57 protein-coding genes (1 of these 57 running past the window's edge) are annotated in these 55559 nt (G+C 62.6%); 26 read left to right on the top strand and 31 right to left on the bottom strand.

Annotation, left to right across the window (positions count from 1 at the left end; translation table 11 throughout):
• The 3 genes from glnA to Q0936_RS15760 form a co-directional block, all read left to right on the top strand.
• Positions 1–363, top strand: the 3' portion of a protein-coding gene (gene glnA / locus Q0936_RS15770; RefSeq protein ID WP_299144905.1) for a type I glutamate--ammonia ligase. It extends 1041 nt beyond the left edge of the window; the window shows 363 of its 1404 coding nt (coding positions 1042–1404); the start codon falls outside the window, past its left edge; it ends in the stop codon at positions 361–363.
• A 492-nt stretch (positions 364–855) separates the two neighbouring features.
• On the top strand, positions 856–1665 hold the full coding sequence (locus Q0936_RS15765) for a lytic transglycosylase domain-containing protein (protein ID WP_299292598.1): 810 nt from the start codon (positions 856–858) through the stop codon (positions 1663–1665).
• Positions 1666–1858: 193 nt separating this feature from the next.
• The gene (locus tag Q0936_RS15760; RefSeq protein ID WP_299292600.1) at positions 1859–2302 is read left to right on the top strand and encodes a glyoxalase superfamily protein; all 444 of its coding nucleotides are present in this window, start codon (positions 1859–1861) and stop codon (positions 2300–2302) included.
• Here the strand turns inward: Q0936_RS15760 and Q0936_RS15755 are convergent.
• Positions 2299–3060, bottom strand: a complete 762-nt coding sequence (locus Q0936_RS15755) for a DUF3445 domain-containing protein (protein ID WP_299292602.1) — start codon at positions 3058–3060, stop codon at positions 2299–2301. The two genes, Q0936_RS15760 and Q0936_RS15755, sit on opposite strands and share 4 nt — an antisense overlap.
• Before the next feature lie 143 nt (positions 3061–3203).
• Here Q0936_RS15755 and dddP point away from each other — a divergent pair, with 143 nt between their 5' ends.
• The gene (gene dddP, locus Q0936_RS15750; protein WP_299292604.1) at positions 3204–4544 is read left to right on the top strand and encodes a dimethylsulfonioproprionate lyase DddP; all 1341 of its coding nucleotides are present in this window, start codon (positions 3204–3206) and stop codon (positions 4542–4544) included.
• Between the two features lie 152 nt (positions 4545–4696).
• Complete coding sequence (locus tag Q0936_RS15745; RefSeq protein WP_299292606.1) at positions 4697–5932, top strand: bifunctional alpha/beta hydrolase/OsmC family protein; 1236 nt, start codon at positions 4697–4699, stop codon at positions 5930–5932.
• A gap of 115 nt (positions 5933–6047) precedes the next feature.
• Here Q0936_RS15745 and Q0936_RS15740 read toward each other — a convergent pair whose 3' ends face one another.
• A complete protein-coding gene (locus Q0936_RS15740) occupies positions 6048–6647 on the bottom strand; it encodes a biotin transporter BioY (protein WP_299292608.1) in 600 nt (199 codons plus the stop codon).
• Positions 6648–6795: 148 nt separating this feature from the next.
• On the opposite strand from Q0936_RS15740, the gene Q0936_RS15735 reads away from it, so the two are divergent.
• Positions 6796–7062, top strand: coding sequence for a DUF6455 family protein (locus Q0936_RS15735; protein ID WP_299292610.1), 267 nt, complete (start codon positions 6796–6798; stop codon positions 7060–7062).
• Here the strand turns inward: Q0936_RS15735 and Q0936_RS15730 are convergent.
• Together Q0936_RS15730 and Q0936_RS15725 are read right to left on the bottom strand one after the other, a co-directional pair.
• Positions 7031–7465, bottom strand: a complete 435-nt coding sequence (locus Q0936_RS15730; RefSeq protein ID WP_299292612.1) for a DUF6314 family protein — start codon at positions 7463–7465, stop codon at positions 7031–7033. The two genes, Q0936_RS15735 and Q0936_RS15730, sit on opposite strands and share 32 nt — an antisense overlap.
• Positions 7434–7766 carry a hypothetical protein gene (locus tag Q0936_RS15725; protein ID WP_299292614.1) on the bottom strand — a complete coding sequence of 111 codons (333 nt, stop codon included), beginning with the start codon at positions 7764–7766 and terminating at the stop codon, positions 7434–7436. The genes Q0936_RS15730 and Q0936_RS15725 overlap by 32 nt, the downstream gene beginning before the upstream one ends.
• An 84-nt stretch (positions 7767–7850) precedes the next feature.
• Here Q0936_RS15725 and purB point away from each other — a divergent pair, with 84 nt between their 5' ends.
• From purB to Q0936_RS15695, 6 genes are all read left to right on the top strand, one after another.
• The gene (purB, locus tag Q0936_RS15720) at positions 7851–9158 is read left to right on the top strand and encodes an adenylosuccinate lyase (protein ID WP_299292617.1); all 1308 of its coding nucleotides are present in this window, start codon (positions 7851–7853) and stop codon (positions 9156–9158) included.
• A 149-nt stretch (positions 9159–9307) separates the two neighbouring features.
• Positions 9308–9472: an adenylosuccinate lyase gene (locus Q0936_RS15715; RefSeq protein WP_299144883.1), complete on the top strand. Its 165-nt coding sequence runs from the start codon at positions 9308–9310 to the stop codon at positions 9470–9472.
• An 84-nt stretch (positions 9473–9556) separates the two neighbouring features.
• On the top strand, positions 9557–10162 hold the full coding sequence (locus Q0936_RS15710) for a tetratricopeptide repeat protein (RefSeq protein WP_363323265.1): 606 nt from the start codon (positions 9557–9559) through the stop codon (positions 10160–10162).
• A gap of 70 nt (positions 10163–10232) precedes the next feature.
• Positions 10233–11306 carry a FliG C-terminal domain-containing protein gene (locus Q0936_RS15705; RefSeq protein WP_299144879.1) on the top strand — a complete coding sequence of 358 codons (1074 nt, stop codon included), beginning with the start codon at positions 10233–10235 and terminating at the stop codon, positions 11304–11306.
• Between the two features lie 70 nt (positions 11307–11376).
• Positions 11377–12240, top strand: coding sequence for a DMT family transporter (locus Q0936_RS15700; RefSeq protein ID WP_299292619.1), 864 nt, complete (start codon positions 11377–11379; stop codon positions 12238–12240).
• A 23-nt stretch (positions 12241–12263) separates the two neighbouring features.
• On the top strand, positions 12264–13169 hold the full coding sequence (locus Q0936_RS15695; protein WP_299292622.1) for a lysophospholipid acyltransferase family protein: 906 nt from the start codon (positions 12264–12266) through the stop codon (positions 13167–13169).
• A gap of 11 nt (positions 13170–13180) precedes the next feature.
• Here Q0936_RS15695 and Q0936_RS15690 read toward each other — a convergent pair whose 3' ends face one another.
• Complete coding sequence (locus Q0936_RS15690) at positions 13181–13873, bottom strand: thioredoxin family protein (protein WP_299144873.1); 693 nt, start codon at positions 13871–13873, stop codon at positions 13181–13183.
• 248 nt (positions 13874–14121) lie between these two features.
• Between Q0936_RS15690 and acnA the strand changes: the two genes are divergently transcribed.
• Complete coding sequence (gene acnA, locus Q0936_RS15685) at positions 14122–16809, top strand: aconitate hydratase AcnA (RefSeq protein WP_299292623.1); 2688 nt, start codon at positions 14122–14124, stop codon at positions 16807–16809.
• 170 nt (positions 16810–16979) lie between these two features.
• Here acnA and Q0936_RS15680 read toward each other — a convergent pair whose 3' ends face one another.
• The 10 genes from Q0936_RS15680 to yajC form a co-directional block, all read right to left on the bottom strand.
• Positions 16980–17519, bottom strand: coding sequence for a DsbE family thiol:disulfide interchange protein (locus Q0936_RS15680; protein WP_299144871.1), 540 nt, complete (start codon positions 17517–17519; stop codon positions 16980–16982).
• Entirely contained in the window at positions 17512–17664 is a 153-nt protein-coding gene (gene ccmD / locus Q0936_RS15675; protein ID WP_299144870.1) for a heme exporter protein CcmD, read from the bottom strand. The genes Q0936_RS15680 and ccmD overlap by 8 nt, the downstream gene beginning before the upstream one ends.
• Positions 17661–18413, bottom strand: coding sequence for a heme ABC transporter permease (locus tag Q0936_RS15670; RefSeq protein WP_299292625.1), 753 nt, complete (start codon positions 18411–18413; stop codon positions 17661–17663). The genes ccmD and Q0936_RS15670 overlap by 4 nt, the downstream gene beginning before the upstream one ends.
• 47 nt (positions 18414–18460) lie before the next feature.
• Entirely contained in the window at positions 18461–19117 is a 657-nt protein-coding gene (ccmB, locus tag Q0936_RS15665; protein ID WP_299292627.1) for a heme exporter protein CcmB, read from the bottom strand.
• Positions 19114–19728 carry a heme ABC exporter ATP-binding protein CcmA gene (ccmA, locus tag Q0936_RS15660; protein ID WP_299292629.1) on the bottom strand — a complete coding sequence of 205 codons (615 nt, stop codon included), beginning with the start codon at positions 19726–19728 and terminating at the stop codon, positions 19114–19116. The genes ccmB and ccmA overlap by 4 nt, the downstream gene beginning before the upstream one ends.
• Before the next feature lie 73 nt (positions 19729–19801).
• Positions 19802–20155: an Mth938-like domain-containing protein gene (locus Q0936_RS15655; protein WP_299292631.1), complete on the bottom strand. Its 354-nt coding sequence runs from the start codon at positions 20153–20155 to the stop codon at positions 19802–19804.
• 3 nt (positions 20156–20158) lie between these two features.
• On the bottom strand, positions 20159–20911 hold the full coding sequence (locus tag Q0936_RS15650; RefSeq protein ID WP_299292633.1) for a sulfite exporter TauE/SafE family protein: 753 nt from the start codon (positions 20909–20911) through the stop codon (positions 20159–20161).
• Complete coding sequence (gene secF / locus Q0936_RS15645) at positions 20904–21872, bottom strand: protein translocase subunit SecF (protein ID WP_299144855.1); 969 nt, start codon at positions 21870–21872, stop codon at positions 20904–20906. Before secF ends, Q0936_RS15650 begins: the two co-directional genes overlap by 8 nt.
• Positions 21873–22061: 189 nt before the next feature.
• The gene (secD, locus tag Q0936_RS15640) at positions 22062–23726 is read right to left on the bottom strand and encodes a protein translocase subunit SecD (protein WP_299292635.1); all 1665 of its coding nucleotides are present in this window, start codon (positions 23724–23726) and stop codon (positions 22062–22064) included.
• Positions 23726–24004 carry a preprotein translocase subunit YajC gene (gene yajC, locus Q0936_RS15635; protein WP_299144849.1) on the bottom strand — a complete coding sequence of 93 codons (279 nt, stop codon included), beginning with the start codon at positions 24002–24004 and terminating at the stop codon, positions 23726–23728. The genes secD and yajC overlap by 1 nt, the downstream gene beginning before the upstream one ends.
• A 181-nt stretch (positions 24005–24185) precedes the next feature.
• Here yajC and Q0936_RS15630 point away from each other — a divergent pair, with 181 nt between their 5' ends.
• The 3 genes from Q0936_RS15630 (at position 24186) to Q0936_RS15620 (ending at position 28012) form a co-directional block, all read left to right on the top strand.
• On the top strand, positions 24186–25691 hold the full coding sequence (locus Q0936_RS15630; RefSeq protein WP_299292637.1) for a pentapeptide repeat-containing protein: 1506 nt from the start codon (positions 24186–24188) through the stop codon (positions 25689–25691).
• Positions 25692–25989: 298 nt separating this feature from the next.
• Positions 25990–27282, top strand: a complete 1293-nt coding sequence (gene serS / locus Q0936_RS15625; RefSeq protein ID WP_299292639.1) for a serine--tRNA ligase — start codon at positions 25990–25992, stop codon at positions 27280–27282.
• Between the two features lie 49 nt (positions 27283–27331).
• Positions 27332–28012, top strand: coding sequence for a tryptophan-rich sensory protein (locus tag Q0936_RS15620; protein WP_299295579.1), 681 nt, complete (start codon positions 27332–27334; stop codon positions 28010–28012).
• Here Q0936_RS15620 and der read toward each other — a convergent pair.
• From der to Q0936_RS15605, 3 genes are all read right to left on the bottom strand, one after another.
• A complete protein-coding gene (gene der, locus Q0936_RS15615) occupies positions 28009–29460 on the bottom strand; it encodes a ribosome biogenesis GTPase Der (RefSeq protein ID WP_299295581.1) in 1452 nt (483 codons plus the stop codon). The genes Q0936_RS15620 and der overlap by 4 nt on opposite strands.
• Before the next feature lie 84 nt (positions 29461–29544).
• The gene (locus Q0936_RS15610; RefSeq protein ID WP_299144838.1) at positions 29545–30888 is read right to left on the bottom strand and encodes a PQQ-like beta-propeller repeat protein; all 1344 of its coding nucleotides are present in this window, start codon (positions 30886–30888) and stop codon (positions 29545–29547) included.
• A 10-nt stretch (positions 30889–30898) separates the two neighbouring features.
• Positions 30899–31570: a tetratricopeptide repeat protein gene (locus tag Q0936_RS15605; protein WP_299295583.1), complete on the bottom strand. Its 672-nt coding sequence runs from the start codon at positions 31568–31570 to the stop codon at positions 30899–30901.
• A 247-nt stretch (positions 31571–31817) separates the two neighbouring features.
• Between Q0936_RS15605 and Q0936_RS15600 the strand changes: the two genes are divergently transcribed.
• From Q0936_RS15600 to Q0936_RS15590, 3 genes are all read left to right on the top strand, one after another.
• Complete coding sequence (locus Q0936_RS15600) at positions 31818–33134, top strand: efflux RND transporter periplasmic adaptor subunit (RefSeq protein ID WP_299295586.1); 1317 nt, start codon at positions 31818–31820, stop codon at positions 33132–33134.
• Positions 33131–37021 carry an efflux RND transporter permease subunit gene (locus Q0936_RS15595; protein ID WP_299295588.1) on the top strand — a complete coding sequence of 1297 codons (3891 nt, stop codon included), beginning with the start codon at positions 33131–33133 and terminating at the stop codon, positions 37019–37021. The genes Q0936_RS15600 and Q0936_RS15595 overlap by 4 nt, the downstream gene beginning before the upstream one ends.
• A gap of 97 nt (positions 37022–37118) precedes the next feature.
• Positions 37119–38012, top strand: a complete 894-nt coding sequence (locus Q0936_RS15590) for a hypothetical protein (RefSeq protein ID WP_299295590.1) — start codon at positions 37119–37121, stop codon at positions 38010–38012.
• Here the strand turns inward: Q0936_RS15590 and Q0936_RS15585 are convergent.
• Both Q0936_RS15585 and Q0936_RS15580 read right to left on the bottom strand, forming a co-directional pair.
• Complete coding sequence (locus Q0936_RS15585) at positions 38009–39859, bottom strand: ABC transporter ATP-binding protein/permease (RefSeq protein ID WP_299144823.1); 1851 nt, start codon at positions 39857–39859, stop codon at positions 38009–38011. The genes Q0936_RS15590 and Q0936_RS15585 overlap by 4 nt on opposite strands.
• A 66-nt stretch (positions 39860–39925) precedes the next feature.
• Positions 39926–41446 carry a LysM peptidoglycan-binding domain-containing protein gene (locus Q0936_RS15580; RefSeq protein WP_299295592.1) on the bottom strand — a complete coding sequence of 507 codons (1521 nt, stop codon included), beginning with the start codon at positions 41444–41446 and terminating at the stop codon, positions 39926–39928.
• A 127-nt stretch (positions 41447–41573) separates the two neighbouring features.
• On the opposite strand from Q0936_RS15580, the gene Q0936_RS15575 reads away from it, so the two are divergent.
• Complete coding sequence (locus Q0936_RS15575; protein ID WP_299295594.1) at positions 41574–42113, top strand: TIGR00730 family Rossman fold protein; 540 nt, start codon at positions 41574–41576, stop codon at positions 42111–42113.
• A gap of 63 nt (positions 42114–42176) precedes the next feature.
• On the opposite strand, the gene Q0936_RS15570 is transcribed toward Q0936_RS15575, so the two are convergent.
• The 6 genes from Q0936_RS15570 to Q0936_RS15545 all read right to left on the bottom strand — a co-directional run bounded on the left by Q0936_RS15570 (position 42177) and on the right by Q0936_RS15545 (position 47599).
• Positions 42177–42776 carry a superoxide dismutase gene (locus tag Q0936_RS15570; protein WP_299144817.1) on the bottom strand — a complete coding sequence of 200 codons (600 nt, stop codon included), beginning with the start codon at positions 42774–42776 and terminating at the stop codon, positions 42177–42179.
• A gap of 114 nt (positions 42777–42890) precedes the next feature.
• On the bottom strand, positions 42891–43286 hold the full coding sequence (locus Q0936_RS15565; protein ID WP_299295597.1) for a hypothetical protein: 396 nt from the start codon (positions 43284–43286) through the stop codon (positions 42891–42893).
• Between the two features lie 75 nt (positions 43287–43361).
• Positions 43362–43931 carry a sarcosine oxidase subunit gamma family protein gene (locus Q0936_RS15560; RefSeq protein WP_299144813.1) on the bottom strand — a complete coding sequence of 190 codons (570 nt, stop codon included), beginning with the start codon at positions 43929–43931 and terminating at the stop codon, positions 43362–43364.
• Complete coding sequence (locus tag Q0936_RS15555; protein ID WP_299295599.1) at positions 43924–46938, bottom strand: sarcosine oxidase subunit alpha family protein; 3015 nt, start codon at positions 46936–46938, stop codon at positions 43924–43926. Before Q0936_RS15555 ends, Q0936_RS15560 begins: the two co-directional genes overlap by 8 nt.
• Before the next feature lie 46 nt (positions 46939–46984).
• On the bottom strand, positions 46985–47314 hold the full coding sequence (locus tag Q0936_RS15550; RefSeq protein ID WP_299144808.1) for a sarcosine oxidase subunit delta: 330 nt from the start codon (positions 47312–47314) through the stop codon (positions 46985–46987).
• 87 nt (positions 47315–47401) lie between these two features.
• Entirely contained in the window at positions 47402–47599 is a 198-nt protein-coding gene (locus tag Q0936_RS15545) for a hypothetical protein (RefSeq protein WP_299144805.1), read from the bottom strand.
• A 218-nt stretch (positions 47600–47817) separates the two neighbouring features.
• Between Q0936_RS15545 and Q0936_RS15540 the strand changes: the two genes are divergently transcribed.
• Positions 47818–48000, top strand: coding sequence for a hypothetical protein (locus Q0936_RS15540; RefSeq protein WP_299144803.1), 183 nt, complete (start codon positions 47818–47820; stop codon positions 47998–48000).
• Positions 48001–48174, top strand: coding sequence for a hypothetical protein (locus Q0936_RS15535; RefSeq protein WP_299295601.1), 174 nt, complete (start codon positions 48001–48003; stop codon positions 48172–48174). It begins immediately after the preceding gene.
• A 17-nt stretch (positions 48175–48191) separates the two neighbouring features.
• Here Q0936_RS15535 and Q0936_RS15530 read toward each other — a convergent pair whose 3' ends face one another.
• Complete coding sequence (locus tag Q0936_RS15530; protein ID WP_299295603.1) at positions 48192–49436, bottom strand: sarcosine oxidase subunit beta family protein; 1245 nt, start codon at positions 49434–49436, stop codon at positions 48192–48194.
• A 218-nt stretch (positions 49437–49654) separates the two neighbouring features.
• Between Q0936_RS15530 and ccmI the strand changes: the two genes are divergently transcribed.
• The 3 genes from ccmI to Q0936_RS15515 are packed head-to-tail and all read left to right on the top strand — an operon-like array spanning position 49655 to position 51590.
• A complete protein-coding gene (gene ccmI, locus Q0936_RS15525; protein WP_299295605.1) occupies positions 49655–50875 on the top strand; it encodes a c-type cytochrome biogenesis protein CcmI in 1221 nt (406 codons plus the stop codon).
• A complete protein-coding gene (ruvX, locus tag Q0936_RS15520) occupies positions 50872–51348 on the top strand; it encodes a Holliday junction resolvase RuvX (RefSeq protein ID WP_299295608.1) in 477 nt (158 codons plus the stop codon). Before ccmI ends, ruvX begins: the two co-directional genes overlap by 4 nt.
• Positions 51345–51590 (top strand): DUF1289 domain-containing protein, encoded by a 246-nt coding sequence (locus Q0936_RS15515; RefSeq protein ID WP_299144793.1) that lies wholly within the window; start codon positions 51345–51347, stop codon positions 51588–51590. Before ruvX ends, Q0936_RS15515 begins: the two co-directional genes overlap by 4 nt.
• Here the strand turns inward: Q0936_RS15515 and Q0936_RS15510 are convergent.
• From Q0936_RS15510 to dusA, 3 genes are read right to left on the bottom strand one after another with little or no spacing between them, the layout of a single operon-like run.
• Positions 51587–52312 carry a hypothetical protein gene (locus Q0936_RS15510; protein ID WP_299295610.1) on the bottom strand — a complete coding sequence of 242 codons (726 nt, stop codon included), beginning with the start codon at positions 52310–52312 and terminating at the stop codon, positions 51587–51589. The genes Q0936_RS15515 and Q0936_RS15510 overlap by 4 nt on opposite strands.
• Complete coding sequence (locus tag Q0936_RS15505) at positions 52309–53130, bottom strand: sulfite exporter TauE/SafE family protein (protein ID WP_299295612.1); 822 nt, start codon at positions 53128–53130, stop codon at positions 52309–52311. Before Q0936_RS15505 ends, Q0936_RS15510 begins: the two co-directional genes overlap by 4 nt.
• Before the next feature lie 38 nt (positions 53131–53168).
• Positions 53169–54185 (bottom strand): tRNA dihydrouridine(20/20a) synthase DusA, encoded by a 1017-nt coding sequence (gene dusA / locus Q0936_RS15500; protein WP_299295614.1) that lies wholly within the window; start codon positions 54183–54185, stop codon positions 53169–53171.
• Between the two features lie 239 nt (positions 54186–54424).
• Between dusA and Q0936_RS15495 the strand changes: the two genes are divergently transcribed.
• Complete coding sequence (locus tag Q0936_RS15495) at positions 54425–54715, top strand: hypothetical protein (protein WP_299295615.1); 291 nt, start codon at positions 54425–54427, stop codon at positions 54713–54715.
• On the opposite strand, the gene Q0936_RS15490 is transcribed toward Q0936_RS15495, so the two are convergent.
• On the bottom strand, positions 54712–55368 hold the full coding sequence (locus tag Q0936_RS15490; protein ID WP_299144783.1) for a L,D-transpeptidase: 657 nt from the start codon (positions 55366–55368) through the stop codon (positions 54712–54714). The two genes, Q0936_RS15495 and Q0936_RS15490, sit on opposite strands and share 4 nt — an antisense overlap.
• Positions 55369–55559: the final 191 nt, after the last annotated feature.

Below are 55559 nucleotides of genomic sequence, written 5' to 3'. Positions count from 1 at the left end.
GAGTCGCCCAAAGCCAAGCGGGTTGAGGCACGCTTCCCCGATCCGTCGGCGAACCCCTACCTGTGCTTTGCGGCCCTGCTGATGGCCGGCCTCGACGGCATCCAGAACAAGATCCATCCGGGCGAGCCTTCGGACAAGGACCTCTACGATCTGCCCCCAGAAGAGCTGGCCGGTATCCCAACCGTCTGCGGGTCGCTGCGCGAAGCAATGACCGAGCTGGAAGCGGACATGGACTTCCTGCTGGCCGGTGACGTGTTCACCAAAGACCAGATCGAAGGCTACATCGCGCTGAAGATGGAAGAGATCGAAACATACGAACACACACCGCACCCGGTTGAGTTCGGCATGTACTACAGCTGCTGATCCTCCCCAGCAGTCACACTCGAAAGGGCGCCCGTTGCGGCGCCCTTTTTTTGTGTCGCGACCGGGTGGGCGAATCAACCCAAGGCGAGCGCAAACCCAGCGCAAAACGCGGACCACAGCCAGTGGACGCGCGCCAAAAAATGAGACGAAATCAATCGCCTGGCGGTCAGGACACACGCACAGATTGGCATGGGTTGAAAAAAGTGGCGGCAATCCGCCGGAATGCCGCGTTGCGGCAAAGGTCGTGAATTCCTTACTTGCAAGCACCTCGCAAGAGGCAGACCATGACCTTGTTTAACCTCTACTTTTTGAACGGTGACATAAAATGACGACAACTCAATTTTGCTTCCGAGTTTGCGTTGCAGCATCAGTAATCATGGGTCTGCACATGATCGTGACCTACCTGCCGTAAACCATATTTTTTGTTTTTTGACTTTGGCCCCACCGACGAGCGCGATAGCCTGAGCCTCCAGAACGGGTGGGAGTAGTAACATGTACCAACAGAAGAAATTGCGCGCAGCCTTGCTTGCCGCGTCATGTGTCGTGGTGTCTGCGGGCGCGGTTGCGGCCAAGTGCGGAAATGACGGTGGTGGCTTTGCAGGGTGGAAACCCGGCTTTGCGGCCGAGGCGAAACGCGCCGGTGTGGGCGCACGTGGCCTGCAGGCGTTGAACGACGCAACCTATGCCACCCGGACCATCGCGGCGGACCGCAATCAAAAATCGTTCCGCTATTCCCTGTCCAAGTTCATGCAGGTGCGCGGCGCTGACACGATCGTGGCCCAGGGCCGCAAACGCAAAGCACGCAGCCCCGATTTCTACGCCGCCCTCGAGCGGCAATACGGCGTGCCTGCGGGCGTTCTGATTGCCATTCACGGCATGGAAACGGCCTTTGGCGGGTTCATGGGCGACAGCGCGGTCGTGTCCGCGATTGTGACGCTGACCTACGACTGCCGCCGCTCTGATTTCTTCAAACCACACGCCATCGGTGCGCTGAAACTGGTGGATCAGGGTGCCATCACCGGCGCCACCAAAGGGGCCAAGCACGGCGAGCTGGGGCATACGCAGTTCCTGCCCGGCAACGCACTGAAATACGGCGTGGACGCCAATGGCGACGGGCGTGTCGACTTCTACAACCAGACGGATGCTCTTGCTTCCACGGCCAACTTCCTGCGCCAAAAGGGTTGGAAACCCGGCAAAGGGTACCAAGAGGGCCAGCCCAATTTCGCTGTGATCAAACAGTGGAACGCCGCCACCGTGTATCAGCAGGCGATTGCCATCATGGGCGCGCGCATCGACGGGTAGCGCCTCTACCGGCCTGGTCCCCCTTGCCAAGGGTCGATGCGTCGACTACATGGCCGGCATAGGGATCAGGCCCCTGCCCTCCGCATTCATGGTGAAGCCTGACGGATAGACCCATTTGACAGGTCGCAGGCACGGCAACGCGGAGCCCCAGACGCCACCACAACACGCGACCGCTGATTGAATGGAGACGGATATGGATATCCCCCTTCCCTCACGCAGTGCGCTCAAGGCGCAGGCCAAACGATTGCGCTCGGCCATCACCACCAACGGCACGCCCTTTTCCCATGCCCAGGCCCTCGAAGCCGTGGCGCATCAATGGGGTGCGCGCGACTGGAACACCCTGAGCGCGCGGGCGCAGGACGACGCCCAGCCGGGGTATCACCCCGGTCAGCGGGTGACGGGCCGCTATCTGGGCCACCGGTTCGCGGCCACCATCCGCGCCGCGCGTCTGATGCCCGGTGGCCGCCACGCGCTGACCTTGCGGTTTGACGAGGCGATTGACGTTGTGACCTCGCCGCATTTCTCGGCGTTCCGGCGTCAGGTGAATTGCATCGTGAACATGCAGGGCGTGTCACCCCGCGCCACATCGGACGGACAGCCTCACGTGCGGATCAACGACGCATGGTCCGGCGCCTAATCCGGCGCGCCCGACACCACCCCCGGCACATCCGCCTGCCGCAAAACGTAGCTGTGGATCACAAACACAACCGCGTTGCTTTGTGGCAGGCGGATCAGGGTCTGACGTTCTGACCGGTAATAGGGCCCGGTGCGCGACCCCGCTCCCACCCTGCGCGGCTCGGCGGCGCTGCGCGGCTGAAACAGCTCGGGATCCTCATACCAAAGCTGATTGAACCGCCACAGCGGCCGACCCACCTGTATCCCGTCAAACAGACGCTGCACCCGCCGTGCCACATCGTCGGAATAGTCCTCAACCGGCGCATGGATGTCGATCAACGGACGCCCCGCCTTTTCCGAAAGGTGCCACGACGCCGGAAAGCACAGGACCGCCCCGGTCAGCACGTGCTCTGCCCCCCGCTTCTGCATCAGCACAAAGTCGCACTGGCACAGCCGCCCCAGCGTCGCCATGGGCGCATCTTTTGCGACCCTCACTTGCCGCCCATCCGGGCAGCTGATGGCCTCTGCCCCGACCTCAAATCCCAGCCCAGGCAGCACGTCACAGACCACCTCCAACAGTTCGACCGCCGCTGGCATAGCCATCGGATCAAGGTACAGCACACTGTCGGGCCGCGTGCGGATCAATTCCTCCCGATGCGCCATCTGCCCGGCATAGGCCTCATCCACCCGCAACCACGGGCCGGTCTCGGGCAAAATCCCCGGCAACCGGCGGCCAATCTGCATGTCATCCGGCAAAACGCGCTGCAAAGTCTCAGTCATTCCAGCATGCTGGCACAACACCTCGCCACCTTCCAGCCCGCGCAGGTCCCCCAGCCAAAGCCAAAAAACGCCCGATCCAAGTCGGAAACGGGCATTTTTGCCGCCAAAAATCGCGGCACGCTGACCCAAAGGGAGGACACGCAATGAACCAGCACCACAGGGATACGCGCAAAATCGACCCGTCTCGCGGCGCGGTTCTGGGCGATGGCACACCCAATGACGCGGACCGGATCGAAATCGGACCCACCCGTCTGGCCTTTGACGAATGGGCGGAGGCGGGTCTGCAACTGCCCAATCTGGACGCCATGCGCCGGTTCCGCTGGGACCGCCTGACGCGCCACATTGTCGACCGCGACTATGCCGGCTTGCTGATGTTCGACCCGCTCAACATCCGCTATGCAACCGATTCCACCAACATGCAGCTCTGGAACACCCACAACCCGTTCCGCGCCGTTCTGCTCTGTGCTGACGGTTACATGGTGATCTGGGACTACAAGAACGCGCCCTTCCTGTCGTCCTTCAACCCGCTGGTGCGCGAGGTTCGGCACGGCGCGGACCTGTTCTACTTTGACCGCGGCGACAAGGTCGACGTGGCCGCCGATGCCTTTGCCAACGCCGTCCGCGAAATCCTGTCGGAACACGCGCCGGGCCTGAACCGGCTGGCCATCGACAAACCCATGGTCCACGGCCTGCGCGCCATCGAAGCACAGGGATTCACCGTCATGGACGGCGAGGAAGTCACCGAAAAATCGCGCTCTGTCAAAGGCCCGGACGAGATCAAGGCCATGCGCTGCGCGGTCCACGCCTGCGAGGCATCCGTGCAAGCGATGGAGGATTTCGCCCGTGCCAACGTGGGCGACGGCCGAACCTGCGAGGATGACATCTGGGCCGTCCTGCACGCCGAGAACATCAAACGCGGCGGCGAATGGATCGAGACCCGTCTGCTCAGTTCCGGACCGCGCACAAACCCATGGTTTCAGGAATGTGGGCCGCGCATCTGCCAACAAAACGAGATCATCTCCTTCGACACCGATCTCGTTGGCGCCTACGGCATCTGCGTCGACATCTCGCGCAGTTGGTGGATCGGCAATGCCAAACCGCGCCCCGACATGGTCTACGCCATGCAGCACGCCCACGAACACATCATGCAGAACATGGACATGCTGCGCCCCGGCATCACCGTGCCTGAACTGACCGCAGGCACCCACGTGCTTGACGACAAGTTCCAGGCCCAGAAATACGGCTGCCTGATGCACGGCGTGGGCCTGTGTGACGAGTGGCCGCTGGTCCAGTACCCCGACAAGGCCGTGCCGGGCTCGTTCGACTATGCGCTCGAACCGGGCATGGTGCTCTGCGTCGAGGCGGCGGTGGGCGAGGTTGGCGGCGATTTCTCGATCAAGCTCGAGGACCAGGTGCTGATCACCGAGGACGGCTTTGAAAACCTCATCAGCTACCCGTTTGACCCCGCCCTCATGGGACAGTGACGCACCTCAGGGCGGTCTCCCGCATCGCGACCACCAAAGACATGAGACAGCAGCACGGGGCTGAATTGTATAACACCTCCGCGTGAGGGCGTATTACAGCCCCTTCCCCTGATGCGCCAATGTCCCCATTCTCTTGGCCAGAGGAGACACCCATGCCCACAGAACGCATTTCTTTTCCCGGCCACGCTGGCACTTTGGACGCCCGTTTGGACCTGCCCGAAGGCCCGCACCTGGCCACGGCCGTGTTTGCGCACTGTTTCACCTGTGGCAAGGACATCCCCGCCGCCCGCCGCGTCGCCGCGCGGCTGACCACCATGGGCATCGCCGTGCTGCGGTTCGACTTCACCGGGCTGGGCCACAGCGACGGCGAATTTGCCAACACGTCTTTTACCTCCAACGTGCAGGACCTCGAACAGGCGGTGGCCTACCTCAACAGCCGCGACATGCCCCCGTCGCTGCTGATCGGGCACAGCCTGGGCGGTGCCGCCGTTCTCAAAGCCACGGCCAAACTGGACCAGATCAAGGCCGTCGCCACGCTGGGCGCGCCCTTTGATCCGGGCCATGTCACCCATAACTTCTCTTCCGCCCTGCCCGAGATCCTGGAAAAGGGCGAGGCCGAAGTGTCGCTGGGCGGGCGCCCCTTCCGCATCGGCAAAACCTTTGTCGAGGACGTCGCCGACGAACGGCTGCAACCCGCGATCACCCGGCTGAATGCCGCGCTGCTGATCCTGCACGCCCCCCGCGACACCATTGTCAGCATCGACAATGCCAGCGAGATCTTCATGGCCGCCAAGCACCCCAAGAGCTTTGTGACACTGGACGATGCCGATCACCTGATCACCAACGCCGATCATGCCGAATACGCCGCCGACATCATCTCGACCTGGGCCAAGAAATACCTGGCGCTCAAGCCGCCCGCCCCGCCCATCGGCGCGCCCGAAGGCATCGTGCGCAGCTCAGAGGCAGACCCCAACGGATACCTTCAGGACATCACCCACGGCACGCGCCACCACATTCTGGCCGACGAACCCCGTGCCTATGGCGGCACCAATCAGGGCCTGTCACCCTACGGGCTGCTGTCCGCCGGGCTGGCCGCCTGCACGTCGATGACCATCCGCATGTATGCCCGCCGTAAGGACTGGCCGCTCAAACACGTGTCTGTCGATGTCAGCCACAACAAGGTCCACGCCCAGGACGCCGGCACCACATCCGCAGACAAGATCGACGAATGGAAACGCCGCATCACCCTGACTGGCACACTCGACGACGACCAGCGCGCACGGCTGCTGGAAATCGCTGACAAATGCCCGGTGCACCGCACGCTCGAACGCACCTCCAAGGTCCTGACGGAACTGGTTCCGTCGGACGGGGTGCTGGTGCCGTCCTGACCGCAAAAGGGCTCAGGCCCGAAGCCGTCCCGGAATGAAACGAGGCGCGGACCCGTCAGGGGCCGCGCCTCTCAATTTTTAAACAAGCCGGGATCACCCCCGGCCCATGTCGGGATCAGCCGCGCGCGCGGCCCACCAGTTTCCACGCCGCTGGCAGCACCAGCGCCGCCAGTGCCAGCTTGATCGCGTCACCCACGAGGAACGGTGTCAGACCCCAGGCCAGGATCGGCTTGTCCCAGCCATAAAGCTGACCCAGCCACGCCAGACCCGGCACATAGATCAGCACGTTGCCAATCAGCATCGCCAGCGCCATCCACACAACCGACCGGTCCCAGCCGCGCTGCGCCAGCGCGCCCAGCGCCAACGTGGCCAGCACGTAGCCCACCAGATAGCCGCCTGTGCCGCCCATCATGTAGGTCAGACCAAATTTCTCTGCCGACGACCCGGCAAAGACGTCAAAGCCCAGCGCGCCCACGATCATATAAGCCAGGATCGTCACCAGCCCGAGGCGCGCGCCATAGGCGGCACCAATGGTCAGAACCGCAAAGGTGCCCATGGTGATCGGAACGGGCCACATCGGCACCTTGATCTTTGCTGCAACCGCAAGAAGCACAACACCCAGCACCACCAAAGCCACCTGCTTGAGGCGCAGGGCCGTGCCCTCGTTTGCACCAAACATATCGCTCAGCACTTTGTTATTCCACGTCGATTCCATGAGACCTCACCTGTCCGATCATAAATTCTGCGCAGGTTGTGCCAATCCACACCGGTTTCTGCAAGCGCAAAGCCGCTTGATCCACATCAAGGTAGCGCAACCATATCCGTGCAAAGGTTCAGACCTGCCCAAAATGCCGGAGACCCCCATGCCCCTGATCCACCCCCTCGCCCAAAGCGCGGACCTGATGACCGGAATGCTGACCCGCCTGCACCGGTCGTTTGTGGCACCGGGTGCCCATGCCACCGCTGCACAGGCGCAATATGCCCGCGCGCTGGTCTGTCGCTGTGCAACCTGCCCCGATCAAGCCGGATGCGCGCGGCTGCAAGCCACAATGCTCCACCTCGACACCCCACCCGACTTCTGCCCAAACGCGCAGGCGCTTATGGCGCTGCCACCGGCGCATAGCGACTGACCATCACATAGGACTTGCGCGGCCCCTTCACCGTCCAGCGCACCGTATGCACCGGCCAGGCGCTGAAATCATAGTCCACCGTATAGGTGTCGGGATCGCAGAAATGCGTCGTGCGCCCGCCCATGGCCGGGACCTTGTGGAAAAACCGGCCGTCTTCAAAGAACACGCTCAAATCCTCCGCCCAGCGGTATCGCCGCTCCGCCTTCATGGGGGCGGCACCCTCCAGGTACAAAACACCCGCCTCCGCATATGCGGCACCATCCGCCGTGCGGCTCAGACGGGCCTCGCCCTCGAACCGCGCCGGCGCGCCCTGCGCCGGGGTGATGCTGCGCGACAGGGTCCACGATCCAACAAAATCCCCAAGCTGACGCTCAGTCGGCATAAACGGCTTCGGTGATGTCATCGCCCTCTCCCACAAACCGCAACTTGTCCCCCTGACGGTCCATGCCATAACAGGCCCACAGGTCATTGGGCGGCCACTGGCTGCAATAGGCATCGCCCTCAACCCGCCAATAGCCCCAGCTTTCCCGCCCCTTGTAGATATAGAGCGTGCGGCCCGACGCCCGGAAATCCTGCGTCGTGTCCGGATAGGCCAGCGTGCGCCCCGTCAGCGCCTCCGAAATCTCCGCACCACGCAGCGCGGTCCACTCCCCAGCCGCCGCAGGGCCAGCCAAACAGGCAATGATCAGGGCAAAGCGTCTCATATCGGGGCCTTCATCTTGTCGTTACGTGGCGCGCAGTCTAAGAGCGCGGCGAGCAATCCGACAGTCACAAAAAGGTGCCCCGACATGATCCCACGCTATTCCCGCCCCGACATGGTTGCGATCTGGGAACCGGCCACCAAGTTCCGCATCTGGTACGAGATCGAGGCACACGCCTGTGACGCCATGGCTGACCTCGGTGTGATCCCCCGCGAAAACGCCGACGCCGTGTGGAAGGCCAAGGACGTCGAATTCGACGTGGCCCGCATCGACGAGATCGAGGCCGTGACCAAACACGACGTCATCGCCTTTCTGACGCACCTGGCCGAACATGTCGGCAGCGACGAGGCGCGCTTTGTCCACCAGGGCATGACCTCCTCGGACGTGCTGGACACCTGTTTCAACGTGCAACTGACCCGCGCCGCCGACATCCTCATCGCAGACCTCGAAGGGCTGCTGGCCGCCCTCAAGCGCCGCGCGATGGAACACAAGGACACCCCCCGCATCGGTCGCAGCCACGGCATCCACGCCGAACCCACCACCATGGGCCTGACCTTTGCCCGCTTCTACGCGGAAATGGACCGCAACCTGTCGCGTATGCGCGACGCGCGCGCCGAGATTGCCACCGGCGCAATCAGCGGTGCGGTCGGCACCTTCGCCAATGTCGATCCCGGCGTCGAAGAGCACGTCTGCGACAAACTGGGTCTGGTCCCCGAACCCATCAGCACCCAGGTCATCCCCCGCGACCGCCACGCCGCCTTCTTTGCGACACTGGGTGTCGTCGCCAGCTCGATCGAAAACATCGCGGTCGAAATCCGCCACATGCAACGGACCGAAGTGCTGGAGGGGGCCGAATTCTTCTCCATGGGCCAAAAGGGCTCAAGCGCGATGCCGCACAAGAAAAACCCCGTGCTGACCGAAAACCTCACCGGTCTGGCCCGCATGGTCCGCTCCGCCGTGATCCCCGCCATGGAAAACGTGGCCCTCTGGCACGAACGCGACATCTCGCATTCCTCTGTCGAACGCATGATCGGGCCTGACGCCACCATCACGCTCGATTTCGCGCTCGCACGTCTCACCAGCGTGGTCGACAAGATGCTGATCTTCCCCGAGAACATGCTCGAGAACATGAACAAGTTCCCCGGCCTCGTGATGAGCCAACGGGTGCTGCTGGCCCTGACCCAGGCCGGTGTCAGCCGCGAAGACGCCTACGCCTATGTGCAGCGCAACGCGCTCAAGGTCTGGGAACACCGCACCGACTTCAAAGAAGAACTGCTGGCCGATGCCGACGTGACCGCCGCCCTCAGCCGCGAAGAGATCGAAGAGAAATTCGACCTCGGGTATCACACCAAACATGTGGACACGATCTTTGCCCGCGTGTTCGGCCAAGACTGAAACCCAGCGCGGCGGACGGCATTTTGACCACCCGCCGCGCTGACGCCTTGCGCAACAGACCGCGTGGCAAAGCGGCCTGCGTCGATTTCCTTTTGCAGAATGCCTCTGGTGCCCTACCCTCTGTGCATCCAATCAAAAGGAGACGACCGATGAAGACCAAGACCCTCGCCGTGGCACTGGCCCTCACCCTCGCCCCCACGCTCAGCCTTGCGATGGGCTGCAACTATGGCAAGCACGATCAACAGGCGATGTCCTGTGCGGCTGGCACCTCCTATGACGCCGCCACCAACAGCTGCGTGGCCACCACCGGCTGACCTCACGTTTTCGTGATCGCATAAAATCCGGACGCGTCGGGTTGTCTATGTATCGAACCCAACGCGTCCAATCGGAGACCAGACATGCTGCGTACACTTGCCCTCGCCACCGCCCTTACACTGCCCTTGGCCCTGCCGACAACCGGCTTCGCCGCGGGCAGCGACAACACCGCGAAACCCAAGAAGACCGAAACCACTCAGGACTGTTTCAAGGCCCGCCAGTGGGATCCCGAGACCAAGGCCTTCGTGCGATTTTCCCAGCCCGTGAACGGTGTGTGGGACGCGAACCTGCGCAAATGCGTGCGCCCCGACAAGACATCGCATCTCGACAGCGACACGCTCTACAAGGCCGTGCGCGAACTGGCCTATGCGGGCCGCTACAACGAAGCCATTCAGGTCCTCGACCAGATGCCCGAACAGCTTGATGACAAGGTCTTGACCTATCGCGGCTTTACCGCACGCAAGCTGGGCAACCTCGAACAGGCCAACCTTTACTACGAGCAGGCGCTGACGCTGAACCCCGACAACATTCTGGCACGCTCCTACATGGGTCAGGGCAAGGTCGCCGCCGGTGACAAGATCGCCGCCCGCACCCAGTTGCGCGAAATTCAGGCCCGCGGTGGCGCAGGCACATGGGCCGAAGCATCGCTGCGCTCGGCCATCGAAACAGGGACAACCTACAGCTACTGATGCCATGACCGGTTGAGGGTTTCTCAACCATTGCCTGCCAGAAACGCGATATACAGTTTCGAGGCAGGACATGACCGAATTGGTTCCCATGTCCGCCGCCCCTGCTCCGATGCAGATGGGCGGCGGTTCTTCTTTGCGCACCGCACCCCCTCTCAGCCGCCGGGCCAAGGCGGCCATTGTGGTGCGGCTCTTGCTGAACGAGGGCGCGGACATCCCCCTCGAGGACCTGCCAGAGGAATTGCAGGCGCACCTGACCACCGCCATGGGCAACATGCGCGTTGTCGACCGTGACACGCTGCACGACGTGGTGGGCGAATTTGCCGAAGAGGTCGAGCGCATCGGCCTGTCCTTTCCCGGTGGCATCGCGGGCGCGCTGTCCGCGCTCGACGGCAAAATCAGCCGCCAGACCGCCGAACGCCTGCGCAAAGAGGCGGGCGTGCGCGAAACCGGCGATCCATGGGCGCGCATCCGCGAGATGGGGCCAGAGCTGCTCCTGCCCATCCTCGAAGAAGAAAGCATCGAGATCGCCGCCGTCATGCTGTCCAAGCTCGACGTGTCCAAAGCCGCCGAATTGCTGGGCAAGATGCCCGGTCCCCGCGCCCGCCAGATCACCTATGCCGTGTCGATGACCGGTGCGGTGACGCCCGACGCCGTTGAACGGATTGGCCTGTCGCTGGCGACCCAGATGGACGCGCGCCCCTTGCGCGCCTTTGATGACGGCCCCGTCGCCCGCGTGGGTGCGATCCTCAACTCCTCCACCACGACCACCCGTGATGACATGCTCGCAGGGCTCGATGAAAAGGACGAAGGCTTCGCAAATGCTGTCCGCAAGGCAATCTTTACCTTTGCCAACATCCCAAGCCGTATTGCCCCCCGCGACATCCCCCGCATCCTGCGCGATGTCGAGCAAGAGGCACTTGTCACCGCCATCGCCGGTGCCCCCGCCATGGGGATGGAGGCCAGTTCCGAGTTCATCCTCAGCAACATGTCCGCCCGCCTCGCCGATCAGTTGCGCGAAGAGGTGGCAGAGGCCGGCACGCCCAAGACCGGCGATGTCGACGACGCCATGTCCAGCATCGTCGCCACCATCCGCAGCATGGAGGCTTCGGGCGAATTGATGCTCGTCACCGAAGAAGAGGACTAGGCCCACACCGCCCACGCGCACAGCGTCACTTGGCATTTCCTTTCGCGGGCAAACCGACTATGGCCCGCCCATGACCCAACCAAATACCAGCCAAAGCCGCGCGATCCTGCTGACGGTCGCTGCCATCCTGTGCTTTGGCCTGATGGACGTCGCGGTCAAGGCCGTCTCGCCCATGACCGGCACCCTGCCCGCGCTCTGGGCGCGCTATGCGGGGCAGATGGTCATCGTCGTGATCCTTGTGGCCCCCCGCCTGACCCGCGTCGCCCAAAGCCAGTATCCGAAACTGCAAATTGCCCGCTCGGTCCTGCTGATGCTGGCCACGTTCTTCTTCTTTCTCGCCCTGGGACAGATCGGTCTCGCCGAGGCAACGGCCGTGATGTCGATGAACCCGCTCCTCATCACCCTCGGTGGTGCACTGTTTCTGGGCGAGGCGCTGGGACCGCGCCGCATCATCGCCATCCTCGTGGCCCTCGTCGGCGCGCTGATCGTGATCCGACCGGGCTCAGAGGTGTTTCAACCCGCCAGCCTCCTGCCCCTCATCGCCGCCTTCTGCTTTGCCAGCTACACGCTCATCACCCGCCGCCTTGGCCCGGACGAAGACGTCTGGACCTCGCTTTTCTACACCGGCCTCGTGGGGTCCGTGATCCTGACCTGCATCATGCCCCTGCACTGGCAACCGCTGACCGGGCAGAGCATCGCGCTGATGTGCGTGATCGGCGCAGTTGGCACCGCCGGGCAACTCATGCTGATCCGCGCGCTCTCGATGGCCGAGGCCGGGCTGCTTGCGCCGTTCAACTACACCGGCCTCGTCTTTGCCGTGCTCTGGGGGCTGGTCCTCTTTGGCGAACGACCTGACGTCCTGACCCTGATCGGCGCGCTTGTGATCGCGGGTGCGGGGATTTATGTCTGGCACCGAGAAACGCGGGCCACGTAGCGCCCGCCCCGTGACAGGCTGCCATGCGACACGACCCCGATGATCTGCCCCTTGGGACCAAGGCGGGATACCTTGCCACCAATGCGGTGGCGCGGGGCTGCATCGGTGCGGCGCTGGCTCTGCCATACCGCTGGCGCGTGCCGTTCATGGGCTGGATCCTGTCGCGCCTGATTGGCCCGGTGGCCGGGTTCCTGCGCCGCGCCGAAGAACACGTGGCCATGATCCTGCCGCACCTGCCCCACGCCGAACACCGCCGCATCGCCCGCGCCAGCCTCGACAACGCGGGCCGCACACTGATCGAAAACTATTCGACTCGCGCCCTGCTTGCGCGCCAGACCGGCGCCGACATCGCCGGCCCCGGCCTCGCGCACCTGTCAGAGGCCGCCGCCAGCGGCAAACCCGTCATCCTCGTCACCGGGCATTTCGGGAACTACGAGGCCGTGCGCGCGGCCCTCGTCAGCCGCGGGTTTGATGTCGGCGGCCTCTACCGCGACATGTCCAACCCCTATTTCAACGCCCACTACGTGCGCACGATGCAGGCGTTCGGCGGCCCGGTCTTTGCCCAGGGGCGCAAAGGCACCGCAGGCTTTGTGCGCCACCTCAAGGGCGGTGGCCAGTTGGTGCTACTCTTTGATCAACACGTGCAACGCGCGCCGATCCTCGACTTTCTGGGCCGCCCCGCGCGCACAGCCGTGTCCGCTGCCGAACTGGCGCTGCGCTATGACGCGCTGCTCATCCCGTTCTACGGCATCCGGCAGGCCGACGGCATCAGCTTTGACTGTGTGATGGAGGACCCCATTCCACACTCGGACGCCGAAACCATGACCCAGGCCATGAATGACAGCATCGGCGCGCGCATCCGCGCCAACCCCGAACAGTGGTTGTGGGTGGCGCGCCGCTGGCGCACCGACGAAGTCTATGTCGACTGAGGCGCTGCGCACTACTTGATCTGCGCCGCCGCCAGAATGGGGCCGTGCCGCCCTTCCTGGATCATGACCACCAGCGGATAATCGCCGGGCGCCTGCGCCTCCAGCGACAGGTCGGTCACGCCGTCCCATTCCTGAAGGATCTTCCAGTCCTGCGTGACATTGGCATAGCTCAGCGTGTGGCCTGCGTTCTCACCACGGGTGATATTTGCCGTCCGCTCGTGTTGATACCGCACCATATGGACCAGCAAAGGCCCGCCGCGATGGCCGGTCGTGGCCGAGATTTTGACCGCATCCCCCGACTTGCTCACCGCCAGATCCACCAGCGACGGCTTGGCCGCGTGATCGGCAATGGCCTTGGACAACTCCATCGGCCGCGCGCCCACAATATCCGTCACCCCATTGATGATCATCTGCGGGGTGTAGACCGACCTGCGGCCCGCCTCGATGGCATAGCCCCTTTGTCGCTTGGAATAATTCGGGTCCGCAAACTCGTCTTTCCAGCCGATATAGTCCCAATAGTCCACGTGCAGCGCCAGAGCGATCACGTCGTCACGCCCCGACAACTCGTGCATCAGCCGATCCGCCGGCGGGCAGGACGAGCATCCCTGAGAGGTAAACAGCTCGACCACCACAGGCGACTGCGCCCACGCGGGCGCGCTCATTGCGGTGAACAGTCCAAAGGCCAAAGCGGATAAATGTTTCATCAGGACGGGGCTATCCTTCGTTGCGATCAGGGGTGTTGCTGACCACACATATGCAACTGCGTCCAGACCCGCCAATCAAGGTTTGTTGAGCAGTTGTGTCAGCCCGATCACAGGATTGCGTTCTCAAATTGTACACCATGGTATACAAAAACGTCGCACAGCCCCCAATTCCGGTTGATTGAAAGCCGCGCATCAGGCAAGACGCACCCAATCGTTGCCCCATCCGTCCCTAGGAAAGGAAAACCTCCATGCCCATTACCGTTGGTCAAGATACCGCCAAGGCCCGCAAGACGCTGACCGTCGGCGGCCAGTCCATCGACTATTACTCGATCCCCGCCGCAACCGCCGCTGGTCTGGGTGACTTTTCGAACCTGCCCGCCGCCCTCAAGGTGGTGCTGGAAAACATGCTGCGGTTCGAAGACGGCAAGACGGTCAGTGTCGACGACATCAAGGCCTTCGCCGAATGGGGCGCCAAAGGTGGCAAGAACCCCCGCGAAATCGCCTACCGCCCGGCCCGCGTGCTAATGCAGGACTTCACCGGCGTGCCTGCCGTTGTCGACCTTGCCGCCATGCGTGACGGCCTCGTGGCTCTGGGCGGCGACCCTGAGAAAATCAACCCGCTGAACCCGGTCGACCTGGTCATCGACCACTCGGTCATGATCGACGAATTCGGCAACCCGCGCGCCTTCCAGATGAACGTGGACCGCGAATACGAGCGCAACATGGAGCGGTATACGTTCCTGAAATGGGGCCAGTCCGCCTTCAACAACTTCCGCGTTGTGCCCCCCGGCACCGGCATCTGCCACCAGGTGAACCTCGAATATCTGGCGCAAACCGTCTGGACCGATCAGGACCAGAACGGGGCCGAAGTCGCCTACCCCGATACGCTGGTCGGCACTGACAGCCACACCACCATGGTCAACGGCGCCGCCGTCCTCGGCTGGGGCGTCGGCGGGATCGAGGCCGAAGCCGCGATGCTGGGCCAACCGATCTCCATGCTGATCCCCGAAGTCATCGGCTTCGAGCTGACCGGCACCATGATGGAAGGCACCACCGGCACCGACCTCGTTCTGAAAGTCGTCGAAATGCTGCGCGCCAAAGGCGTTGTGGGCAAGTTCGTGGAATTCTACGGCGAAGGTCTCGACCGCCTGCCACTGGCTGACCGGGCGACCATCGCCAACATGGCCCCCGAATACGGCGCCACCTGCGGCTTCTTCCCGATCGACAATGAGACCATCCGCTACCTGCGCAACACAGGCCGCGACGAGGACCGCATCGCGCTGGTCGAAGCCTACGCCAAGGAAAACGGCTTCTGGCGTGGCGACGACTACGCGCCCGTCTACACAGACACCCTGCACCTCGACATGGGCACCATCGTGCCCGCGATCTCGGGCCCCAAACGCCCGCAGGACTACGTGGCCCTCACCGACGGCCAGACCGCCTTCCGCAAAGAGATGGAAGAGACGTTCAAACGCCCCATGGGCAAGGAAATCGCCGTCGAGGGCGAGGACTACACCATGGAATCGGGCAAAGTGGTGATCGCATCCATCACGTCGTGCACCAACACGTCGAATCCCTACGTGATGATCGGCGCAGGCCTCGTGGCCCGCAAGGCCCGCGCGCTGGGTCTGAACCGCAAACCGTGGGTCAAGACCTCCCTCGCCCCCGGCTCCCAGGTCGTCTCCGCCTATCTTGAGGCCGCAGACCTGCAAGAGGACCTCGACGCCATCGGCTTCAACCTCGTGGGCTACGGCTGCACCACCTGCATCGGCAACTCCGGCCCGATCCAGCCCGAGCTGAGCAAAGCCATCGCCGACGGCGACCTGGTGGCCACCTCCGTCCTGTCCGGCAACCGTAACTTCGAGGGGCGCATATCGCCCGACGTGCGCGCCAACTACCTCGCCTCGCCACCACTGGTGGTGGCCTACGCGCTGGCCGGCACGCTCGACATCAACCTCGCGACCGACGCCATTGGCACCGACAAGGACGGCAATGACGTCTTCCTGAAAGACATCTGGCCCTCGTCCCAAGAGGTCGCCGAATTGGTCGAAGCCACCGTGACCCGCGAAGCGTTCCAAACCAAATACGCGGACGTCTTCAAAGGCGACGAAAAATGGCAGGGCGTGGAAACCACGGACCAGAAAACCTACGACTGGCCGCCCACTTCGACCTACGTGCAGAACCCGCCCTATTTCCAGGGCATGTCGCCCGAACCGGGCGTGATCACCAACATCGAAGACGCCAAAGTGCTGGCCATCCTCGGCGACATGATCACCACCGACCACATCTCGCCCGCAGGCTCGTTCAAGGAAAGCACCCCCGCAGGCCGCTACCTCACTGAACGGCAAGTGGCTCCACGCGAGTTCAACTCCTACGGCTCCCGCCGCGGCAACCACGAGATCATGATGCGCGGCACCTTCGCCAACATCCGCATCAAGAACGAGATGCTCGACGGGGTTGAGGGCGGCTACACCAAAGGCCCCGATGGCGAACAAACCTCGATCTTCGATGCTGCCATGGCGCATCAAGAAGCAGGCACACCTCTGGTGATCTTCGGCGGCGAACAATACGGCGCAGGCTCGTCCCGCGACTGGGCGGCCAAAGGCACAGCGCTGCTTGGCGTCAAGGCCGTCATCGCCGAGAGCTTCGAGCGTATCCACCGCTCCAACCTCGTCGGCATGGGCGTGATCCCGTTCGAGTTTACAAACGGCGACACCCGCAAGAAACTCGGCCTGACCGGCGAGGAAAAAGTGTCCATCTCCGGCCTCGACACCATCCAGCCCCTGCAAGAGGTGCCCTGCACCATCACAATGGCTGACGGTTCGACCAAAGAGATCATGCTCAAATGCCGGATCGATACCGCGATCGAGATCGAATACATCGAACACGGCGGCGTCCTGCACTACGTGCTGCGCAACCTCGCCTCAGCCGCGTAAGGCTGGCGTAAGTCCAAAAAACCGAAAGGCCCCGGCAGAAATGCGCGGGGCCTTTTGCTTCATTGTTCCAATAAATATGCAAAAGACGGTGATCGCCCAAACGAACGGCCGTGCATATTTGAAGAACAATGAAGACTGCGCGGCAAAGAATGGAATGCGCCGTCAGGCGCTCAATTTGACAACGCTTTTTCCAGTTCCGGCAGGAACCGTTGTTCGTAGTCGGACCCGACAAGCGGGCCGATATAGCGGAACAGCACTGTGCCATCCCCATCAACGATGAATGTTTCAGGCGGCGCGGTGACGCCCCACTCGATCGCGGCCACCCCATTGGGGTCAAAGGCCACACCCGAAAACGGGTTGCCATCATCAGTCAGGTATTGCGAGGCAGGTGCCACCTGATCGCGGAAATTGACGCCGATGATCGGAAGGCCCTCTGCCGCCATTTCCAGCAGTTTCGGGTGTTCCGCGCGGCAAGGCGGGCACCAGGACGCCCAGAAATTGACCAGCGTCACGTCTCCGCGCGTCAGATCACCGGGTGCGACCGCCGGAAATCCCGGCAGGTCCGCCGCCACAATCTCCGGTGCCGCAGCCCCGACACGGGTGGACGGCAGCTCGTTCGGATTGTCCCGAAACATGCCCACAGCCGCCAGCGTGACAAAGCCCGCAAAAATGCCAATCGGCGCTAGCATCAACGGAGAGACTTTAGCCATCCCGCCGCCGCTCCACGTCTTCCATCTCCGCCCGCACCCGGCGTCCCCGCCACAGGCTCAGCACGACAATGGCCGCCAACAGCGCAATGGACACGGCATAGGCCGACAGAACAGCATCCGCATATTTGCCAAGATCCGGCATCACACCCCCTCTGTCCGCAGCGGTGCGCCACTGGCTTCGCGCGCCATCAACGCGCGGGTCCGCCGCACACGGATCTCTGTGCCCGTGCGGTACAGCACCAGCGCAAAGAACAGCAGTACAAAGCCACCGATGCACACCAAAAGCGGCTGGTAAAAGACGTCCGCCACGTTCTCTTCCTTATCAAGGCTCAGCGACGCCCCCTGATGCAGCCCCTGGTTCCAGAAGTTCACCGCATAGCGGCTCAGCACCGCAAAAACCGTGCCCACAAGGCACAGGATCGACGTCAGATCAGCGGCGGTGTCGGGGTCCTCGATGGCCTCCCACAGGGCGACATAGCCCAGGTAAAACAGGAACAGGATCAAGAACGATGTCAGCCGCGGGTCCCACGCCCACCACGTGCCCCACATCGGCTGGCCCCAGATCGCACCGGTAAAGAGAGCAATCAACGTCATCACCACCCCCACCGGGGCCGCCGCACGCGCCGCCAGCGCCGACACATGGTGCCGCCGGATGATCCAGATCAGCGACGCCACCAGCATCATGAACCACGCATTGATCGCCATCAGCGCCGCAGGCACATGCAGATAGATGATCTTGACCGTCGATCCCTGGCGGAAGTCATCCGGGGTAAAAAAGAACCCCCAGACCAGCCCCACCACAAGGCACAGCGCCGCCCCCACCCACAGCCACGGCATCACCCGTTCGCTGAGGCGCAAGAACTTGACCGGATTGGCATATTCCCAAAGTGACATGGCTCGTACCTAATCCCTCACAGCACGGTTCTCAATCCACATGAATGTTATCGCAGGTTCACCCGCAACACGACCCCCGCCGCAAAGGGCATAAAGGCCAGAACACCCGCCGTGATCCCCCCAAGCAGCATCAGCGGCGTGCTGACATCCAGCCCCAGAACGGCGCGCCGCGCGGCCTCCGCCCCAAAGATCAGCGTAGGCACATAAAGCGGCAGCACCAGCAGCGACAACAGCAACCCGCCCCGTTTGATCCCCACCGTCAGCGCCGCGCCAAACGCGCCAATCGTCGACAGCGCGGGCGTGCCGATCCCAAGGCTCAGCACCAGCACCCCGAACCCTGGTGCCGGCAGGTTCAGCAACACACCCAGCACCGGCGCCACCAGAACCAGCGGCAGGCCCGTGGTCACCCAATGCGCCGCCGCCTTGACCACCACAATGCCCTCAAGCGGCAGCGGCGATGTCGCCAGCAGATCCAACGCCCCATCCTCGAAATCCACAGCCAGCAACCGGTCCAGCGACAACAAACACGACAGCAGCGCGCCCAGCCACAACACCCCCGGTGCGATCCGCGCCAACAGCGCAGGCTCAGGCCCCACGCTGAACGGCACCAACACCACCACAATCAGGAAAAACGCAAGACCCAGACCGAAACCGCCACCCGCACGCAACGCAAGGCGCAGATCGCGCACAAACAGCGCCCTCACAGGAACACCTCGTCCGCCGCCGCCATCGCCTGCGCTGGGGCACGAAACGGGGCCACATCCAACACCTGCGCATCAAGGCCCAGATCAATATGCGTGGCAATCAACGCCATGCCCCCCGCCGCCAGATGGGCGCGCACGGCTTCGGCAAACAGGGCCACCGACGCCGCATCCAGCGACACAGTCGGCTCATCCAACACCCAGATCGCACGCCCCGTCACCCGCATCCGCGCCAGCCCCAACCGCCGTTTCTGACCCGCCGACAGGGCCGCCGCCCGCCGGTTGCGCAGCGCCTCCAGATCAAACGCACGCAATGCCGCCTCGATATCCGACTGCCCAAAGACTGACGCCCAGAACGCAAGGTTCTCGGCCACGCTCAACGCGCCCTTGATCCCGTCCGCATGGGCCGCATAGGCCACCCGGTCCTCGGCCCCATGTACCGTCCCGGCCATCGGCTCCTGCAACCCCGCAACGGTGCGCAACAACGTCGTCTTGCCCGCCCCGTTTGGCCCCCGCAACACCAGCGCCGCCCCCGGCGCCACTGCAAAGGAAACGCCCGCCAGCACCGGCACGCCGCCACGGCCCACGGCCAGATCAGTGACTGTCAACTCCATAGAACAGGCCTAACCCATTGCGCGCAGACGCAAAAGTCTTTCATTGTTCTTCAAATATGCAAATCCCGCCCGCTCAAACGGGCAACATCGCCAGGGCAACGCGCCGCCCTTCGCTCAACAGGATGTTATAGGTCCGCGCGGCGGACGGCGACGACATGACTTCGACGCCAATGCCCGCCGCATCCAGCGCCGTGCGCAAGTCACCGGGCAAATGCGCGATCTCCGCGCCCGTGCCCAGAAACAGCACATCCACCTGCCCCTCCAGGGACAGCAGCGCCGCCGCGTCGTCGTAACCACCCCACAGCCCCGTGCCTGTGGCCCCGGTCAACACCGACCCCTCGAACACCTCGCCGCCAATGCGGAAAAACCCAGGGCCATAGCCTTCGACCGGCTTGGCATCGTTATAGCTGATTTCATTCAGGCGCATCACCTACCCCCATATTGGCAGTCCCAAAATGGCCGATGCCGCAATGACAAGATACGCCACCGCGCGAAACATCCGCTCGCCACCCGGATCGAACAACCACGCGCCGACCACATTGGCAATCATATAGACCGGCACACTCAAAAGACCCACGGCAACCGCCAGCGGATCCAGCAGATCAAACAGGAAAAACACAGCGATCATCATCAGATCGATGCCCAACAGGTACAAAAGGAAATTGGCCCGGATCACCGTGATCGGCAACGCCCGCGCCATGTAGAGCATGATTACCGGCGGCCCCGGCACCCCCGCGACACCGCCGAGAAAACCGCCCAAGGTGCCCACCGCCGTGACCATGCGCGCGCTTAGCACACCGGCATAGCGCCACCCGGTCATCAACAGCACCAACAGGATCAGCACAACCACCGACACCGACCAACCAAAGACCTCCGGGTCCAGCTTGGACAAGGCCCACAGGCCCAGCGGCAAACCGACGGCCGCCCCCGCCAGCAGGGTCAACGCCTCGCGCCGCTGCCCCTCGCGCAAGGCTGCGCGCAGGTTGGGCAACGGCCCCCAGAACTCCACCACGGTCAGAAAGGCCAGCGCCGCAAACGGGTCCAGCACCGAACTTGCCGCCGGCATGATGATCATCGCCGACCCAAACCCGGTGAACCCGCGCACAAGGCCGGCGGCAATGATCGCCGCAACCAACCACCACAGCCCCGGCAGAGCCAGCGCTGCGGTGATAAACTCAGGCATCTATGTTGGCATATTGGTTGCCGACATTTGCGTCCGGCTTATCCCAGTTCCGCTTGACGCCCAGCCACAACAGGATGGTCGAGGCCACGAACACCGAACTATACGTCCCCACGATCACACCCCAGATCATCGCAAAGACAAAACCCCGGATGACGTCCCCGCCCAGCACATAGAGCGAGATCAGCGCCAACAGTGTGGTCACAGAGGTCATGACCGTCCGGCTGAGCGTCTCGTTGATCGAGATGTTCAGCACTTCGTTCAGCGGCTTTTTCTTGTACTTGCGCAGGTTCTCACGCACCCGGTCGAACACGACCACCGTGTCGTTCAGCGAATAGCCTACGATGGTCAGAAGCGCCGCGATAATGGCCAGATCGAATTTGATTTGCAGTTCTGAGAAAACGCCAATCGTCAGGATCACGTCATGCACAAGCGCCGCCACGGCGCCCAAAGCAAACTGCCATTCAAACCGCAGCCAGATGTAGATCAACACCGCCCCGATGGCGAGGACAACGGCCAGCGCCGCCGTCTTGATCAACTCGCCCGACACTTTCGGGCCAACGGATTCGACGGACACGAACTTGATGTCCGGTATCGCTGTGGCCAATGCCGCCTGAACCGCGCGAATGGTGTCGGGCGTCACGGCCTCTTGGCCCTCTTGCGCCTGAATGCGGATCATCGCGACGTTCTGATCGGCGTCAAATTGGGGATCGAACACCTCGGTGATCGAAATATCGCCCAGCTCCAGCACCGCCATCGCGTCCCGGTACACCGCCACATCCACAGGCTGCGTGCTTTCCGTCCGCACGGTTGTCCCGCCGCGGAAATCGATGCCGAAATTCAGCCCCTGAATGGCAAAGGACACAAATCCGATCACCATCATAAGTGCCGAAATGCCCAGCCACATCTTCCAACGGCTGAAGAAATCGAAATTCGTGTTCTGTTTGACCAGCTTCAAACGCATGTCAGTGCCTTTTCGGAAAAATCACGACCCGGCGCGCATGCGCCAAGCCCGACCTCCCCCCCGGGAGGGCTTACGGAGATGTCATTCACAACACATACGGCATCGATGCTTTGCAGTGCCGCGCTCGAAACAAAGCGGTCAACGCCCACCCGAGGTCGGGCTTGGCACATGCATACATAGTCCATCGCCCTACACCTCAATCGTTTTGGGGCGACGGCGTTCAAACCAGATCACCACCAGCAAGCGCGTCACAAAGATCGCGGTAAACACGGACGTCATGATGCCCAGACCCAGCGTGATCGCAAAACCACGCACCGGCCCCGACCCCATCGCAAACAGGATCACGGCGGTGATGAACGTGGTGATGTTGGCATCCAGAATGGCCGACAGCGCCTTTTCATAGCCCAGCTCGATCGCCCGCGCAGGCCCCCGCGCCGATTTCAGCTCTTCGCGGATCCGTTCAAAGATCAGCACGTTGGCGTCCACCGCCATCCCCACCGTCAGCACGATCCCCGCAATCCCCGGCAGGGTCAGCGTGGCCCCGATAAGGCTCAGCAGGCCAAAGATCAGCCCGATGTTGATGATCAGCGCCACATTGGCAAAGAGACCAAACAGTCCATAGCTCAGGAACATGAACACCAGCACCGCGGCAAAGGCGACCGTGGTCGCAACCTTGCCCGCATCAATGCTGTCCTGCCCCAGTTCCGGGCCAATGGTCCGTTCCTCAAGGAATGTCAGCTCCGCAGGCAAGGCACCCGCCCGCAACAGCACCGCAAGGTTGGTCGATTCCTCGACGTTGAAATTCCCGGTGATGATCCCCGACCCACCTGGAATATGGCTCTGGATCACCGGCGCACTCACCACCTCGTCATCCAGCACAATGGCAAAGGGCGATCCAATGTTGTCAGCCGTGTAATCCCCAAACTGTCTCGCACCGCTGGTGTTGAACCGGAAAGACACCGCCGGATTGCCGTTCTGATCAAAGGACGGCTGCGCATCCACCAGATCCTCGCCCGTCACAACCGGCGCACTCTCGATCACATAAAACAGCCCCGGCTCGTCCAGCGACGGCACCAGCTTGTTGCCCACACCGGGTGCCGCATTCTCGTCCGAGGTCCGGTTGACCACAGGGTTAAAGGTCAGTGCCGCAGTCGTCCCGATGATCTCTTTCAGTTCTGCCGCAGACCCGATGCCCGGCACCTGGATCAGGATCCGCTGCGCGCCCTGCCGCTGAATGGTCGGCTCGCGTGTGCCCACCTCGTCAATCCGGCGGCGCACGATCTCCAACGATTGCTGCACCGTCCGCTCGTCCGATGCCAGCCGCTCCGCCTCGCTCAGCGTCACGACGATCACGTCCTCGCCCGCCGCACGCACCTCAATGTCGTTCGCACCCACACCGGTCAGCGTCGGCACCGGCACTGCCAACCCACGCACAACCTGCAACGCACGCTGCATGCCCGATGGCTCACCGATGCGAATACGCAATTCATCCGCCGGAGACGGCTGCAAACGGATGGTCCCGATCGTCGCCCGCTCAGGCCGCAGCGCATCGCGGATCTCGGGCCAACTGGCCTCCATCCGGCTGGCATAGACCTGCTCGACCTGCACCTCGGCCAGCAAATGCGCCCCGCCCCGCAGGTCCAGACCCAAATTCACCAGGCTCGATGGCATCCAGTTCGGCCACTGCCCAAGCAACGCCTGATTTTCCGCCGTATCCGCACCCAACTCAATGGCTTGCGCGGCGTCGTTATGCTGCTCCACACGGGTGTAAAACCCATTCGGCAGCGCCAATAGCAGACCAAGGGCGCACGTGGCCCAGATCAGTACCCGTTTCCAACCCTCAATCTGCAGCATTACTTGGCAGGCTCAGTCTTGCTCAGCACGCTCGCGATGGTCGACTTGACGACGCGCACCTTGACGCCCTCAGCCAGTTCAACCTCGATCTCGTTCTCTTCCTTGACCTTCGACACCTTGCCGATCAGCCCGCCTTGCGTGACCACCTGATCACCCCGACGCACCGCCTCGACCATGGCCGCATGCTCTTTGACCTTCTTCTGCTGCGGGCGGATCAGCAGGAAATACATGATCGCGAAAATCAGGATCAGGGGAATAAACTGGCCAATGGCTTCCATGGGGACGTCCTTGTTATCAAGCGCATTTCGGGGGGCGGATTCTGGCCCGCTGCAAAGTTTGGCAGAACCTATGGGCGGGCGCGGGGCTGTGCAAGGTCCAAAGGGGTTTTTGCCACGCCCATCCCGATGCCAAAGCATCAAACCCCTTTTGCCCGACGCACATTCGCGTCAGACTGGTGGAATGGACGACCCTTTGACACTCACGCTCGACTTCTCCCGCCCCCTCGTCGCAGGCGGCGCAGCCCTGTTGGCGCTGATCTTTTTCTCATGGCTCATCTACCTCACCCTGCCCGAAGCTGAGGGCAAAGAGGGCCCACTCCACAAACTCCGCGCCGCACTGGGGATGGAGCGTCTGCCCCACGCCCTAATCCTGAGCATCCTCGCGCTCTACACCGCCCTCGCCGGCATCCTGATCCTCGGCCTCTTCGGCCTGATCGTCGACACGCTGCACGCCTCGGGGCGCAGCAACGACTACCTGTTCTACGTCCTGCGCATAGGCGGCCTCACCGCCGTCCTCGGCGCCGTCATCGCCCTCCCTTTCACGGTGATCCGCCTGCGCCTGACCCAAGAGCAAACCGAAACCGCCCGCGAAAGCCTGTTCAACGACAAGATAAACGAAGCCACCAAGGGCCTCTACGCACGCCGCCAGGTCACGTTAGGCGAAGGCGCGGAGGCCAAGGACCACTGGCAAGACGACATCGTTCAACGCAACGCCGCAATCGACCGGCTCGAAGGGCTGGCCCACGAAAAACCCACCGAAGTCCCCCGCATCGCCCGCCTGCTGTCCGTCTACGTCCGCGAACTCAGCACCGAGGTGCCCGCGCAGGTCGCGCCAAAGGATGCGACGCCCGACGAACTAGAGGCATGGGCAAACAACTTGCCAAAACTCCGTTCCGATATGGAAAAAGCCGCGCAAACCCTAGGTCAAATCAGCGAGATACGCGAGTACGCTATCTCATCTGACGATATCGATTTGGCGGGCGCGAACCTTCAAAACGCCAATTTGTCTTCTAGAACGTACAGCCGGGCCAATTTTCGTGGCGCACACTTACAGAACGCGAACTTGAGTTGGACGAATTTTGACTATGCACAACTTTCAGACGCTAAAATGCAGTGTGTCGAACTCATTTCCGCGTCGTTGCAAAACGCTTCTTTAACGCGAACGTTATTGCAAGGTGCACTACTGTGCCACGCAGAATTAAACGCAGCGAGATTGCAAATGACAGATTTTCATGGAGCAGACATGTCCGACGCAATTCTTTCCGATGCGGTACTATTACAAACCTGTTTCACAGAAACGGACCTTCAACGCGCAGATTTTCAGAGTGCTTGGTTCATAAAAGCTGACCTCAGACACGCCGATTTGTCTGATGCTAACTTCAAAGGAGCGCATCTCGGTTCAGCGAGGATGCAAGGCGCAAACCTATCGTGCGCACGCTTCCACAAAAAAACGAGTTTTGGTGTCGTGGACCTGACTGGCGCTGGAATACAAGGTGTGGACTTTTCAAGTTTCAAAGGCTTTCCTCAGAACCTTGACACGGTATTCGGCGACGCATCTACAAGCCTGCCGAGCAGAGTGGGTGACTACCCAAATTGGAAGCATTATGATCTCGACACCGGCGAATTCGAAGAAGCCTGGCGCGCATGGCAAGCCACCCTCCCGCCCGGTTGGGACCAGCCCGACTGACCCAAACCTTACCCAAAAGTTACCTGCGGCCGCCAAACCTTAACGCCGCCCAATCCCTAACAATCCGTTACCCACCGCACCCCGCACAAAACGTACAGCTTGCGCCAAAATCTGCACATTTTCCCAAAACCACCCCCAAAACGCGCCAACCCACCGAACAAAAACGTACACTCCCCGCCCAAATCTGCACGTTTCACCCCCCACACCCCCACCGTACGCTCCCTTAACCCCTTGGCCCGCGCGCCCCGATCGGGCATACGACCCGCACCATCAATGGACACTCAAAAGGACCAGAGCCATGCACGACATTCGCGCCATCCGCGATAATCCCGCCGCTTTCGACGCCGCCCTTGCGCGCCGTGGGGACGCTGCGATGTCGTCGTCCCTTCTGGCCCTGGACGAGGCGCGCCGCGCCAAGATCCTCGCCGCCGAAACCGCCCAGGCCGAGCAGAACAAGGCCAGCAAAGAGGTCGGTGCCGCCAAGGGTCGTGGGGACGAGGACGAATTCCAGCGCCTCCGCACCTTAGTCGCTGAAAAGAAAGCGGAAATTGCGACCATGCAGGAAGAGGCCAAGGCGCTCGACGCCCAGCTGACCGACGCTTTGGCGCGCATTCCCAACCTGCCCGCGGACGATGTGCCCGACGGCGCGGACGAAGATGACAATGTCGAGATCAAGCGCTGGGGTGACCCCCAAGCCTTTGATTTCGCTCCCAAAGAGCATTTCGACATCGCAGGCGTCAGCGCATCCATGGACTTCGAGACCGCCGCCAAAACCTCCGGCAGCCGCTTTGTCATGCTCAAGGGGGCCGTGGCCCGCATCCACCGCGCACTGGCCCAATTCATGATCGACACCCACGTCGACCAGAACGGCCTGACAGAGGTGAACAGCCCCGTGCTCGTGCGCGACGACGCCATGTATGGTACTGATAAGCTTCCAAAATTTGCCGAAGACAGCTACCGCACCGAAGAGGGCATGTGGCTGGTGTCGACCTCCGAAATCCCGCTGACCTACACCGTGGCGGGCGACATCCTTGACGCCGACGCCCTGCCCATCCGCCTCACCGCGCACACGCTCTGCTTCCGCTCCGAGGCGGGCAGCGCGGGCCGCGACACGGCGGGCATGCTGCGCCAGCACCAGTTCGAGAAGGTCGAGATGGTGTCGATTACCCATCCCGACGCCAGTGAGGACGAACAGAAGCGGATGCTGTCCTGTGCCGAAGGCATCCTCGAAGCCCTTGAAATCCCTTACAGAACCGTCGTTCTCTGCACAGGCGACATGGGGTTCGGCGCGCGTCGCACCTTCGACATCGAGGCGTGGTTGCCCGGTCAGGATACCTACCGCGAGATCAGCTCTGTCTCGACCACCGGCGACTTTCAGGCCCGGCGCATGAACGCGCGGTTCAAGCCCGCAGATGGCGGCAAACCGCAGTTCGTGCACACGCTGAACGGCTCCGGCCTCGCCGTGGGTCGCTGCCTGATCGCGGTGCTGGAGAACGGCCAGCAGGCCGATGGTTCGGTCACCCTGCCCGCCGCCCTCGCCCCCTACCTAGGCGGCAAATCCACGCTGACCGCCACAGGCACGCTGGCCTAAAAAGCGCATGAGGGTTGCAAAGGTAAGCCATTGAAACATATGGGCTGATATGGCTTACCTCGTACTCCTTCTGACCCTCGCCTTTGCGGCGTCCACGCTGATCGTTCCGGACTTTGGCGGCTTTGACGCCGACCAGTTTCCGGTGCCGCAAAACAATCCCCCCGTCCAGCCTGCGGGCTATGCCTTTGCCATCTGGGGTGTGATTTACCTGTGGCTGCTGGCCTCCGCGCTCTTTGGTGTGATCGCCCGCCGTGACGCGCCCGATTGGCAGCCCATGCGCCCCGCCCTTGCCGTGTCGCTGGGCGTCGGTGCCATCTGGCTGCCCGCCGCACTCCTCAGCCCCATCCTCGCTACCGTCCTGATCTGGGTCATGCTCATCCCCGCCCTCATCGCCCTGTGGCAAAGCCCGGTGCTGGACCGCGGCTGGGCCGCGTGGCCCATCGCCCTTTATGCCGGGTGGTTGAGTGCGGCGAGCTGTGTGGCGATCGGGCTGCTGCTGGCGGGTTATGGATGGCTGAACGAAACCGCCACAGCCATCACCATGATCCTGATTGCATCGGCCCTCGCCTACGCGGTCCAAACGCGGCTGGGCCGTGCGCCCACCTATGGCATCGCGGTGATCTGGGCCTTTGCCGCGATCATCATCAAGGCCCCCGGAGACGTCGCCACCGTCGCCATGTTTGGCCTGGCGCTGGTGGCTTTTGCCACCGTGCGCGCCGCCCGCGCCTAGCTGCGCCGCCCCTCGGTGTGCTTGCGCAGTTTCGACGGCCCGGCCTTCTTGCGTCCCTTGTAGGGGTTCGCGTCATTCTGGCCGCGCATGAACAGACGAATGGGCGTGCCAGGCATATCAAAGTCGAGCCGTAAGCCATTGACCAGATAGCGGTTATAGCTCTCCGGCACCTTGTCGGGATGTGAGCACATCACCACGAAACCGGGGGGCCGCGTCTTGGCCTGGGTCATATAACGCAGCTTGATCCGCTTGCCCTGCGGCGCGGGCGGCGGGTGCGCCTCGAGCATGCCGGTCAGCCAGCGGTTCAGCTGCGCGGTCGTCACGCGGCGGTTCCAGACGTCATAGGCGCGCATGATCGCGTCATGCAGCCGGTCGATGCCCCGCCCCGTCTTGGCCGACACGGTGATCAGCGGCGCGCCGCGCAGCTGCGGCAAGAGCCGCTCAAAGCTTTCCTTGAGGTCGCGCAGCTTGGCCTGCTTGTCGTCCTCGATGTCCCACTTGTTGATCGCGACCACCACCGCGCGGCCCTCGCGTTCGGCCAGGTCGGCGATGCGCAGATCCTGCTGTTCGAACGGGATCGCGGCATCCAGCAGCACCACAACGACTTCGGCAAATTTCACCGCACGCAGCCCGTCGCTGACGCTGAGTTTCTCCAGCTTTTCCTGCACCTTGGCACGTTTGCGCATGCCTGCGGTGTCAAAGATCCGCATGGGCGTGCCGTTCCAGTCGGTGCGCAGGGAAATCGCGTCGCGGGTGATCCCGGCCTCGGGTCCGGTCAGCAGGCGATCCTCGCCTACGATCTGATTGATCAGCGTGGACTTGCCCGCATTGGGGCGGCCCACGACGGCCACCTGCAAGGGCTTGGCATTGGTCGGTTGCGGGACGTAGTCGGGATCGTCCTCATCAATCTCGACGTCCACTTCAGGCGCGTCGTCCTGCGCCTTTTCGGCATACATATCAGCCAGCGGTTGCAACTGTGCATAGAGGTCGTTCAACCCCTCGCCGTGCTCGGCCGACATGCGGATCGGTTCGCCCAGGCCCAGCGAAAACGCCTCAAGCACACCGGCGTCGGCGGCGGCCCCTTCGCCCTTGTTGGCGGCCAGCAGCACGTGATCGGCGCGCTTGCGCAGGATGTCGGCAAACACCTCATCGGTGGGTGTGACCCCGGTGCGCGCATCGATCATAAAGAGGCACACATCGGCCATGTCCACGGCGCGTTCGGTCAGGCGGCGCATGCGGCCTTGCAAGCTGTCATCTGTCGCTTCCTCAAGTCCCGCCGTATCGATCACGGTAAAGCGCAGATCGGCCAGTCGCCCCGCGCCTTCGCGCAGGTCGCGTGTCACGCCCGGCTGGTCATCGACCAGCGCCAGGCGTTTGCCCACAAGGCGGTTGAACAGGGTCGACTTGCCCACATTGGGGCGGCCAACAATGGCGAGGGTGAGTGTCATGGCAGCGTATGCAATCCGATTGTCAGAGCGCGCACATAGACCATATGCGCGCCCACGGAAAGGACCGATAACGCCACGGCGCGTTTAGCGATAGGCCAAAAGCTGACCTTTGCGCGACACGACGTAAAGCGTGCCACCCGCCACAACGGGCGCTGTCGACGCGCCGCCAGGGATTTCGGTCGTCGCAGTCAGGCCGCCCGTCGCGGGGTCAAAGCTGCGCAGCACACCGTCCGAGGACGCCACGTGCAGCCGCCCACCGGCAAGGATCGGGCCGTGATGTGCGAACACTTCGGACTGGCGCAATGGCCGGTTCTGCACAAAATTCGGCAGGGGTGTACCCCAGATGCGGCTGCCATCTTCGGCGCTGAGGCGCAGCAGTTCGTTCCGGTCGCTGATCAAAAAGACGCTGTCGGCCACGGGCAGGACGATGTCGATGGCCCCTTCGTTCGCGGTCCAGATGCGCGACCCGCTGCCTTCGGAAACGGCGATCGTGCGGCCAGATTGGTTGCCCGCATAAATGACGCCATTGGCGGCAAAGGGGTGTCCGGTGACGTCGTCCACTTTGGCCAACGCGCGGCCCTTGCGTTCGCCCAACACCGACGCATCCCAGCGGCGCAAACCGCCACGGCGGAACACCGCCTGCATCTCGCCCGATCCAAAGGAGAACACGGTCAGATCGTCCGTCACCACAGGTGCGGGCGCACCCAGCACGTTGGTGGCGCTTTCGGATGCGCTGACCTGCCAGGCGATGCGGCCGGTTGATTTATTGAGCGCCCAGCCGGTGTCGTCACCCGCCATGATATAGACCAGGTCGCCCGAAACAGTGGGTTGGCCGGAGCCTGTCGCCTCAAGGTCCTGCGTCCAGATGGTGCGGCCGGTCGAGGCTTCGATCGCACTCAGCACACCGGTGCCGGAGGAGGCATAGAGCACGTCGCCCTCGACCGCCAAACCGCCGCCAGTGCCATCGCCATCCGACGCGCCATCGGGGCGCACATTGCGTTGCCAGACCACCACGCCCGAGGTGGTTGTCGCGGTCACCAGCGTTTCAGCGTCGAGCGTGTAGATACGCCCGCCCGCCACAACAGGGTCTGCCACGATGCGGTGCTTGCGGCTGTCGCCTGCGCCAATGTTGACTGCAAAGATCGGGCTGAGCGAAGTGGACAGTTGTGGGTGAACAGTTCGGAATGCAGGCGAGCCGGGGCTTTGCGCAGCATCGGCGTTTGTCACCTGCGCGGGCAGAGAAATGGCGCGCGCTGTGTCTGTGGCTTCTGTGACGGCGGCAGCGGTCTCGGCTTCGCTGGCACTCAACACGGCGGAAACGGGCTCTCGCTTGCCGGGCAGGATCACCTCACGTTCCGTGCAGCCGACAAGTGTCACCACCGACAGAAGGCACAAACCTATCCCTGCATGGGTGCGGGTGTGTGTCATCTTCAAGCCCTCATTCATTAGCAGTCTCCGGTGCCTCCGGCGAACCGCCCAGCGCCACCATTGCCTGTAGGGCACGGCGTTGCAAGCCTGGGGTCGCCTCGGCATCGTCGAGGATCATCTGGAACCGGGCAATTGCGCCGTCGCTGTCGCCGGCCTCAATGTCCAGCAGCGCCAGTTGCTCTTCGGCCAGCAGGCGCAGTGGCACCCCCGGCACGGCCAGCGTTTCGAACCCGGCCCGGCGTGTTGCGGCATCCTGGTTGGGTGCATCCAGCATCAACGTCTTGAACGTCGCAACCTGCCGGTAAATCAGCGGGATATCCGCATTCAATGTCAGGGCGCTCAGGGTTTGGGCCGCGGCCTCGGTATCGCCCGCATCTGCCTGCGCACCTGCGGTCATAAATGCCAGAACGGCGGCACCTTCGGCAGATTCGGCACTGACGCCCGCCAACGCCTCGGCGCGCGCATCCCGTTCATCCTGAGACAAGGCCGCCAGCATCGCATCACCCAAGGCCTGGGCTTTGCCCTCGGCCTGCGCGCGGCGGTATTCGGTATAGCCCGCCGCCCCCACGATGCCCACGATCACCAGCGCAGCAATCCAGCCGTACCGCTTGAGATAGCCATAAAGCCGGTCGCGGCGCACCTCGTCGGTGACTTCCTCGATAAAGCTGTCGGTGTCGCTCACGCCCCGCGCTCCCCTTGAATCATTGGCCGATTTGCCCGGCCATGTCGTTGTTTTCGCATTCCTCATATCTTGCCCCAGCGGCCAAGCCAAGAGGCCCCGCGCGGGCATCTGCCTGCGTCAATTCGGCATTATTGCGATTTCGTCTCAAAAAAAGTAATCTGAACTGGTTAGTTTAGACGTAACACCTCCTATATCAGATGATGCGTGCGGCTTTGCGCATGCCGAAAGACACCAGGAAGAACAGAAGATGCGGTTTGTATCGTTGGTTTTGGCCATTCTCGTCGCAGCGGCGCTGGCCATGTGGATTTTGCAACGGGATCGGGTAAACGCCTTTTTCGCCGAAATGTCGGGGGGCGCAGAGGCTGCGCAGGTCGACACGGGTCCCGATGGGAACGATGTTGTGGCCGATACGCCCGCGGTCGAGGATGTTCCAGACGCCACCGATGGCATGATCCGCGTGTTGGCACGCAAGAGCATCGCCCGCGAGGTCGACAGCGCCGTGATCCTGCGGGGCCAGACCGAGGCGATGCGCCAGGTCGAAGCACGCTCCGAGACATCGAGCACCGTGATCTCGCCCCCGCTGCGCAAGGGCGCGTTTATCGACGAGGGCCAGTTGCTGTGCCAGCTTGACCCCGGCACACGCGCATCCGCACTGGCCGAGGCACGCGCAAGCCTCGCCGAAGCGATTGCCGCAAAGTCCGAAGCTGAAAGCCGCGTTCCCGAGGCACGGGCGCGCGTGATCGAATGGCAGGCCCGCATCGACGAGGCGGAGGTCAACCAAAACGCCGCACGCCGCCTGAGCGAGGGCGGATTTGCCGCCGAAACCCGCGTCAAGAACACCGAGGCCGCACTGGCCGCCGCCGAAGCGTCACTTGAAGGCGCACGCGCCGGTGTGACCGGCGCAATCGCAGGCCTGCAAGCCGCAGATGCCCGCATCCAAAGCGCCACCGCCTCTGTCGCCACCGCCGAGAAAGAACTGGAGCGCCTCGAAATCCGCGCACCATTTGGCGGCACACTCGAGAGCGACACCGCAGAGCTGGGCAGCTTGCTGCAGGCCGGGTCACTGTGCGCCACGGTCATCCAGCTTGACCCGATCAAGCTAGTCGCCTTTGTCCCCGAAACCGAGGTGGACCGCGTCAAAGTGGGCGCCAATGCGCAGGCAAAGCTTGCCGCGGGTGATCGCAAAGTCACCGGCCAGGTCAAATTCCTCAGCCGGTCCGCCGATCCGACCACCCGCACATTCCGCGTCGAGCTGGAAGTGCCCAACACCGACCTGACCATCCGCGACGGCCAAACCGCTGAAATCGTAATCTCTTCGGCCGGTGAGCAGGCGCATCTGTTGCCGTCCTCAGCCCTGACCCTGAACGAAGAAGGGCGTTTGGGCCTGCGTGTCCTCAACCCCGATAGCGTTGTGGAATTTGCGCCGGTTTCGGTGCTGCGCGACACGGTGGACGGTGTTTGGCTCACCGGCCTGCCGCAGACCGTGGATGTGATCGTCGTTGGACAGGAATTTGTTACCGCCGGGGTCAAAGTAGCCCCCACCTTTGAGGAGCAAACGCAATGACCGGTGTTGTAGACTGGGCCGCATCCCGTGCGCGCATGGTGCTGGCTTTCATCGTCTTGTCGCTGACCGTTGGGACGGTGGCATACATCAGCCTGCCCAAAGAGGGTGAGCCGGACATTGAAATCCCGACGCTGGTGATCTCGGTCCCCTTCCCCGGTATCTCTGCCTCTGACAGCGAAACGCTGCTGGTCAAACCGATGGAGACGGAGCTGGCCGATCTCGACGGGTTGGACAAGATGACGGCCACTGCCGCCGAAGGCTACGCCAACATCGTTCTGGAATTCGAGTTTGGTTGGGACAAGACGCAAGTCATGGCGGATGTGCGCGATGCCATGGACGGCGCCGAGGCCGACTTTCCCGATGGGTTCGAGCAATACACGCTGGACGAATTCAACTTTTCCGAATTTCCCATTGTCATCGTCAACTTGACCGGCCCCGTGCCGGAACGCACGATCACACGTGTCGCCAAGGACTTGCAAGACGATGTAGAGGCGCTGGACGCGGTGCTTGAGGCCAGCATCGTGGGCAGCCGCGACGAGATGGTCGAGGTCATCATCGACCCCCTGCGGCTCGAGGCCTACAACGTCACTGCGGGTGAATTGATCACCGTGGTTCAGAACAACAACCAGCTGATCGCCGCCGGTGAGATCGAGACCGCCCAAGGCGCGTTTGCGGTCAAGATCCCCTCGTCCTTTGACAAGGTTCAAGACATCTACGAATTGCCGGTCAAGACCAACGGCGACCGCGTTGTCACCCTTGGTGATCTGGCCGAAATCAACCTGACATTCGAAGACCGGCTGTCCACCGCGCGGTTCAACAGCAACGACACCGTTGCCCTGCAGGTGGTCAAGCGCAAGGGCTTCAACCTCATCGACACGGCCACAGCGGTCAAGGAACTGGTGGCCGAGCGCGCTGGCGAATGGCCCGATGGGTTACAGGCCGCCGTCAAGGTCGGCACATCCAACGACCAGAGCCGCGAAGTGGCGTCCATGGTTGGCCAGCTCGAAGGCTCCGTGCTGACGGCGATTGCACTGGTGATGATCGTGTCGCTGGCCTTTTTGGGGCCGCGCGCATCGCTACTAGTCGGATTTGCGATCCCGACGTCGTTCCTGTTGTGCTTTGTGCTGCTGGCGATCATGGGCATTTCCATCTCGAACATCGTGATGTTCGGTCTGATCCTTTCCGTGGGGATGCTGGTTGATGGTGCGATTGTCGTTGTCGAATATGCCGACAAACGCCAGCAAGAGGGCGCAGGCCCGATGCAGTCTTATGTCGACGCGGCCAAGCGGATGTTCTGGCCTGTTGTGTCGTCCACCGCGACGACGCTCTGTGCCTTCCTGCCGATGCTGTTCTGGCCGGGTGTGCCGGGTCAGTTCATGGGTATGCTGCCCGTCACGCTGATCTTTGTTCTGTCTGCATCGCTGATCGTGGCACTGATCTACCTGCCCGTGATGGGTGGTGTTCTGGGCCGCATCATCGGCACCCTGACAAACCAGTTCAACCGCATTGCCAGCCTGCCTTTCCTTGCCCACCTGTTGCTGTTCCCGCTGGGCGCGGCGCTGTTTGCGGGGCTGCTCATGGTCGGTGCGTTGCAAGGCAATGTCACAGCCGCGTTTGCGGCAATGGATCAACAGGACACGTTCGGGTCAGTCATTCCTACGTTCCTCACCGTGTTCCTTAATGCGCTTGGCATGATCAGCCTGGCTGGGCTGGCCTTGTTTGGTGCGGTCCTGATTGTCCTGTCGGCCTTTGCGTTTGTTTTGCGCATGGGTTGGGTCGGCATGTGGGCGGGCCGCAAGGTTTTTGGCACCCGCAACCGCGCCGTGCGTTCGGGCTACCAACGGTCGTTCTTTGGTCATGTGATCAAAGGGATTGTCGGCAACCCAGTCATGCCGCTTGTGATGGTCGGCGCGGTCTTTGTCTTTGTGGGCAGCACGCTGATCTACTTCATCAACAACAACAAAGGCGTCGAGTTCTTTGTCGAGACAGAGACCGAACAGGCCATTGTCTATGTGCTGGCGCGGGGCAACCTCAGCCTGGATGAAAAGGACGGGTTGCTGCGGCAGGCCGAAGCCATCGTGAACAACCACCCCGGCATTCGCAGCGCCTTTGCCTTTGCGGGCAACGGTGGTCTGAACGCCAACACTGGCGGCGCAGGCGCGCCCAAGGATGCGATTGGCCAGATCCAGCTCGAAACCATCCCGTGGGAAGAACGGCCAAACGCGAGCGAGGCGTGGTTCACCGTGCCGATCGTCAACTACACCGTCATGCGCGAGATCAAGGCCGCCGCCTTTGACGGCGACACGGTCATCGACGAACTGACCGCAGAGCTGTCGCAAATCCCCGGCATCCGCACCGAAGTGCTGCCGCTGTCGCAGGGTCCGGCATCGGCCAAACCTGTTCACTTGCGGATCAAGGGCGACAACTGGGAGCAGTTGTTGGCTGCAACAGGTGCCGCACGCGCGCAATTCGATGCGACACCGGGTTTGATCAAGATCGAGGACACACGCCCCCTGCCCGGCATCGACTGGCAAATCGACGTGGACGTGCAAAAGGCGGGCCGCTACGGCGCCGACGTGGCCACCGTGGGCGCGATGGTTCAACTGGTGACACGCGGGCTGTTGCTGGACACGATGCGCGTCGACACCTCGGACGAAGAGATCGAAATCCGCGTGCGCCTGCCGGAAGAGGACCGTGTTCTGTCGACCCTCGACACGCTCAAGGTGCGCACGGGCGACGGGCTGGTGCCGCTTGCGAACTTTATCACCCGCACACCTGTGGCCGAACTGGCCCAGATCAGCCGCGTGGACCAGAACCGCTATTTCGACGTCAAGGCAGACGTGGCCCCCGGCCTGCAAAAGCTGACCTCGACCCGCGAAGTGGACGGCGAACAGGTGGAGACCATCGCCGCCTTGCTGCGCCCCTCCGATGCCGGGTCCATCACCACTGCTGACGGCGCCAATCTGGCGATCCTGTCGGTGGCCGAAGCGGGCCGCGGCATGGACCTTCAGGCGGCGCTGGACGCGGGTGATTTGCGCTTGCAACCGGTGAACCCCAACGAACGGATTGCCGAGCTGTCCAAGTGGCTGGAAACCGACCCCTTTGGCCTCGGCATCGAGAGCGAATGGACCGGCGACCAGGAGGATCAGGCCGAATCCGGTGCATTCCTTGGTCAGGCGTTCATGGGTGCGCTGGGGTTGATGTTCATCATCCTGCTGGCCCAGTTCAACAGCGTCTATAACGCGCTGCTGGTGTTGGGTGCGGTCGTCCTGTCCACAGCGGGCGTGCTGATCGGCATGTTGGTCATGGATCAGGCGTTCTCGATCATCATGACCGGCACAGGCATCGTCGCCCTGGCCGGGATCGTGGTGAACAACAACATCGTTCTGATCGACACTTACCAGGAATACGAACGCTACATGCCCCGGATCGAGGCGATCATCCGCACCGCACAGGACCGGATCCGGCCTGTGTTGCTGACCACCATCACCACGATGGCGGGTCTGGCACCGATGATGTTCGGCCTCAGCCTCGACTTTGGCGACGGTGGTTACACCGTCAACAGCCCCACCGCCCTTTGGTGGAAACAGCTGGCCACCGCCGTTGTGTTTGGTCTGGGCATCGCCACTGTGCTGACCCTGATGGTCACGCCGTCCATGCTGGCCATGCGCGTGTGGATCGTCACCTATGCCATGTGGTTCAGCCAACTGCTCGCCAAACTGTCGCTTGGCCGGGCCAGTGCGGCGGCGCGGGACTGGTCGCTGACACGCCAGACCGGCAAGTTGAAGTCGCAAGAGCTGATCTGGGATTTTGACGACGACCCGGCACCACAAAGCACGCAGACCGAACTGCCGTTCCCTGCAACGCCCCTCAAGGCGGCAGAGTAGAACAATCTGGCGGTGGCCCCTTGTCGGGCCATCGCCATGCCCTTCTTTGGCCCAAATCACGTGATCTCTTGCCCGCATAGCGAGAAGGAGACCGTGCATGTTCCGACTGATTTACCGCCAGCGTCGCAGACATTTGTTCGCGGGCTTTTTCGCCATACTGTCTTGCGTCAGCTTTCTGCTACAGCCCGGCACGCTCCCCTACTTTGCCAGTGAGCCGATGATCTTGCTGGTTTTGACCGTTGGGTTGACCAGTGTGATTGCCGCGATCTGCATGATGCTGATCAGTGTGGTTCTGGTGGTGGTCGTGCCGTCGATGCGCATGGCGGTCGAGTTTTTCTCGATCATGCTGTTCCTGAACATCGCGCTTTTTGATCACCTGCCCCTGTGGATCACCGATCGCGGGCTAGAGGTCGGCGTCTGGATCGCCGCGTATATCACCCTGTTCAGCATCACATACGGCACCTGGCTGGACCGCTACCGCATCTGGCTGGACCACTCCGAAACCCGTAGGTTCAGGATCAAAGGCACCGCCGAGGAATTGTGGGACTGGCTTGTGCCGGGGCTGGACCGCAAGGGCGGCGCGAACTGGGAACCCCTGTTGAAAAAGATGGAAGAGCGGGCCGACGAACCCAACGTCTTTGATGTCGAATACCGGATCGGGCACGCGCAGTTCGAACACCAAACGATCAAATACGAGGCCGTGTCCTATCCACGTCACGCGCGCTATGCCTTTCAGGGCGAGTTGAACCCGGCCAACAAGCACCTGGTCAGCGGCATCATGGAGTTCACCATCGACCCCATCGCCGACACGGATCACTGCAAGATCACCCTCACCCGGAGCCGTCAGGCCCTGTTGGTGCGCGAGGGCCTGTTGATGTGGTTTGACGATGCCCTGGGCGATCAGGTTGACCATTTGCGGGCCAAATGGACCGACCGGTGGGATTGGAGCATGGCGGGCAAATTCCGCCGCCATGCCGCTGCCTTGTCCTAGGCCTCGTCCGCCTGCTGGCGCTGCCAGAGCTGGGCATAGCGCCCCTCGGCGGCCAGGAGCGTGTCATGTGTGCCGGCCTCGACGATGACACCCTGTTCCAGAACGATGATCTGGTCCGCCTCTGCGATGGTGCTGAGCCGGTGGGCAATGGTCAGAACCGTGCGCCCCTGCCCGGCGGCATTCAGCGCCTCCTTGATGTCCTGCTCGGTCTCGGTATCAAGCGCGCTGGTCGCCTCATCCAAGAGCAGGATCGGCGGGTTCTTGAGCAGGGTACGTGCAATGCCGACCCGCTGCTTTTCACCGCCAGACAATTTCAGCCCACGTTCGCCAACCGCCGTGTCGTAGCCATCAGGCAAGGCGACGATAAAGTCATGGATCTGAGCGGCCTTGGCTGCCGCCTCGATGTCGGCGCGCGTGGCATTATCGCGGCCATAGGCGATGTTGTATCGGATGGTGTCGTTGAACAGCACCGTGTCCTGCGGCACCACCCCAATGGCCGCGTGCAGGCTTTCCTGGGTCACGTCACGCACGTCCTGCCCGTCAATGCGCAAAGCCCCGTCGCCCACATCGTAGAACCGGAACAACAGCCGCCCGATGGTCGACTTGCCCGACCCGGTTGACCCGACGATGGCCACCTGTTGACCGGGTTCCGCCGCAATCGACACGCCTTTGAGGATCGGACGCGCGCTATCGTAGCCGAAATGCACATTGTCCAATTCGATCCGGCCACCGGTCACGGCCAAAGGCTTGGCGTCGGGGGCATCACGCACCTCAGCGGGTTGTTCCAGCAGATCGAACATCTCGCCCATATCCACCAGAGCCTGACGGATCTCGCGATAAACTGTCCCGAGGAAATTGAGCGGCATCGTGATCTGGATCATGTAGGCATTCACCATCACGAAATCACCAACCGTCAACGTGCCGTTCTGCACACCAACAGCGGCCAGCACCATCACCCCCACAAGGCCACCGGTGATGATCACCGACTGACCAAAATTCAGGAAGGCCAGCGAATAGCTGGTCTTGAGCGCAGCCGCCTCATATCCCTCCATCGCCGCGTCATAGCGCATGGCCTCACGCCGCTCGGCGCCGAAATATTTGACCGTTTCAAAGTTCAGCAGGCTGTCGATGGCTTTTTGATTGGCGTCCGTGTCCTGATCGTTCATCACCTTGCGCAGCTTCACGCGCCACTCGGTGACGGCAAAGGTGAACCAGACATAGAGCCCGATGGTGACAGCCACGATCAGCAGATACCAGGCGTCAAACAGGATCGTCAGAACGATCCCGATCAAGATCAGTTCGAGGACAAGCGGGCCAATTGAAAACAGCAAGAACCGCAGCAGAAACTCAACACCCTTGACGCCCCGCTCGATGATGCGGCTGAGGCCCCCGGTCTTGCGCGTGATGTGATAGCGCATGGACAGACGGTGGATGTGTTCAAAGGTCTCTAGCGCGAGCATCCGCAGCGCCCGCTGCGCCACGCGGGCAAAGATCGCATCGCGCAACTGTTGAAAGCCCACGTTCATCAGCCGGGCCAACCCATAGGCGACGGTCAACCCAACCGCGCCCAGCGCAAGGGCCGACACCCCGTCACCCGCGAGCGCATCCACCGCATCCCGGTAGATGATGGGCGTGTAGACAGAAACCGCCTTGGACAGGATCAACGCCAAAAGCGCCAGAATGACACGCTTTTTGACCCACGGCTTGTCGTCCGGCCACAGGTAGGGCGCAACCTTGCGGATGGTCCGCCAGCCGGACGCACGCGCGTCGTCCGAGGCTGAAACAGGACCGGGTTGCGGATTGCTTGGGCCGGCAGAACCTGCCGACGCCGTTGTGTCAGATGGCATGAAAAACGTCCCCGAAAGTCAGACGTCTCTATTTAGGTCAGCGCGTCCCAAGTTGCCAGTGCCCGATCAGTTCGGCAGGGCAAAGACCTGTCCGGGGAAAATCAGATCGGGGTTGCGGATACGCTCGCGGTTGGCCTCGAACACCTCGACAAACAACCGGCCCTCGCCATAGCGGTCACGCGCGATGCCCCACAGGGTATTGCCGGTTTGCACGGTGATCTGCGCGGCGGGTGACGACGGATCGTCAATGGCGGCCAGCACTTCGGGGTCTTCGCGACGGAACGGCGTCTCGATCCGGCTGGTGACTTCGCCCTCTTTGTTCAGCTCGTCCACACGCAGAGTGTAAACACCGGTGTCGATTTCGGGCAGGTCGCCGCGCCAGTCACCGGCGGGGGATACATCCAGATCGGCAATCGGCTTGTTGTTCACATAGACCCGCACCACATCCGCTTCGGATTGCGCGCGGCCTGCCAGTTGTACGTCACCGGTTTCCGAATAGCTGATTGTGTCGATTTCGATGTTGTCCAGCGCCTCAGGACGCGCGTTGCTCAACACTTCGACGCCTTCGGCGGTGGAGCGCAGAACAGTGACAGCCGCCGGAGCCGTTGCGGGTGCCGGGGCCTCAATGTCATCTTGTGTGTCTAAGGCGGCAACCGTTTCAGCGGGGGCAGGAGCAGCCGTAGCGGGTTCCGACGCAGGCGCTTGGGTCGCGGCAACAACCGGTGCCGTATCCTGCTCGGCCTCGGCTGTCGTGTCGGCAGGTGCATCGGTCACCGGTGCCGCAACCTCGGGTGTCACGGGCGCTTCGGCCACGGTTGTTGCGGGCAAGGCCGCAATCGTGTCGCCATCTGTTGCAGGCGCTGTGTCTTGGGCGGGGGCCGCCGTTTCCACTTCGGCCAGCACAGGCGCGGGTTCTTCGACAGGCGCGACCTCGGTTGGTGTGGGCGCGACATCCGTCGCCTCGACCGCCGCCACCTCTGGCGCGACCGGCACATCGACCGTTGGTTCGACCACAGGATCGCTGGCTGCAACCTCTTCTGTGGCCACCTCTGGCGCTGTTTCTTCTGTCGCGTCCGCGACGGCAACCGGCGCGGGGCGTGCTTGTGGTGCAAGGATCACCTCGTCGTCAGAGGCGATTTCGTCCGCCCCGACACGCTGCACAACAGTCAGGATTTGTGCCTTGGCGCTAGGGGGCAGGATGGTGATGGCGGCAAAGCTGCCACCGGGATCAGTGGTCACCGAGGTGTTTTCCGCACCATCAAGCAGCACCGAAACCTCGCTGCCCGGTGCAGCACGGCCCGCCACAATGGTCAGCCCATCCGGCTCAAGCCGTACTTCGTCAATCGACGGCGGGGCCGCAACAACGGCAACGTCGCCTCGTGTCTCCACTTCGGGGATCGCGGCTGGTGCGGGATCGGGCGCGGCCTCCGGGACTACGGCGGCCTCAACCACTGGTGCGGGCGTTTCCACGGTCTCTGCACTGCGCGTGCTGAAATAGACGCCTGCCCCGGCCGCAGCCACGACAACGGCTCCGGCGACAACAACTGTAGCGCCGTTTGCCCCAAACAATGCCGTCAACTTCGACATTTGTATCCTTCCTGCGCCCCAAAACACCGCGCTTTCGTTGCGCTTGCATAACAGGGCGCATAACAACGGTCAAAACACTGCTGTCACAAAACCATCACTTTCACGCGCTCATACGGGAACTGTTGCCATGGCCCCACTGTCTGTCTGTGTCTTTTGCGGATCACGCCCCGGTCTGGACCCGGCCTTTGAGGCGGATGCCCAGCGGTTGGGCCAAGGGATCGCAGAGCGCGGCTGGCGTCTGGTCTATGGTGCGGGCGATGTGGGGTTGATGGGCACGGTCGCGCGCGCCACGCAACGCGCGGGCGGCCATACATTTGGTGTGATCCCGCAGCATCTGGTGGACTGGGAAGTCGGCAAGACGGACCTGACCAGCTATGTCGTCACCGAAACCATGCACGAGCGCAAAAAGGTGATGTTCATGAACTGCGACGCCGTTGTGCTTTTGCCCGGTGGGGCGGGATCGCTGGACGAGGTGTTCGAAGTGCTCACCTGGCGGCAGCTGGGTCTGCATGAGAAACCTGTCGTTGTGGTCAACACCAACGGCTATTGGGACCCGTTGCTGGCGCTGTTGCGCCATGTGGTTGAACAGGGTTTCGCGGATGCGTCGGTGCTTGGCTATCTGACCGTCGTGTCAGACGCGGATGCCGCCCTCGACCATCTGACATGAAAATGGCCTGTCCCCGCGGGGACAGGCCAGAATTTCGCACATATTATGATATGCGTTGCGCGCTTACATACGGCCCGCGACGTTTTCCCAATTGACCAGGTTGTCCAGGAAGTTGGACAGGTAGTCGGGGCGTTTGTTGCGGAAGTCGATGTAGTAGGAGTGTTCCCACACGTCGCAGCCCAGCAGTGCCGTCTGACCAAAGCACAGCGGGTTCACGCCATTCTCGGTCTTGGTCACTTTGAGGCTGCCGTCTGTGTCCTTGACCAGCCATGCCCAGCCCGAGCCGAACTGGCCTGCGCCCGCCGCCTTGAACGCATCCTTGAAGGCGTCGACGGAGCCGAAGCTCTCGGTCAGTGCCTTTTCCAGCGCGCCGGGCATGCCCGCGTCGCCCGGACCCATCATTTCCCAGAACTGGTTGTGGTTCCACAGCTGGCTGATGTTGTTGAAGATGCCGTTTTGCGCCACGGCGTTCGCATCATAGGTGCCGGTGATGATGTCTTCGAGCGATTTGCCCGCCCACTCGGTGCCCTCGATGGCTTTGTTGCCGTTCACCACATAGGCGTTGTGGTGCAGATCGTGGTGATACTCGAGCGTCTCTGCGGACATGCCCTTGGACGCCAGCGCATCGTGGGCATAAGGAAGATCGGGAAGTTCAAAAGCCATGTTGGGGCCCCCTTCGGTTCGTATTGCAAGGCTGTGACTGACAGATTGTGCGGATCACGGCAAGATCAAGCACGATCCGTGCAAAAGGTGGCCCCAAATCGCCGGTGGTCTGGTCTATTTGCCTCGCTCGCACTGACCGCTGCCATTGAACGAGTTGGTCACGCCCGGCATGGAGCCCCGCACGATCACGGTGTTCTTGCTGGTGTCCAGTTCGATCCGGTATCCGATCCGCGCAGGACGGGGCCGTGCGGGAATGTTGTTCAGACGGTAGGTAAAGCGGTACTTGCCATTGCCCCGGTCCTTGACTTTGGCCTGGATCGGCGCGCCGTGCACTTCGTTGATGTAGACGTCGAACACGTTGCCGGTGGTGGCACCCGGTTCGAACTGCAGGGCAAGTACGGGCGAGATAAAGCCGTTGCCGGTGTCACGGACCTGGCACACATAGTCCAGCGCCGCAGCCGGTGTCGCAAGCGCCAAAGCGGCGCTCAAGGCCATCGTAAATTTCTTCATGGAATTCCCTCTTTAGGTGTCCTGACACTATTTAGCATCAGGTCGGGAATTCCAAGATGTCAGCCGGTCACAATTTCAAAAAATCGAGACCGCGCTGCCATTTTGTGCTGCGACAGACAGCAGATCGAACACATAGCGTGCTTGGCTGCGGAAGCAGATGATCTGAAAGCTGTCGCTGTCACGCATCCAGAACGCAACCGGCACTTGTGCCATACGGGTCCGGCGGAACATGCCCGACTGGAACGCATCGGGATGAAAATCCACCGGTGCCAGTTTGGCCATGACATCGCGCGCATGCGGCCCCGTCACCGTAAAGCTGGCCCGCGCGTCCGACACATCCACAGCCAATGCGTGCACGTCACCCAGACTGTCCTGCATACGCTGCACGTGGTCAGAGACGTCCCCATAGGGACACAGCACCAGCAATTCGTCCGGCGACATCCAGCACAGGCCGCTGTCCCCGGTGCAATTGGCCTGCCCCGGCCCCGGCACGGCGACACCAGCAGCGGACTGCGCCGCCGCCTTGACCGCTGACGCAGCCAGATCGCCACGCAGGGTGATCATGCCCTGCAACGGCACCTCGGCAATCGCCGCGATCCCATCCGCATTCACAGCACCGCCCAGCGCGGTCACAGCCTTAGACATTCTGTTTCTCCCCGTCCGGGTCATAGAACACCGGGTCCACGATCCGCGCCTTGTAGGTTTTGCCATCCGTGCCGGGGAACGCCAGCACCTCACCCATCCGGTCCGGCCCGTGCAGCACGAGACCCATGGCAATCCCTTTGCCAAGGTTGGGCGAATGATAGCTGGAGGTCACGCGCCCCTGCATATTGCGCTGACCGTTGGCGTTGGTGCCGTCCGCCACCGCATAGGCCCCATCGGGCAAGACAGAGCCGTCTTCGGTCAGAAGCCCGACGAGTTTCCAGCGGTTGGGATCGGCCATGTGGCTGCGCAGGTGGGCGCGTTTGCCCAGATAGTCGTCCTTTTTCTTGGACAAGGCCCAGTGCAGTCCAAGGTCCTGGGGGATCACAGTGCCATCGGTTTCGTCGCCGATCATGATGAACCCTTTTTCAGCGCGCAGGATATGGAGCGCTTCGGTCCCGTATGGCATCACGCCCAGAGCCGCGCCCACGGCCATCAACGCATCCCAAAACGCCTGCCCTTCGCTGGCGCGGACTGCGATTTCATAACTCAGTTCACCCGAAAAGGAGATCCGGTAGGCGCGCACGTCAAAGCCGCCCAGCGTCCCGTCGGCCCATTCCATGAACCCAAGTGCGTCCTTGGACACGTCCATCCCGCCCATGGCCTCAAGGGCTGCGCGGGCGTTGGGGCCAACAACGGCGACCTGTGCGTACTGTTCGGTGACATTGGCCACGTAGACCTGCCAGTCCCACCATTCGGTTTGCAGCCATTCTTCCATGTGCGCGTGGATGCGTTCGGCACCGCCGGTGGTGGTGTGGCACAGGAACGTCTGGTCATCGATGCGCGCGACAACACCGTCGTCGATCAGGAACCCGTTTTCGTCGCACATCAGCCCATAGCGGCATTTGCCGGGCTTTAGCGTGCTCATCATGTTGGTGTAGAGCATGTCGAGGAACTTGCCCGCGTCCGGCCCTTTGACCACCAGTTTGCCCAGTGTCGAGGCGTCGAGCAGGCCCAGGTTTTCACGCACGTTCTGTGTCTCACGCATCACTGCGTCATGCACCGTCTCGCCAGACCGAACGTAAGCGTATGGACGGCGCCACTGTCCAACGGGTTCCCAATCTGCGCCGTTCTCGTCATGCCAGTCGTGCATCGGAGTGCGCCGGATGGGCTGGAACACGTCGCCGCGCGCCTCGCCGCCAATCGCGCCCATTGAGATCGGCGTGTAGGGCGGGCGGAACGTCGTGGTGCCGGTTTGCGGAATGGGTTGATCCAGCGCATCAGAAAGGATCGCCAAGCCGTTGATGTTGCTCAACTTACCCTGATCCGTTGCCATGCCCAGCGTTGTGTAGCGTTTGGCATGTTCGACGGATTCGAAACCTTCCTGCGCGGCGAGCTGGACGTCCGACACCTTGACGTCGTTTTGATAATCCAGCCACGTCTTGCCGCGCAGCGCCTTGCCCGCGCCTTGCGGCATGAGCCAAACGGGGGCCATTGCCGCCTCTTCGATGCTGTCGCCTGCGGGGGCTGCGGTGTTCTTTGGTTTGAACCCGGTCGCGCGGGCGGCACCCTGCCCCATGGCATGTGCGTCGCCGAGGATTTCCTGCAACCCGAAATGCCCGTTGGCGGCCCCAGCCGGGCTGACAAAGGCCCGCCCGTCCGCGCCAAGCGGTGCTTTATCCACATCGGGCCGGAACATGGCAAAATCGGTGTCCCAAAAAAGCTTGCCACCGCAATGGGACCACAGGTGCACCACCGGGGACCAGCCGCCGGACATGGCAACCGCGTCGCACGCAATCTCTTCGAGCACTGCGCCCTCGCCAGCCTGCGCACAGACGGCCACGCCCGTGACCCGTTTGGACCCCATCACCCTGGCGATGCCGTGGCCCATCATCACACGAATGCCCGCCGTCTTGGCCGCTGCCATCAGGGGGCTGTCGACGGGCAGCACACGTGCGTCCAAAATCGCGGGAACCGTCAATCCTGCGTCATTCAAAGCGATTGCGGTGCGATATGCGTCGTCATTATTGGTCACAACCACCGTACGGTCCCCGACGCTGACACCAAAGTTGACAGCATAGTCACGGACCGAAGCGGCCAGCATCACACCCGGCACGTCGTTGCCAGCAAAGCTGAGCGGGCGTTCGATCGCGCCGGTGGCTGTGATCGTGTGGCCAGCGCGGATGCGCCACAGGCGGTGCCGCGGCCCCGCACGCTCTGGCGCGTGGTCCGTCAGGCGTTCGTAGCCCAGCACATAGCCGTGGTCGTAGACCCCCGCACCCATCGTGCGCAAACGCAGCGTGACATTGGGCATGTCAATCAGTGCTGACACGAGATCATCCACCACCTTATCCACAGGCAGACCATCCACAGTGCCACCATCGACCGGTGCGCGCCCTCCCCAGTGGGCAGTTTGTTCCAGCACGATCACACGCGCGCCGGTTTGCGCCGCTGCATGTGCCGCCGTCAGACCGGCGATACCACCACCCACGACCAGAACATCGCAATGGGCATAGAAGTGTTCATAGCTGTCCGCATCGCGACCTTTGGGAGCCTTGCCTAGACCGGCGGCCTGACGAATGAACGGCTCGTAGACGTGTTTCCACAGTGGCCGGGGATGGATGAACATTTTGTAGTAGAAACCCGCCGGCATGAAGCGCGCGAGCTTGGCATTGATCGCACCGACGTCGAACTCAAGGCTGGGCCAGTGGTTTTGGCTGGTAGCTGTCAGGTCCTCGAAGAGCTCTGTGGTGGTGGCACGCTGATTGGGTTCAAACGCGCCTTCGGAGCCCAGATTGACGAGGGCGTTCGGCTCTTCCGGGCCTGCGGCGACAATGCCGCGCGGGCGGTGATACTTGAACGAACGGCCCACGAGCATCTGATCATTGGCCAGAAGGGCCGAGGCCAGCGTGTCCCCCTGGACCCCCTTGAGCGTCTGCCCGTTAAAGGAAAAGCGGATCACGTCGCCCCTGTTCAGCAGGCGACCACCGGTTGCGAGGCGTGTGCTCATGGTTGGACCTCTTCAAATGGGCGGGAAACGGGGCGACGAGGATCAGTCACGACAGCGCCCTCCAGGACCAGCCGGGACGTTTGGCGGAAATTGCGTCGCACAGCTCTTGGGGCGGGGCCAGGGTTTGCGCTGGATAGGTGCCAAAGACTTCGAGCGTCGTGGTGCAGCGCGCCGCGTGGAACCACTTGCCACAGCCGTAAACATGCCGCCAGCGTTCGAAATGCACGCCCTTGGGGTTTTCGCGCATGAACAGATAGCTTTCAAAGTCGTCATCGGTTGATCCAGGGCCGAAACGGGTCAGGTGCGCCTCGCCGCCAGCATGAAATTCGGTTTCTTCGCCGGTGACGCCGCAACAGGGACAGGTCAGGATCAGCATGGGCGTGCTCCGGTGTAGTGACCGCACGCAAAAGGGACGGACGTCTTGCGACGCCCGCCCCATGCGGTTCGGTTGTGAGTGTGTGGCTTATTCGCTGGGGACAACCAGCGGGTCGGTTGCAGGCGCGATTGCGTCCTGGCTGACGGTGCCGTTTTCCGGCCCGCCACTGGCGCCGACCAGCGCCAGGATTGCGATAAACGCGACGATGACGCCGAACGCAATGAGCAGCCCCCGGCCCGAAACGCCGTCACCGCGGTGCAGGTTCGGATTTGGATAGTCTGACATGAAACAGCCTCCTTTGGATGGAAGACCATCAAAGCAGAGTGCTGCGCTACCTCAACCGACGCCCCTTGCGGTGCTGTTTTTCGGCCAAGCCCGGCCCATTTGGCCGCGCGCGCTTGGCTGCGTCCCGCCGGAAAGGGGGGAATCGTTGCGCTCTGCGGGTGTAGTTGATTGCGCAGGGCAGTTGGCGTAGTGTCAGGCAGAGTTGACAGGAGATCACCATGAGCAAGGAAATGGGCGCCGTTCTGGTGTTTGGCACCATCATCGCCATCGCGCTGATCATGTTCGTGCGCGAACAACGCGCCGCCGCCCGTCGCAAGGCCGCCCGTGGGGGCCGCGAGATTGACGTCAGCAACCTGATCGCCTTTGGCAGTGCCGCCGGTGAAGGCAAGAAGACCCACTGAATGGAGTGGCTGGGCCTGATCGTTCTGGCATTTGCCATTGTCGGCGTGGTCCTGTCCATTCGGGAACGCCGCACCGGGCGCGGTGCACTGCTGGACGAAACCGCGCGTGACGCGGGCCAGACCGAAGCAGACCGCGAGCGGATCCGCATCGAAGACCACACCATTCACAGGTGAGTGCAGCGGGGCGCGCATCAGTGCGCCACCCCAGCGGCCACGCTTTCGTCGATGAACTTGCCCGCGCGGAAGCGGTCGAGCGAAAACTCGTCGGTAAGGGGCGAGTGCCCCTTGGCCATCAGTTCGGCCATGGCCCAGCCTGATCCGGGGATCGCCTTGAACCCGCCGGTGCCCCAGCCGCAGTTGATGAACACGCCATCCACCGGCGTTTTGGACAGGATCGGCGAGCGGTCGCCCGTCACGTCCACGATCCCGCCCCATTGGCGCAGCATCTTGAGACGGCTGATCATCGGGAAGGTTTCGATCAGCGCGCGCACGGTTTCCTCGATATGGTGGAACGACCCGCGCTGGGTGTAGTTGTTGTAACCATCGGTGCCGCCGCCGATCACCATCTCGCCCTTGTCGGACTGGGACATGTAGCCGTGCACCGTGTTGGCCATGACCACGACATCCATGCAGGGTTTGATCGGCTCGGACACCAGCGCCTGAAGCGCCACGGATTCGATCGGCAGACGGAAGCCCGCCATGCCAGCCACGTCGCCTGAATGCCCGGCCACGACGATGCCAAGCTTGTCACAGTCGATTGCGCCCTTGGACGTGTCGACGCCCACGACGCGGCCACCCTCGCGGCGGATGCCGGTGACTTCGCATTTCTGGATGACGTCCATGCCCATGTCGGAGCACGCCCGCGCATAGCCCCAGGCCACCGCATCGTGGCGTGCCGTGCCGCCGCGCGCCTGCCAGAGCCCGCCCAGCACCGGATAGCGGGGACCGTCGATATTGATGATCGGGACCAATTCCTTGACCTTTTCGGGGCCGATGAATTCCGTTGTGACGCCTTGCAACGCGTTGGCATGGGCCGTGCGCTGATAGCCGCGCACCTCGTGGTGCGTTTGGGCCAGCATGATCACGCCGCGGGGGCTGAACATGACGTTGTAGTTCAGGTCCTGGCTCATCGTCTCGTAAAGGCTGCGCGCCTTTTCGTAGATCGCCGCCGACGGGTCCTGAAGGTAATTCGAGCGGATGATCGTCGTGTTGCGGCCCGTGTTGCCGCCGCCCAGCCAACCCTTTTCGAGGATGGCGACATTGGTGATGCCGTAGTTTTTGCCCAGGTGATAGGCGGTGGCGAGGCCATGCCCCCCTGCCCCGATGATGATCACATCGTATTTCGCCTTTGGTTCCGGCGCGCGCCAGGCGCGTTCCCAACCGGTATGGTAACGGGCGGCTTCGCGCGCGATGGCAAAGGCAGAGTATCGTTTCATGACGGTGCCTCCGGGCACTGGAATCGACGGTGAGCGAACAACTTTGTAATGGCCGCTGAGGCAAAGAAAAAGGACCGCGCGGGCGGCACTTTTTAACGGTTTTGCGACACGGGTGCCGTGCACGTGTGCGTGACGGCCCGGACGATGGGTCGGTTTGCCCTTTTGCTGTGGGGGTGCAGGGGTTACATGAGCTTGGGATTGTTAAGGAAAAGGCGCGCATGCTGTTCTGGAGTGTTACCGCAGTTTTGACCCTGGTCGTGGTGGCCACACTGGTGCGCGCGCTGGTCATGGGCGGCGTGTCTGACCGCCCGCCTGCGGCCTATGATCTGGACGTGTACCGTGACCAGCTCAAGGAAGTGGACCGCGATCTGGCCCGTGGGGTGATTTCGGAACCGGATGCAGAGCGCGCCCGGACCGAGGTGTCACGCCGCATCCTGGCCGCCGATGCCGCGTTGCGCAAGGAGACAGGCAGCGACCGGACGGCGCGTGGTGCGGCAGTGATTGCGGGTGCGTCGGCGCTGGTCCTGATTGGCGGGACCTATGCGGTTTACCTGCAATTGGGCGCGCCGGGCTATGGTGATCTGGCCCTGAAAGACCGGATCGAAGCGGCGCAGATCTTTCGCACGAACCGGCCCAGCCAGGCCGATGCCGAACAGGGTGTGCCGGATGTTCCGCCGCCCGGAGATGTGGCACCCGACTACGTCGCGCTGGTGGAGCAGTTGCGCGGCGCGGTTCAGACGCGGCCAGATGACGTTCAGGGCTTTGCCCTGCTCAGTCAGGCCGAGGCGCGATTGGGGAATTTCACAGCCGCACATGAGGCAAAGGCGCAGGTCATTGCCATCAAGGGTGATGCAGCGGATGCCGCCGACTTTTCCGAATATGCGGATCTGCTGATCCTTGCGGCGGGCGGCTATGTTTCGCCCGAGGCGGAACAGATGCTGGAGCGGACGCTGGCGCTGGATTCCGGTGACGGCGCGGCGCGGTACTATTTCGGCCTGATGATGTCGCAAACCGGGCGCCCTGACACGGCCTTGCGGATCTGGGACCAATTGCTGCGTGAGGGTCCGGCCGATGCGCCCTGGATCCCCGCCATCGATGCCCAGATCGAGGATATGGCGATGCGGGCCGGCGTGAACTGGGCCAGACCCGCGATTGGCACCGGGCGTGGGCCGTCAGCAGCAGACATCGAGGCCGCCGAAGCGTTGTCGCCCACCGAGCGGCTGGAGATGGTACAGGGAATGGTTGCGGGTCTGAGCGACCGTCTGGCGACCGAAGGTGGTCCGGCTGAAGACTGGGCGCAATTGATCAGCGCGCTGGGTGTTCTGGGCCAGTTGGATCAGGCGGCGGCCATCTTTGCCAATGCGCAACAGGTGTTTGGCAGCGATCCCCGCGCCATGGATATGCTGAACCGGGCGGCAGACCGTGTGGGTCTGCAATGATCACCGATGACACAATCGAGTTTGCAGCCGCCCTGCCCCCGATGCAGGCATTGATGGGCCTTGATCTGGGCGACAAGACCATCGGGGTCGCCGTGTCCGACACCTTCTGGTCCGTGGCCACGCCGCTGGAAACTGTGCGGCGCAAGAAATTCGGTGTGGATGCAGCGCGCCTGCAGACGCTGTTGACCGAGCGGCGCGTGGGCGGTCTGGTTCTGGGCCTGCCACGCAACATGGACGGCTCCGAAGGGCCGCGATGCCAGTCGACGCGCGCCTTTGCCCGCAACTTTGCCAAACTTTGGGACGGGCCAATCACCTTTTGGGACGAACGCCTGTCGACTGTCGCGGCTGAGAAAGCACTGCTTGAGGCGGATACGACGCGCAAACGTCGCGCTGAGGTCATTGATCACGTGGCGGCGGGCTATATCTTGCAGGGACTGCTGGACCGGCTGGCAGTGATCAAGAGGCAGGCATGACCGACACAGTCCCCAACAACCTCGTCTGGAAACGCAACGAGATCGAGAGCCCTTGCGTGCAGATTTGCGTGATCCACCCGGAGACGCGTCTGTGCACCGGATGCGCGCGGTCCATCGACGAGATTGGCGGCTGGAGCCGGATGAGCCCGGAGGCACGGCGCGCCATTATGGACGACTTGCCCAATCGCAGCCCGGCCCCAAAGGGGCGGCGCGGCGGCCGCAACGCGCGCCTCAAGCGCTAGGCAAACCAGTCGGCTGTGGTGTCATACTGTGGCCGAAAAAATGCGATCTTGCGCGGTGGGCCTGAGGGTCCCGTCCAGGGTGCTGTTCCATGCAGCGCAAAGCGGTCGATGACAAACGACTGACCCAGTGTGGCCCGGATTGGCACAGGGTCGCACGTTGCAAACACCGCGCGGCGGGCTGCGTGATAGGCATCGGTCACATCGACATAGCCCGCAGGCCCGGAGCCAATGACCTCTCGCAATGCGGCGCGCATGATGCGGTGACTGCCGGGCCAAATCACGGTTGGCGCCTCTGTGCTGTCGTCCAGGGGCAACCCCAGAATGTAGGCGTGCAGTTCGCGTGCAAAGCGGCGGCGTTCTGGCCCTTCGGGCAGCAGGCCATCCACATGCGCCGCGCACCGATCCACGCGGTAGCGGTGATTGGCGGCACTTTGGTCCGGGTCGGGCTGCGGATAACCGGGATAGATCACCGACACTTGCGCCGGATGGAGCGGCATGGAGGGCACATCCCAGGGTCCGTCCAGCGGCACGCCATCGACAGCACCGTCCGACCCGTTGGGCAGGACATCGACACCGACAAACCACGTATCCCCGTGGCGCATGTTCTGCGCGTGCAGATCGGGGTCGGCAATCACCCGCTCCGCAGCGCGCGCCGCCGCTTTGGCCCAGGCCGTCACGCGTGCGTCCATCCCGAACACGGTATAGCCGTCGCGGTCCATCATCCCATCCACGCCTTGCGCAGCATGTTCAGCGCCACCAGCGTCAAAAACAGGCCAAAGGCCCGTTTCAGCGGCTTTGCATCCGTTCTATGCGCCAATCGCACACCGTATGGCGTGGTAATCAGTGTCATGGCGATCACGATGCCAAAGGCCACGAGGTTCACAGCACCGATGGTCAGCGGGGGCATTTGCATCGTCGGTTTGACAAACATGAAACCGATCACCGCAGGAACCGCGATCAGAACACCAAACCCCGCCGCTGTGGCCACCGCGCGGTGGATTGGCGTGTTGAACAGGGTCATCACCGGCACGCCGAAACTGCCACCACCGATGCCCATAAGCACGGACAGGAACCCCAAGAGCGGCGACAGGATGGCCCGCAGAAACCCTTTGGGCATTGCCTCTGACACCCGCCACTCGGCCCGGCCAAAGGCCAGGTAGAGCCCCACGGTCAACGCCAGTGCGCCAAAGATCAGTTGCAGAGTCACAGACCGCAATCCGGCCACCACCATCATGCCCACAACGGCCCCCAGCACAATGCCCGGCGCCCAGCCGCGCAGGATGCTCCAATCCACCGCACCTTTCTTGTTATGGCTCGACAGCGACCTGAGCGACGTGACCACAATTGTCGCAAGCGATGTGGCAAGGCACATCTGCATCAGCTCCGGTCCGTCATAGCCAAGCGTCTGGAATGCATAAAAAAATGCAGGCACCAGTACGATGCCACCGCCCACACCGAACACCCCGGCCAACACGCCGGCACATCCGCCGATCACAGCCAGCACCGCCAACATCTGCAACAGCAGAACCATGTCCGTCATGGAAGGCCCCTCGCCCATTGGTATGAATTGGCGTGGTCCTATACCGCCTGCGCGCGGTCTTCCAGCGCAGTGATGTGAGACATGGCGGTTTCAACCAGCGCGGGGCCGGCATCCGGGAGTGTGGCCCCTTCGCTCAACACACGGCGCCATCCGCGTGCACCGGGGCGCCCTGCGAACAGGCCCAGCATGTGCCGCGTGATCTGGTGCAACCGCCCCCCGCCCTGTAAATGTGCCTCGATATAGGGTAGCATGGACATCACCGCCGCTTCGGCAGTTGTGTCCGTGCCCGCCCCGAAAATCAATCGGTCCGCAGAACACAGGATGTCGGCAGGCTGGTGATAGGCAGCGCGTCCGATCATCACGCCATCCAGACCCGCATCCAGCATCTCTTGGGCTTGGGTCAGTGAGGCGATACCGCCATTGATCGAGATGTGCAGGTTGGGGAACAGCCCCTTCATCCGCATCACAAGATCGTAGTCCAAGGGCGGGATGTCGCGGTTTTCCTTGGGGCTCAGCCCCTTGAGCCATGCCTTGCGCGCGTGGATGGTCACACGCTCGCAACCTGCGGCAACGATCTGGGCCAGAAACTCCGGCAGAACCGTCTCTGGGTCCTGTTCGTCCACGCCGATCCGGCATTTCACTGTCACCGGCACGTCTACCGCGTCGCGCATCGCGCGGACACACTGCGCCACCCGCGCAGGCTCGCGCATCAGCACAGCGCCAAACGTGCCAGATTGGACCCGATCAGACGGGCAGCCGCAGTTCAGATTGATCTCGTCATACCCGGCATCCGCACCAAGCCGCGCCGCCTGCGCAAGCTCTTTCGGGTTAGACCCGCCCAGTTGCAGCGCCACAGGATGCTCGGCGGTATCGTGATCCAGAAGATGCAAGGCCCCGCCCCTGACCAGCGCGGGCGCTGTCACCATTTCGGTATAGAGCAGTGCGCGCCCGCTCAACAATCGGTGCAGATACCGGCAATGGCGGTCGGTCCAGTCCATCATGGGCGCCACGGACAGGCGTGCGCTGTGGTCCAGATTATATCGCGTGTTTTCCATTGCTTACCAATTGTCAGCACTTTTGGGGGACAGAAAGTGGACATAGTGCGGATCGGTAGCAAAAACAACATCGCGCGGATTGGCCTCAGGCAAGCAGGATTGGGCCCTTGTCACCGCTCATCGCCCATTGCGAACACCCCGAGATACGCGCGCGCATTGCGCTGTGGGCCAAGGGATGCCAAACATGCACCAACCCGCGCCGTCAGAGCGCAGACCACCATCCAGAGGGACCCTGATCCATGATGCTTCGTTCTTGCGCCGTCTTTGCCACGCTGACCGCCCTGATCGCCTGTGATGAAACGACAACCGGCACGGCCGGTTTCATCACCGAATTGCCACAAAGCGTTGTTGATCTGGCCGATCCCAAACAGAACCTGCGCCAGGTCAAGGTCCTGCCGGAAGACGGGTGTTTCTGGTATTTGCACAATGGCCCGGTTGAATCGACGCTGCTGCCACTGCGCACGCCCGCGGGGGCGCCCATCTGCACCAAGGCACAGACGGAAGACCCTGCAACGGCGGCCAGCTCTTAACTGCTGGCGGTGACTTCGGCGGGGTACAGGATGGCCTGCGCGCCCGGCTCGACCTGATCATAGAGACCAATGATGTGCGCCATGACCATGCGCACACAGCCCGAACTGGCGCGCCCACCGATGGAGCGCGGGTGCGGTGTGCCGTGGATGCGCAGGTACGTGTCACGGTTGCCGACAAAGAGGTACAGCGCGCGTGATCCTAGTGGGTTTGTCGGACCACCTGGCACGCCGTCTGCGAATTGCTCGAACTGCGCCGGATCGCGTGCGATCATGTCTTTGGTGGGCGTCCACTTGGGCCATTTGGCTTTGCGACGGATCGTGTATGTGCCGTGCTCGTAAAGGTTTCCACGCGCAATCGACACGCCGTACCGCATGGCCGTGCCATCGGCCTGAATGTGGTAGAGATAGCGGGCAATCGCATCCACGTGGATATCACCGGGGGTCAGCCCGTCATTCGCCTGCACCCGCTGCGGCAGATAGCGCGGGTGAAAGCCCCAGGGGTTCGTGGTGGCCGGATCATAGTTCGCCGGTGTCACCCGCGCATCCCAGGCGGCCCACTGCGAGGGTGAAGCATCCTGCGCAAAGGCGGCGCCGGTGATTGGCGTCGAAAACAGCGCGGTGCCGGTCATGATGAAATGGCGTCGTGTCAGCATGAATCAAATGTCCCTGAACCTTTGGTTTTGCCTGATTTAAGCGCATTCACAGCCTGCGCACCATACACATCTGCGTGCATCCAATCCGTTGTCCCCCTCTACCCTGCGAGCGACGGCAGCCATAGTACGATGCCTGGGAATGCGACGAGGGCTGCGATTGTGGCGGCGTCGGCGATGAAGAAGGGGGTCAC

Origin of the sequence: uncultured Tateyamaria sp., from assembly GCF_947488715.1 — a bacterium.
Classification (GTDB): domain Bacteria; phylum Pseudomonadota; class Alphaproteobacteria; order Rhodobacterales; family Rhodobacteraceae; genus Tateyamaria.
This window is presented reverse-complemented; position numbering and strand designations above follow the sequence as displayed.

What these genes read in the sequence shown, in the direction of transcription:
- Q0936_RS15765 (WP_299292598.1), top strand. Translation starts at nt 856, where the DNA reads ATGTACCAACAGAAGAAATTGCGCGCAGCCTTGCTTGCCGCGTCATGT.
- Q0936_RS15760 (WP_299292600.1), top strand. Translation starts at nt 1,859, where the DNA reads ATGGATATCCCCCTTCCCTCACGCAGTGCGCTCAAGGCGCAGGCCAAA.
- Q0936_RS15755 (WP_299292602.1), bottom strand. Translation starts at nt 3,060, where the DNA reads ATGACTGAGACTTTGCAGCGCGTTTTGCCGGATGACATGCAGATTGGC.
- dddP (WP_299292604.1), top strand. Translation starts at nt 3,204, where the DNA reads ATGAACCAGCACCACAGGGATACGCGCAAAATCGACCCGTCTCGCGGC.
- Q0936_RS15745 (WP_299292606.1), top strand. Translation starts at nt 4,697, where the DNA reads ATGCCCACAGAACGCATTTCTTTTCCCGGCCACGCTGGCACTTTGGAC.
- Q0936_RS15740 (WP_299292608.1), bottom strand. Translation starts at nt 6,647, where the DNA reads ATGGAATCGACGTGGAATAACAAAGTGCTGAGCGATATGTTTGGTGCA.
- Q0936_RS15735 (WP_299292610.1), top strand. Translation starts at nt 6,796, where the DNA reads ATGCCCCTGATCCACCCCCTCGCCCAAAGCGCGGACCTGATGACCGGA.
- Q0936_RS15730 (WP_299292612.1), bottom strand. Translation starts at nt 7,465, where the DNA reads ATGACATCACCGAAGCCGTTTATGCCGACTGAGCGTCAGCTTGGGGAT.
- Q0936_RS15725 (WP_299292614.1), bottom strand. Translation starts at nt 7,766, where the DNA reads ATGAGACGCTTTGCCCTGATCATTGCCTGTTTGGCTGGCCCTGCGGCG.
- purB (WP_299292617.1), top strand. Translation starts at nt 7,851, where the DNA reads ATGATCCCACGCTATTCCCGCCCCGACATGGTTGCGATCTGGGAACCG.
- Q0936_RS15715 (WP_299144883.1), top strand. Translation starts at nt 9,308, where the DNA reads ATGAAGACCAAGACCCTCGCCGTGGCACTGGCCCTCACCCTCGCCCCC.
- Q0936_RS15710 (WP_363323265.1), top strand. Translation starts at nt 9,557, where the DNA reads ATGCTGCGTACACTTGCCCTCGCCACCGCCCTTACACTGCCCTTGGCC.
- Q0936_RS15705 (WP_299144879.1), top strand. Translation starts at nt 10,233, where the DNA reads ATGACCGAATTGGTTCCCATGTCCGCCGCCCCTGCTCCGATGCAGATG.
- Q0936_RS15700 (WP_299292619.1), top strand. Translation starts at nt 11,377, where the DNA reads ATGACCCAACCAAATACCAGCCAAAGCCGCGCGATCCTGCTGACGGTC.
- Q0936_RS15695 (WP_299292622.1), top strand. Translation starts at nt 12,264, where the DNA reads ATGCGACACGACCCCGATGATCTGCCCCTTGGGACCAAGGCGGGATAC.
- Q0936_RS15690 (WP_299144873.1), bottom strand. Translation starts at nt 13,873, where the DNA reads ATGAAACATTTATCCGCTTTGGCCTTTGGACTGTTCACCGCAATGAGC.
- acnA (WP_299292623.1), top strand. Translation starts at nt 14,122, where the DNA reads ATGCCCATTACCGTTGGTCAAGATACCGCCAAGGCCCGCAAGACGCTG.
- Q0936_RS15680 (WP_299144871.1), bottom strand. Translation starts at nt 17,519, where the DNA reads ATGGCTAAAGTCTCTCCGTTGATGCTAGCGCCGATTGGCATTTTTGCG.
- Q0936_RS15670 (WP_299292625.1), bottom strand. Translation starts at nt 18,413, where the DNA reads ATGTCACTTTGGGAATATGCCAATCCGGTCAAGTTCTTGCGCCTCAGC.
- ccmA (WP_299292629.1), bottom strand. Translation starts at nt 19,728, where the DNA reads ATGGAGTTGACAGTCACTGATCTGGCCGTGGGCCGTGGCGGCGTGCCG.
- Q0936_RS15655 (WP_299292631.1), bottom strand. Translation starts at nt 20,155, where the DNA reads ATGCGCCTGAATGAAATCAGCTATAACGATGCCAAGCCGGTCGAAGGC.
- Q0936_RS15650 (WP_299292633.1), bottom strand. Translation starts at nt 20,911, where the DNA reads ATGCCTGAGTTTATCACCGCAGCGCTGGCTCTGCCGGGGCTGTGGTGG.
- secF (WP_299144855.1), bottom strand. Translation starts at nt 21,872, where the DNA reads ATGCGTTTGAAGCTGGTCAAACAGAACACGAATTTCGATTTCTTCAGC.
- secD (WP_299292635.1), bottom strand. Translation starts at nt 23,726, where the DNA reads ATGCTGCAGATTGAGGGTTGGAAACGGGTACTGATCTGGGCCACGTGC.
- yajC (WP_299144849.1), bottom strand. Translation starts at nt 24,004, where the DNA reads ATGGAAGCCATTGGCCAGTTTATTCCCCTGATCCTGATTTTCGCGATC.
- Q0936_RS15630 (WP_299292637.1), top strand. Translation starts at nt 24,186, where the DNA reads ATGGACGACCCTTTGACACTCACGCTCGACTTCTCCCGCCCCCTCGTC.
- serS (WP_299292639.1), top strand. Translation starts at nt 25,990, where the DNA reads ATGCACGACATTCGCGCCATCCGCGATAATCCCGCCGCTTTCGACGCC.
- Q0936_RS15620 (WP_299295579.1), top strand. Translation starts at nt 27,332, where the DNA reads ATGGCTTACCTCGTACTCCTTCTGACCCTCGCCTTTGCGGCGTCCACG.
- der (WP_299295581.1), bottom strand. Translation starts at nt 29,460, where the DNA reads ATGACACTCACCCTCGCCATTGTTGGCCGCCCCAATGTGGGCAAGTCG.
- Q0936_RS15610 (WP_299144838.1), bottom strand. Translation starts at nt 30,888, where the DNA reads ATGACACACACCCGCACCCATGCAGGGATAGGTTTGTGCCTTCTGTCG.
- Q0936_RS15600 (WP_299295586.1), top strand. Translation starts at nt 31,818, where the DNA reads ATGCGGTTTGTATCGTTGGTTTTGGCCATTCTCGTCGCAGCGGCGCTG.
- Q0936_RS15595 (WP_299295588.1), top strand. Translation starts at nt 33,131, where the DNA reads ATGACCGGTGTTGTAGACTGGGCCGCATCCCGTGCGCGCATGGTGCTG.
- Q0936_RS15590 (WP_299295590.1), top strand. Translation starts at nt 37,119, where the DNA reads ATGTTCCGACTGATTTACCGCCAGCGTCGCAGACATTTGTTCGCGGGC.
- Q0936_RS15585 (WP_299144823.1), bottom strand. Translation starts at nt 39,859, where the DNA reads ATGCCATCTGACACAACGGCGTCGGCAGGTTCTGCCGGCCCAAGCAAT.
- Q0936_RS15580 (WP_299295592.1), bottom strand. Translation starts at nt 41,446, where the DNA reads ATGTCGAAGTTGACGGCATTGTTTGGGGCAAACGGCGCTACAGTTGTT.
- Q0936_RS15575 (WP_299295594.1), top strand. Translation starts at nt 41,574, where the DNA reads ATGGCCCCACTGTCTGTCTGTGTCTTTTGCGGATCACGCCCCGGTCTG.
- Q0936_RS15570 (WP_299144817.1), bottom strand. Translation starts at nt 42,776, where the DNA reads ATGGCTTTTGAACTTCCCGATCTTCCTTATGCCCACGATGCGCTGGCG.
- Q0936_RS15565 (WP_299295597.1), bottom strand. Translation starts at nt 43,286, where the DNA reads ATGAAGAAATTTACGATGGCCTTGAGCGCCGCTTTGGCGCTTGCGACA.
- Q0936_RS15560 (WP_299144813.1), bottom strand. Translation starts at nt 43,931, where the DNA reads ATGTCTAAGGCTGTGACCGCGCTGGGCGGTGCTGTGAATGCGGATGGG.
- Q0936_RS15555 (WP_299295599.1), bottom strand. Translation starts at nt 46,938, where the DNA reads ATGAGCACACGCCTCGCAACCGGTGGTCGCCTGCTGAACAGGGGCGAC.
- Q0936_RS15550 (WP_299144808.1), bottom strand. Translation starts at nt 47,314, where the DNA reads ATGCTGATCCTGACCTGTCCCTGTTGCGGCGTCACCGGCGAAGAAACC.
- Q0936_RS15545 (WP_299144805.1), bottom strand. Translation starts at nt 47,599, where the DNA reads ATGTCAGACTATCCAAATCCGAACCTGCACCGCGGTGACGGCGTTTCG.
- Q0936_RS15540 (WP_299144803.1), top strand. Translation starts at nt 47,818, where the DNA reads ATGAGCAAGGAAATGGGCGCCGTTCTGGTGTTTGGCACCATCATCGCC.
- Q0936_RS15535 (WP_299295601.1), top strand. Translation starts at nt 48,001, where the DNA reads ATGGAGTGGCTGGGCCTGATCGTTCTGGCATTTGCCATTGTCGGCGTG.
- Q0936_RS15530 (WP_299295603.1), bottom strand. Translation starts at nt 49,436, where the DNA reads ATGAAACGATACTCTGCCTTTGCCATCGCGCGCGAAGCCGCCCGTTAC.
- ccmI (WP_299295605.1), top strand. Translation starts at nt 49,655, where the DNA reads ATGCTGTTCTGGAGTGTTACCGCAGTTTTGACCCTGGTCGTGGTGGCC.
- ruvX (WP_299295608.1), top strand. Translation starts at nt 50,872, where the DNA reads ATGATCACCGATGACACAATCGAGTTTGCAGCCGCCCTGCCCCCGATG.
- Q0936_RS15515 (WP_299144793.1), top strand. Translation starts at nt 51,345, where the DNA reads ATGACCGACACAGTCCCCAACAACCTCGTCTGGAAACGCAACGAGATC.
- Q0936_RS15510 (WP_299295610.1), bottom strand. Translation starts at nt 52,312, where the DNA reads ATGATGGACCGCGACGGCTATACCGTGTTCGGGATGGACGCACGCGTG.
- Q0936_RS15505 (WP_299295612.1), bottom strand. Translation starts at nt 53,130, where the DNA reads ATGACGGACATGGTTCTGCTGTTGCAGATGTTGGCGGTGCTGGCTGTG.
- dusA (WP_299295614.1), bottom strand. Translation starts at nt 54,185, where the DNA reads ATGGAAAACACGCGATATAATCTGGACCACAGCGCACGCCTGTCCGTG.
- Q0936_RS15495 (WP_299295615.1), top strand. Translation starts at nt 54,425, where the DNA reads ATGATGCTTCGTTCTTGCGCCGTCTTTGCCACGCTGACCGCCCTGATC.
- Q0936_RS15490 (WP_299144783.1), bottom strand. Translation starts at nt 55,368, where the DNA reads ATGCTGACACGACGCCATTTCATCATGACCGGCACCGCGCTGTTTTCG.